Source organism: Embleya sp. NPDC127516, from assembly GCF_044765325.1.
In the GTDB taxonomy this organism is placed as follows: domain Bacteria; phylum Actinomycetota; class Actinomycetes; order Streptomycetales; family Streptomycetaceae; genus Embleya.
Map to the genome: position 1 here is coordinate 1 of NZ_JBIWJT010000022.1, position 57,671 is coordinate 57,671.

At 71.2% G+C, this 57,671-nt stretch carries 35 protein-coding genes (1 of these 35 running past the window's edge); 16 read left to right on the forward strand and 19 right to left on the reverse strand.

What is annotated here, in order from left to right; genetic code table 11:
- Positions 1-388 precede the first annotated feature (388 nt).
- Together ACIRL2_RS34630 and ACIRL2_RS34635 are read right to left on the reverse strand one after the other, a co-directional pair.
- Entirely contained in the window at positions 389-5,137 is a 4,749-nt protein-coding gene (locus tag ACIRL2_RS34630) for a DUF4082 domain-containing protein (protein ID WP_402237522.1), read from the reverse strand.
- 306 nt (positions 5,138-5,443) lie between these two features.
- Complete coding sequence (locus ACIRL2_RS34635; protein WP_402237525.1) at positions 5,444-8,635, reverse strand: DUF4082 domain-containing protein; 3,192 nt, start codon at positions 8,633-8,635, stop codon at positions 5,444-5,446.
- A 270-nt stretch (positions 8,636-8,905) separates the two neighbouring features.
- On the opposite strand from ACIRL2_RS34635, the gene ACIRL2_RS34640 reads away from it, so the two are divergent.
- Complete coding sequence (locus ACIRL2_RS34640) at positions 8,906-9,841, forward strand: NAD-dependent epimerase/dehydratase family protein (RefSeq protein WP_395859342.1); 936 nt, start codon at positions 8,906-8,908, stop codon at positions 9,839-9,841.
- On the opposite strand, the gene ACIRL2_RS34645 is transcribed toward ACIRL2_RS34640, so the two are convergent.
- Positions 9,834-10,457 carry an acetyltransferase gene (locus ACIRL2_RS34645; protein ID WP_395859343.1) on the reverse strand — a complete coding sequence of 208 codons (624 nt, stop codon included), beginning with the start codon at positions 10,455-10,457 and terminating at the stop codon, positions 9,834-9,836. The two genes, ACIRL2_RS34640 and ACIRL2_RS34645, sit on opposite strands and share 8 nt — an antisense overlap.
- Before the next feature lie 98 nt (positions 10,458-10,555).
- Between ACIRL2_RS34645 and ACIRL2_RS34650 the strand changes: the two genes are divergently transcribed.
- The 3 genes from ACIRL2_RS34650 to ACIRL2_RS34660 all read left to right on the forward strand — a co-directional run bounded on the left by ACIRL2_RS34650 (position 10,556) and on the right by ACIRL2_RS34660 (position 19,002).
- On the forward strand, positions 10,556-11,611 hold the full coding sequence (locus ACIRL2_RS34650; RefSeq protein ID WP_395859344.1) for an O-antigen ligase family protein: 1,056 nt from the start codon (positions 10,556-10,558) through the stop codon (positions 11,609-11,611).
- A 565-nt stretch (positions 11,612-12,176) separates the two neighbouring features.
- The gene (locus ACIRL2_RS34655) at positions 12,177-14,414 is read left to right on the forward strand and encodes a hypothetical protein (protein ID WP_402237528.1); all 2,238 of its coding nucleotides are present in this window, start codon (positions 12,177-12,179) and stop codon (positions 14,412-14,414) included.
- A 31-nt stretch (positions 14,415-14,445) separates the two neighbouring features.
- On the forward strand, positions 14,446-19,002 hold the full coding sequence (locus tag ACIRL2_RS34660; RefSeq protein WP_402237531.1) for an FtsK/SpoIIIE domain-containing protein: 4,557 nt from the start codon (positions 14,446-14,448) through the stop codon (positions 19,000-19,002).
- Positions 19,003-19,076: 74 nt separating this feature from the next.
- Here the strand turns inward: ACIRL2_RS34660 and ACIRL2_RS34665 are convergent, their stop codons facing one another.
- From ACIRL2_RS34665 to ACIRL2_RS34675, 3 genes are read right to left on the reverse strand one after another with little or no spacing between them, the layout of a single operon-like run.
- Positions 19,077-19,403 (reverse strand): hypothetical protein, encoded by a 327-nt coding sequence (locus ACIRL2_RS34665; RefSeq protein ID WP_395859347.1) that lies wholly within the window; start codon positions 19,401-19,403, stop codon positions 19,077-19,079.
- Between the two features lie 51 nt (positions 19,404-19,454).
- The gene (locus tag ACIRL2_RS34670) at positions 19,455-19,766 is read right to left on the reverse strand and encodes a hypothetical protein (RefSeq protein WP_395859348.1); all 312 of its coding nucleotides are present in this window, start codon (positions 19,764-19,766) and stop codon (positions 19,455-19,457) included.
- Positions 19,767-19,817: 51 nt separating this feature from the next.
- Positions 19,818-20,723, reverse strand: a complete 906-nt coding sequence (locus ACIRL2_RS34675) for a hypothetical protein (protein WP_402237533.1) — start codon at positions 20,721-20,723, stop codon at positions 19,818-19,820.
- A gap of 93 nt (positions 20,724-20,816) precedes the next feature.
- On the opposite strand from ACIRL2_RS34675, the gene ACIRL2_RS34680 reads away from it, so the two are divergent.
- The 3 genes from ACIRL2_RS34680 to ACIRL2_RS34690 are packed head-to-tail and all read left to right on the forward strand — an operon-like array spanning position 20,817 to position 32,117.
- Positions 20,817-28,370: a hypothetical protein gene (locus ACIRL2_RS34680; RefSeq protein ID WP_402237535.1), complete on the forward strand. Its 7,554-nt coding sequence runs from the start codon at positions 20,817-20,819 to the stop codon at positions 28,368-28,370.
- On the forward strand, positions 28,367-30,949 hold the full coding sequence (locus ACIRL2_RS34685) for a right-handed parallel beta-helix repeat-containing protein (RefSeq protein WP_402237538.1): 2,583 nt from the start codon (positions 28,367-28,369) through the stop codon (positions 30,947-30,949). Before ACIRL2_RS34680 ends, ACIRL2_RS34685 begins: the two co-directional genes overlap by 4 nt.
- Before the next feature lie 28 nt (positions 30,950-30,977).
- Entirely contained in the window at positions 30,978-32,117 is a 1,140-nt protein-coding gene (locus tag ACIRL2_RS34690; protein WP_402237539.1) for a hypothetical protein, read from the forward strand.
- Positions 32,118-32,195: 78 nt separating this feature from the next.
- Here ACIRL2_RS34690 and ACIRL2_RS34695 read toward each other — a convergent pair whose 3' ends face one another.
- From ACIRL2_RS34695 to ACIRL2_RS34715, 5 genes are all read right to left on the reverse strand, one after another.
- Complete coding sequence (locus ACIRL2_RS34695; RefSeq protein ID WP_395859353.1) at positions 32,196-32,969, reverse strand: sugar transferase; 774 nt, start codon at positions 32,967-32,969, stop codon at positions 32,196-32,198.
- 89 nt (positions 32,970-33,058) lie between these two features.
- Entirely contained in the window at positions 33,059-34,216 is a 1,158-nt protein-coding gene (locus ACIRL2_RS34700) for a glycosyltransferase (protein WP_402237542.1), read from the reverse strand.
- Positions 34,209-35,024: a polysaccharide deacetylase family protein gene (locus tag ACIRL2_RS34705; protein ID WP_402237544.1), complete on the reverse strand. Its 816-nt coding sequence runs from the start codon at positions 35,022-35,024 to the stop codon at positions 34,209-34,211. Before ACIRL2_RS34705 ends, ACIRL2_RS34700 begins: the two co-directional genes overlap by 8 nt.
- Positions 35,021-36,598 carry a GNAT family N-acetyltransferase gene (locus ACIRL2_RS34710; protein WP_402237547.1) on the reverse strand — a complete coding sequence of 526 codons (1,578 nt, stop codon included), beginning with the start codon at positions 36,596-36,598 and terminating at the stop codon, positions 35,021-35,023. The genes ACIRL2_RS34705 and ACIRL2_RS34710 overlap by 4 nt, the downstream gene beginning before the upstream one ends.
- Complete coding sequence (locus tag ACIRL2_RS34715; protein WP_402237549.1) at positions 36,598-38,181, reverse strand: GNAT family N-acetyltransferase; 1,584 nt, start codon at positions 38,179-38,181, stop codon at positions 36,598-36,600. The genes ACIRL2_RS34710 and ACIRL2_RS34715 overlap by 1 nt, the downstream gene beginning before the upstream one ends.
- Before the next feature lie 302 nt (positions 38,182-38,483).
- On the opposite strand from ACIRL2_RS34715, the gene ACIRL2_RS34720 reads away from it, so the two are divergent.
- The 3 genes from ACIRL2_RS34720 to ACIRL2_RS34730 all read left to right on the forward strand — a co-directional run bounded on the left by ACIRL2_RS34720 (position 38,484) and on the right by ACIRL2_RS34730 (position 41,707).
- A complete protein-coding gene (locus ACIRL2_RS34720) occupies positions 38,484-39,410 on the forward strand; it encodes a polysaccharide deacetylase family protein (RefSeq protein WP_402237551.1) in 927 nt (308 codons plus the stop codon).
- A gap of 72 nt (positions 39,411-39,482) precedes the next feature.
- Positions 39,483-40,559 (forward strand): GNAT family N-acetyltransferase, encoded by a 1,077-nt coding sequence (locus ACIRL2_RS34725; protein WP_402237554.1) that lies wholly within the window; start codon positions 39,483-39,485, stop codon positions 40,557-40,559.
- Positions 40,556-41,707, forward strand: coding sequence for a glycosyltransferase family 4 protein (locus ACIRL2_RS34730; protein WP_395859360.1), 1,152 nt, complete (start codon positions 40,556-40,558; stop codon positions 41,705-41,707). The genes ACIRL2_RS34725 and ACIRL2_RS34730 overlap by 4 nt, the downstream gene beginning before the upstream one ends.
- Before the next feature lie 121 nt (positions 41,708-41,828).
- Here the strand turns inward: ACIRL2_RS34730 and ACIRL2_RS34735 are convergent, their stop codons facing one another.
- The 6 genes from ACIRL2_RS34735 to ACIRL2_RS34760 all read right to left on the reverse strand — a co-directional run bounded on the left by ACIRL2_RS34735 (position 41,829) and on the right by ACIRL2_RS34760 (position 48,286).
- Complete coding sequence (locus ACIRL2_RS34735; RefSeq protein ID WP_402237557.1) at positions 41,829-42,275, reverse strand: globin; 447 nt, start codon at positions 42,273-42,275, stop codon at positions 41,829-41,831.
- Positions 42,276-42,320: 45 nt separating this feature from the next.
- Positions 42,321-43,397, reverse strand: coding sequence for a glycosyltransferase family 4 protein (locus ACIRL2_RS34740; RefSeq protein WP_402237560.1), 1,077 nt, complete (start codon positions 43,395-43,397; stop codon positions 42,321-42,323).
- Positions 43,394-44,665, reverse strand: a complete 1,272-nt coding sequence (locus tag ACIRL2_RS34745; RefSeq protein WP_402237563.1) for a glycosyltransferase family 4 protein — start codon at positions 44,663-44,665, stop codon at positions 43,394-43,396. The genes ACIRL2_RS34740 and ACIRL2_RS34745 overlap by 4 nt, the downstream gene beginning before the upstream one ends.
- Positions 44,666-44,671: 6 nt before the next feature.
- Positions 44,672-45,895 carry an ABC transporter ATP-binding protein gene (locus ACIRL2_RS34750; protein WP_395859364.1) on the reverse strand — a complete coding sequence of 408 codons (1,224 nt, stop codon included), beginning with the start codon at positions 45,893-45,895 and terminating at the stop codon, positions 44,672-44,674.
- Positions 45,885-46,976, reverse strand: coding sequence for an ABC transporter permease (locus ACIRL2_RS34755; protein ID WP_395859365.1), 1,092 nt, complete (start codon positions 46,974-46,976; stop codon positions 45,885-45,887). Before ACIRL2_RS34755 ends, ACIRL2_RS34750 begins: the two co-directional genes overlap by 11 nt.
- A gap of 152 nt (positions 46,977-47,128) precedes the next feature.
- Positions 47,129-48,286 carry a glycosyltransferase family 4 protein gene (locus tag ACIRL2_RS34760; RefSeq protein WP_395859366.1) on the reverse strand — a complete coding sequence of 386 codons (1,158 nt, stop codon included), beginning with the start codon at positions 48,284-48,286 and terminating at the stop codon, positions 47,129-47,131.
- Between the two features lie 129 nt (positions 48,287-48,415).
- Here ACIRL2_RS34760 and ACIRL2_RS34765 point away from each other — a divergent pair, with 129 nt between their 5' ends.
- The 6 genes from ACIRL2_RS34765 to ACIRL2_RS34790 all read left to right on the forward strand — a co-directional run bounded on the left by ACIRL2_RS34765 (position 48,416) and on the right by ACIRL2_RS34790 (position 56,622).
- Positions 48,416-49,612, forward strand: coding sequence for a glycosyltransferase (locus ACIRL2_RS34765; protein ID WP_395859367.1), 1,197 nt, complete (start codon positions 48,416-48,418; stop codon positions 49,610-49,612).
- Between the two features lie 147 nt (positions 49,613-49,759).
- Complete coding sequence (locus ACIRL2_RS34770) at positions 49,760-51,679, forward strand: AAA family ATPase (protein WP_395859368.1); 1,920 nt, start codon at positions 49,760-49,762, stop codon at positions 51,677-51,679.
- Positions 51,679-52,782 (forward strand): glycosyltransferase, encoded by a 1,104-nt coding sequence (locus ACIRL2_RS34775; protein ID WP_402237566.1) that lies wholly within the window; start codon positions 51,679-51,681, stop codon positions 52,780-52,782. Before ACIRL2_RS34770 ends, ACIRL2_RS34775 begins: the two co-directional genes overlap by 1 nt.
- Positions 52,783-52,823: 41 nt before the next feature.
- Positions 52,824-53,864, forward strand: coding sequence for a GNAT family N-acetyltransferase (locus ACIRL2_RS34780; protein WP_402237569.1), 1,041 nt, complete (start codon positions 52,824-52,826; stop codon positions 53,862-53,864).
- Between the two features lie 95 nt (positions 53,865-53,959).
- Positions 53,960-55,450, forward strand: a complete 1,491-nt coding sequence (locus ACIRL2_RS34785; RefSeq protein ID WP_402237572.1) for a hypothetical protein — start codon at positions 53,960-53,962, stop codon at positions 55,448-55,450.
- On the forward strand, positions 55,441-56,622 hold the full coding sequence (locus ACIRL2_RS34790) for a DegT/DnrJ/EryC1/StrS family aminotransferase (RefSeq protein WP_395859372.1): 1,182 nt from the start codon (positions 55,441-55,443) through the stop codon (positions 56,620-56,622). Before ACIRL2_RS34785 ends, ACIRL2_RS34790 begins: the two co-directional genes overlap by 10 nt.
- Positions 56,623-56,731: 109 nt before the next feature.
- Here ACIRL2_RS34790 and ACIRL2_RS34795 read toward each other — a convergent pair whose 3' ends face one another.
- Together ACIRL2_RS34795 and ACIRL2_RS34800 are read right to left on the reverse strand one after the other, a co-directional pair.
- The gene (locus ACIRL2_RS34795) at positions 56,732-57,406 is read right to left on the reverse strand and encodes a hypothetical protein (protein WP_402237574.1); all 675 of its coding nucleotides are present in this window, start codon (positions 57,404-57,406) and stop codon (positions 56,732-56,734) included.
- A 34-nt stretch (positions 57,407-57,440) separates the two neighbouring features.
- Positions 57,441-57,671: the 3' end of a PIG-L deacetylase family protein gene (locus ACIRL2_RS34800; RefSeq protein WP_402237576.1), read on the reverse strand. Its footprint extends 516 nt past the window's final position; 231 of the gene's 747 nt are visible here — the last part of the coding sequence; its start codon lies off the right edge, out of view — the gene reads right to left on this strand; it ends in the stop codon at positions 57,441-57,443.

Sequence of the window (57,671 nt, forward strand, 5' to 3'; positions counted from 1 at the left end):
CGGCGGCTTCGCTTTCCTCGCTTTCGGCTTCCACCGCGTTTCCGCGTTTTCCGCCTCCCGGACTCTAGCAGATCTTCCGACCCGCTTTTCGTCCGCTGCTTCGTGCTTTCGGCCTTCGAAACTCTCGTTTCCCCGGCTTCCGGCTCTTCGAGCTTAGCAGCCCTTCCGGCCTGCTTCGCCCACCGCTTCGGGCATCGGGAATTCACATTCTCCGAGGCATTTGGCGGCGTCCGCAGACTTTAGCGGAGCGCATTCCCGATCGCCTAATCGGTGATCATGGATTTGCTCGCCTCCCGGGCGGACTTCGCAACAGTACATGGCCGGGCCCGGAGCTCCAAATCGCTCCGGGCCCGGCCGCTCGTACCGCCCCTGCGGGCTCAGTCGAGGATCAACGCCCCTTCCCCGTCACGGGGTTCGGGCCCGGCACCGTGTTCGGTCCCGCCTCGGTCACCGGCGGCGTGGTCGTGACCTTGCCGTCGTGTGTGAAGCCGATGCCCTTGAGGGTGGGCAATGCGCGCCCGTCGCCGGTGAGCTCCACCTTGTATTGCAGGAAACGCGATGCGGTCCCCATGGTGTCGCCCGGTCGGGACAGGTCCTTCCATGCGGTCCAGCTCGCGTCCGGAACCGCCGTCGTCCCGGTCCGCACCGATACCCGCAGCGTCGTGCCCTTGGGAATCTCGGCCTGCCAATCACCGGCCAGCCACGTCACCATCCGGCCGGCGTCCAAGGCCTTCGACACATACGTGCCGGTCGGGGCCTTGTCCAGGGTGAGAGCGTCCGGACGGTCACCGCTCACCGCTCCCCCGGAGACGGTGCCGTTGGTGAAGTCGAACGCGCCCGTCTCGGCGACACCCGGCCTGGGCATCACCAGACGCGCGGTGTCCTTCTTCCTACCGCTGCCGCCCGTCCAGGTTCCCTCGTTCCCGGCCGCGTCGACGCCCGCGAGGCGGAACGCGTACGTGCTGCCTGCGCCGAGGTGGCCGAGCTTGGCGTGGTGCTCGGTGGTGGACTGCTTCCGGTCCGCATATACCGGTCGGACCGAGTTCGGGTTGTCGCCCAGAAGGACCGAGGTGGTCGTGGGCTTGTCCGTCTTCCAGGTCAGGTCGGCGCTGCCGTCGGGCCAGGTCTTGACCGAGACGTCGCTGATCACCGGCGCCTTGCGGTCGGCCTTGGGCGTGCGGAACTCCGCGGGCTTCGCGTTCGGGGCGGGCCAGACCGTGCGCTCGCCCTTCACGTTCTCCGAGGTGAGTCGGTAGTAATAGGTGGTGTCGGGCTTGAGCGCGCCCAGGGCGACCTTGTGCTCGCCCGCGGTCTCCACGCTCTTGTGGGTGATCGGCATCTGGTCCGGCTTGGTGCCGAGCTGCATCTCCGTGGTGGAGGGCACGTCGGTCTTCCAGGTCAGCGTGCCCGAGCCGTCGGCGGCCGGGGCCGCCTTGGCCTCGGCGATCAGCGGCGCCACCGCGTTGGCGTAGGTCGCCGTGTACGCGCCGGAGGTCCCGTCGAAGACGGCGTACTCGATGCCCTTGACGGTGGTCTTTTGGAAGGTGACCGCAGAGCCGCCTCGGGACAGGCCCGTGAGGGTCGTGCCGCCCGAGCCGGTGGTCGGCAACATCGTCATCAGGTTCGTCGCGGCCGCGTTCTGGTTGACCGTGAAGGTGACCGTGTTGCCGACCCGGTTGAGGCCGGTGATGGTGGACGCGTTCCGGGCGTCGGTCCAGTCCAGCAATTGTTTGGCGGAGACGATCGGGACGTTCTTCGCCTTGGCCGACGCGATCAGGGCCTGTTCGATGTCGAGCTGGCCCACGTTGCCGACCCCGCCGTTGGCGTTCGCCGAGTCCGTGTGGTTGTTCATCACGAACGCGCCGTAGAAGCCGTCGTTGTTGGCACCGTTGACGAGCTGGTCGAACGTGTCCGGGTAGACCTGTTGGAATTCGTCGTTGATCTGGGTGGTGCCCTGGTAGATGTCGATCATCTGACCGCTCGGGTCGGTGAATCGCATCGGGAAGCCGGAACCGGTGAAGAATCCGGGGCTCGCCTTCATGAGCGGCCCGCCCCACGTGTTCTTCCAGTAATCCGGCATGTAGTAGTAGTTCGTGTCGAGCCGGATTCCCTTGGCCCGGGCGATCGAGGCGTTCGAACTCCAGTCGGGCCAGGTCAGACAGTGCGTCCGGTTGGTGGTGGGCTTCAGCGGGGCGTAGCGGGTGAAGTCGTCGAGGCTGTTCTCGTACACCGCGCCGAGTCCGGCGTTGATGTCCGTCTGGGAGGCGCCGGCACGAAGCTGCGGGCAGCTGCCGTTCTGGTCGACGTGTCGGGCGATCTCGAAGCCCTGTGCGGTCCAGTTCTGGACGTCGGACACCGACGGCGCCTGGGTGCCCTGTGGTCCCGGGCCCCAGACGTAGATGGTGCCGCGCATGCACTTCCAGTTCCGTACTGCGGCGTCACGCAGTGCGGCGATCGGGCTCGAGCAGGCCGGGTCGGAGCTGTTGTTGTTGTAGCGGGTGACCCTGCCCTGCATGTCGCTGAGGTTCTGGCCGTGGTTGTCGCCGGTGGAGACCATCACGACCTTGAGCAGGTCGGGTGCCGCGGTGGCGGCGTTGCCGGGCAGGTACCAGGTCCTCGGGATCGGGGCCTTGGCCCGGTTGCCGAGTTCGATCAGGTTGGCGAACAGGCGCTGCTGCTCGTCGGCCTGCGGGATCTGGACCCGGCTGAGGTCGATCCAGTCCGGGTAGAACATGTCGTCGGCGCGCATCAGCGGGCCGCCGCTGTCGGAGAAGTTGTCGTTCTCGACGCCGGCCTGGGCCGGGTTGCCCTGGCGGGTCTGCACGATCGAGCGGGCCAGGTCGTAGGTGAACGCGGACGCGGTGCCACTGCCCACCGGGCGGGTGGTGACGGCGGGGCCGAGCGGGGTGGTGCCGGTGCGGGTGTACAGGTCCGCGACTCGGACCGTGCCGGCGCCGCCGGGGACCGTCCAGACGTCGGCGGGCCCGTGGTACTGCATGCTCTGCTGGCTGTAGATGCCGGCGCCGGCGGCGGTGCCGCTGTCCACCTTCATGTACTGGTTGGCCTGGAAGCCGCCGGAGGTACCGAGGCCGAGCAGGCCGGCCAGGGCGGCGCGCGGGTGCATCGCGATCAGGTTGCCGCCGCCGTTGACCCAGGTGGTGAGGTCGGTGACCAGTTGTGCCGAGGGGGCGAAGTCGCCGAGGACGACGGTGGTGTAACCGCCGAGCACCGCGGCGTTGACCGCGCTCGCGTCCTTGACCGCGAACGAGTTGAGTCCCTCGCTGCGCAGGATCTCGGTGTAGTAGCAACTGAACGGGTTCGAGTCGGCCTTGATCACCAGGATGGGGCCGGTGTTGGGCGCGTCGCACGGTGGTGTGGGCGGGGCCTGGCCGGTGGTGAAGGTCCAGGTCGTGTCCGGCATCGCGTTGTCGGACTGGTCCTTGACGCCGCTCACGGTGAGTGTGTACGGCGTGCCGTAGGCGAGTTCGGCGTCCGGTTTGAGGGTGAGCTGGGTCGGCGTGGTCGGGTTGTCGAGTTCGAGTTCGGCGGGTACGGCCGTGCCGTTGCGCTTGAGGACGAAGCTCAGGCCGGTGGGCTTGAGCGGTTCGCTGAACGTCACCGAGGGTTGCACGCCGGAGAGCACGCCGTTGGCGTTCGGCATCGGCGACTGGCCGGTGACCGCGGGGGCGACGGTGTCCTCGGCGTTGGTGCTGAAGACGACGTCCACCCAGTAGTTGCTGCCGTTCCAGCTGTCCGTGGGGTAGATGCTGCCCGCGTTGTACTTGTAGACGCCGTTGCCGCCGTCGACGCCGTCGGCCAGGGCCGTGATCAGCGAGTTGCCGACGGGTTGGGAGAACGAGCCGGTGTTGGCGGGATAGTTGCCGTTGGGCGCGAAGTAGGACGCGACGTAGGTGACGCCCGCGTGCACGGTGATCGGGGTGGGCAGGTCGACGGTCTGCCAACCGCTCCCGGTGCGGCTGACGTTGGGCACGGTGGCCAGGCGGGTCTGGGTGTTCTTGTCCCACAGGCTGACCGCGTACGGGCCGGTGCTGCCGGTGAGCTTCCAGAACTTGATCGACTTGATCTGGCCGTCGGTGGTGGTGCGGAACTTGACGCCGACCTCGACGCTGTTGTTGTCGGTCTGGTTCGGCGTGTTCGGGCTGACCGGGCCGGTCCAGATGTTGGTCTCCACGGACTGGCTGGCGCCGGTGCCGGTGGTGAACGACCAGGACTTGGTGGCCATGGTGTTGCCGGCGGCGTCCTTGGCGCCGGTCACCGTGACGGTGTGGCCCGTGGACACGGCCAGTGGCGCGGAGGGCTGGAACGTCGCCGTGTTGCCGCTGTACGTCGCGGTGCCGGCGACGGCCGGGCCGCCGGTCTGGTTGACCGCCCACTGGATGGTGGCGGGCTGTACGGGCTCGTTGAAGGTCACCGACAGCGGCGCGGCGGTGGCCACTCCGGTGGCGTTCGCGGCGGGGGTGGTCTGGGTGACCGTGGGCGGTGTGGTGTCGGCGCCGGGGACGAAGGAAACGTCCACCCAGTAGTTGCCGGCCTGGTAGGAGTCGGTCGGCATGCCGCCGCCGGGGTTGTAGGTGTAGACGCCGTTGCCTTGGTTGCCGTTGCTGGCGGGGGCGACGAGTTGTTCGACGGTGCGGTCCGACGCGAAGTAGTTGTCGGTGACCGTGTAGCGGCCGACCGGTGCCACGTAGGAGGCGATGTAGGTGTGTCCGGCGGTGACCGGCACGGGAGTTGTGAAGGTCGCGGTCTGCCATCCGGACGCGGATTCCGCGATGAAGGTCACCGAGGTCGCGGTGCCGGTGGCGGTGTCCCAGATCCGGCCGGTGTGGGTGCCGGTGTTGCCGGCGTCCTTCCAGAACTTGATCTCGGTGATGGTGCCGTTGCTGTTGGGCTTGAAGCGCACGCCCAGTTCGACGGCCACCGCGTCGGTGTCGGTCACGGCGCCGTTCGGGGTGGCGCCGGCGAACAGCGAGCACGGACTGCATGGCGCGGCCTGGGCCGCGGTGATCGGTGCGAACAGGGTGAACAGCAACGCACCGATCGCGGCGAACGCGATGCTCGTCCACGTTCCTCTGCGTTGTCGGTGACCCGATCTGGTTCTGGCGCGGGCAGCCTTCATCGAGTTGGTGCTCCTCAATGGCATGACGGTCGGTTCGTGGTTCGGGGCGGGCGGCGCGGGGAGTCCGGGCCGCCGCGCTCGCCCCCGGGGCCGGCCGCCGGCGGATCGGTGCCGCCGCCGGCCGGCTTCCGGGGTGTGCCCGGTCGATGGTGGTGACTCGATCGGGTTCGGTGCCGGGTACCGGGCGTTCGGTGTCCGGGCGTTCGGTGTCCGGGCGTTCGATGTCCGGGCTTTCGATGTCCGGGCATTCGGTGTCCGGGCTTTCGATGTCCGGGTGTTCGGTGTTGCCGCGACCGGCTGCCGCGGCTAGTTGGTGGTGAAGACGACGTCCACCCAGTAGTTGCTGTCGTTCCATGTGTCGGTCGGGAACCCGCTGGCGCCGTAGGCGTACACGCCGTTGCCGCCGACGGTGCCGGACGCGGCGGCCTTGACGGGTCCGGTGCCGGCGGCCGCGGTCAACCCGCCGTCCGTGGAGGAGTACCGGCCCACCGGGGCGAAGTACGAGGCCACGTAAGTGGTGTTGGCCGCGATGACGACCGGTTGGGTGAAGTTCACCTGTTGCCATCCGGAGGCTGTCTCACTGCCGAAGACCGCGCTGGTGAGGAGGGTGCCCGTGCCGGACCAGATCGTTCCGGTGTGCGTGCCGGTGTTGCCGGCGCCCTTGTAGAACCGCAGTCCGGTGACCTTGCCCGGGACCGTGCTGCTGAACTTGACGCCGAGTTCGATACCGGTGGTGTCGCTGTCCTGGAGCACGGCGGGCGTCGCGGTGGCGGGCCAGATCGTGCAGGACGGGTTGCAGGTGGGCGGCGGCGTGCTGCCCGCCGTGGTGAAGGACCACGTCTTGGCGGCCATCGTGGTGCCCTCGGTGGTTTGCGCGCCGGTGAGGGACACCGTGTACGTCGTGCCGGCGGCCAGGTCGACGGTCGGGTCGAAGGCCGCGACCCTGGTCGCGGCGTTGTAGCTCGCGGTGCCGGCGACGGTGCTGTTGTCCGCCTTGGTGACCGACCACACGATCGTCGCGGGCTGGACCGCGAGGTCGAAGGTCGCGGTGATGTTGCCGCCGACCGGGGCGAGCGTCGCCCCGCTCACCGGGGCGGTCGCGGTGACCACCGGCGCGGGGTTGGTCGGCGTGGTGTTCGAGGTGGTGAACACCGGGTCGACCCAGAAATTGCTGTCGTTCCAGGTCGAGGTCGGGAATCCGGTGCCGTAGCGGTAGACGCCGTTGCCGCCGGACGTGTTGCTCGCCGGTGCGGTGAGCGGGCCGCGGATGTGCGCGTTGGTCAGGCCGCCCTGGTCGGCGGAGTATCTGCCGTTGGGCGCCTGGTACGACGCGACATAGGTGGTTCCGGCGGTGACCGGCACGGGCTGGGCGAATGTCACCTGTTGCCATCCGGACGCGGTTTCGCCGGTGAACGGCGCGGTGGCCAGGAGGCTGCCGGACGCGGACCACAGGGTCCCGGTGTGTGTGCCGGTGTTCTCGGCGTTCTTCCAGAACCGGATGCCGTTGATGAAACCGGCCCGGTCGGCCTGGAATTTGACGCCCAGTTCGGTGGCGGCGGTGTCCGGATCCGGGCCGGACGAGGGCTGGTCGGTCGGCGTCCACAGCGTGCATGGGCAGTTCACCGGTTGTGGTGGCCCGCCGAGGGTGACCGTGACGCCCGCGGACGGGATCTCGGTCCGCGCGCTGTCGTCGGTGGCCCGGGTCTTGATGGTGATCGAGCCGCCGGCGCCGGTGGTGAATACGTAGGTCCAGTTCTCCCGGCCGGTGGTGGCCGGGTGCCAGGTGGCGCCGTTGTCCACCGAGACCTCGACGCCGCCGACCTTGCCGCCGGTGTCGGTCGCGGTGCCGGTGATCGTCACGTTGGAATTGGCGGGCAGGCTGCCGCCGTTGGTCGGCGCGGTGATGGTCGAGGTGGGCCGGGTGGTGTCGGTGCTCGCCGTGGCCGCGACCATGCCGGCCATCAGCGTGCCGGGCTGCACGCCCATGTCGGCGAACAGGTTGATGGTGGCCTGCTGCATCGCGGTGTCGACGGTGCCGTTGGCGCCGACCCGGTACACGTCCAGACCCCAGGCCCACTGGATGGTGCCCGCGCCGAAGACGAGGGCGCCGCTGGGTGCGCGGTAGAGCGTCAGGCTGTGCGTCGAGCTGCCGTCGGCGTAGGTCGAACCCTGGTCCTGGATCACGGACATGCCGGACTTGACCGTGGTCGAGAGCCGGATCAGTCCCGCGGGCCGGGAGCCGTTGTCCAGATCGGAGTCCCATTCGTAGCCGAGGGTTCCGCTTCCGAGTGTGGTTTGTGCGGTGAGGCCGAGGGTGGCGAGGCGGGTGTTCCGCCACAGGCGAAGGCGGCCGTCGGCGCCGCTGGCGTTCATGTCGGTCGTACAACAGTTGACCGTGAAGATGGTGCCGCTGAGGCTGTTCTCCGGTCGGCCGCCGTCACCTGGCGGTGAGAACCGCGGGTCGCGCCAGGTGCCCGTCCACATGGCCGGGCCGAGCGGGTCGATCGACTCGTTGGCGTGGGTGTCCTTGTACGAGACCAGGTTGCGGTGATCGGGGCCGTTGCCGTTGATCCCGCCGTTCTCCCAACGGGTCTTCCAGAAGATCTCGTTGCCGGAGAAGAAGGCGAGGTTGACCCCCGCGTCGCGGGCCGCCTCGACGTTGGCGCGTTGGGTGCCGGACCAGTACTCGTCGTGTCCCACCGACAGGAAGACCTTGTGGTTCTTGATCAGTTGGCCGCGTCGGTCGCTGTCCACGCCGGTCGTGTAGGTGACGTCGTAGCCGTTGCGTTCCAGAAAGCGCAGCATCGCGAACTCGGCGTTGAACAGCGAGTCCCCGGGATTGTCCGCACGCGTGGTGAAGGGTCGGTTGTAACTGACCTTGTACGCCCGGCCCACCGGCTGCCCGGTGTAGAGGTCGTTGCCACCGTAGGCGTTGTACGCCTGCCAGGTGGTGTCGGATGCCTGCATGAACATCGCCGAGTGCGACGCGTCGTTGCGGACCACGAACGGGATGTGGCTCGCGCCCGATGAGCCGTCGGTACGCGTGGGTTTGGCGATGTAGTAGCCGGATACCGCGTCCGCGGGTACGTTCCAGGACGCGGAGTCGGTCCAGTTGGAGCAGTCGATCAGCCCGGTCACCAGGTTGTCGGTGTCGCAGCCGGACTGTTGCCGCGGCGTGACCGCCGAAGCCGGGATCGTGTAGACCTTGCGAGCGCCGTTGCCGTTGTACCAACCGAGTCGGTAGATGTCGATGCGGTAGGAGCTTGCGGACGTGTCGATCTTGAACTTGATCTGGCCACCGGCGTTGACGCTGATGTCGGTGGAGAAGCCTTGAATGGCGTTGCTGCCGGCACCGCTGATGTCCCATTCGGTCCGCGGGTTGCCGGTCTTGGTGTTCTCGCAGGCAACCGCGTTCGCAACGGGTGCGTCACACGGCCCCGCGGCGGCCTCGGGTGTATTCGGAGCCGCGACGGTCAGCGCGAGCAGTAAAGCGAACAATGTCGGAATCGTCGCTCTGCGCAGCCGTGGTCTGGGCAATTTCATGAGTGTCCCCCACCCGGTATCGGTGCCCGGGGCGGTGTCCCGGGTCCGAGATAGGGGAAAGTGTGGCGCACGTTCCGGCCTGTTGTCCGGGTTTTGCCCTCTCGTGAAGCGGGCCGTGGGTACAGTGCGGGAACCGGGGGCGGGTCGGCCTCGGATCGGACTTGGGGGAGTTCGAAACACAGGCCCTGGCGGGGATGGTTCCGCACGATGGTCCGGGGGGACTTTGTGAAGGTAGTGATCACCGGCGGTGCCGGTTTCATCGGCTCGAATCTGGCCGCCGCGTTGCAGGACCACGACGTCGTGCGCGACGTGCACGTGGTCGACGACCTTTCCACGGGGTCGCTCGCGAGTCTGGACGGCTTGAAGGTGACGTTCCATCAGGGGTCGATCCTGGAGCCGGAGTTGCTCGATCGCGCGTTCGCCGGCGCGGACGCGGTGGTGCACCTGGCGGCGCTGCCGTCGGTGCCGCGCTCGGTGGAGGCGCCGCTGGCCAGCCATCACGCCAACGCGACCGGCACCCTGGAGGTGCTCGAGGCGGCACGGCGGGCGGGCAACATCCATGTGGTGGCCGCGTCCTCGTCGTCGGTGTACGGCGCGAATCGCGAGTTGCCCAAGCGCGAGGACATGCGCACCGCGCCGCTGAGTCCGTACGCGGTCAGCAAGTTGGCCACCGAGTCGTATCTGATCGCCTACGGCAACTGCTACGACCTGCCGGTGCTGCCGTTCCGCTTCTTCAACGTGTTCGGGCCCGGTCAGCCGGCCGATCACGCCTACGCGGCGGTGATTCCCCGGTTCGTGGACGCGGCGTTGGCCGGTCGACCGCTGTCCGTGCAGGGCGACGGCGAACAGACGCGCGACTTCACCAACATCGGCAGCGTATGCGCCGTGCTCATCGACGCGGTGTTGCGCCGGGTGGTCTCCGACATCCCGGTCAACCTGGCGTTCGGTTCGCGGACTTCGCTGAACGCGCTGATCGCCCTGTTGACGGAGGTGCTCGGGCATCCGGTGGAGGTCGAGCACGCGCCGCCTCGGCCGGGCGACGTGCGGGACTCGCAGGCGGACGGGTCGCGGCTGCGCGCGTTGTTCCCGACCGCGGAGCCGGTCGAACTGCGCGAGGGACTCGCGCAGACGGTCGCGTGGTTCCGGTCTCGGCTCAACTGAGCCGGTCCGCGGCCTCGCGCGGGCGCAGCGGGCGGGCCGGCGAGCCCACCACGGTCGTGCCCGCCGGTACGTCGCGCGTGACCACGGCGCCCGCGCCGACGAAGGCGCCGGGGCCGACGGTCAGCCCTTGCAGGACCACGGCATTGCTGCCGACGGTGGCGTCCTCGCCCAGGTGCACGTTGCCGGAGATGTTCGCGCCCGGGTACACGGTGCTGCGCGCGTCCAGTACGGCGTCGTGTCCGATGGTGGCGTTGTAGTGGACCTGCGCGTGCGGGCCCAGGGTGACGCTGCTGGAGACGTGCGCGTTGGCCTGGATCAGACAGCCGGCGGCGATCGCGGTCTCCGGCGAGATGACCGCGCGCGGGTGTACGAGGGTGACCGCGTGCAGGCCGCGTTCGTCGAGCAGGCGGGTGAGTCGGGCGCGCGCGTCGGGTGCGGCGATGCCGACCAGGTAGTCGCCGGCGTCGACGTCGGTCGGGCGCAGCACCGGCAGGCCGCGCACCTTCTCGCCGGCTCGGGCGTCGTCGAGGAAAGCGGTGACGGTGAGCGTGGCGGCGATCGCGGCGTCGAGGGCTTCGCGGCCGACGCCGCCGGCCCCGCAGATGTAGAGCGGCATGGGGACATCCTGGCATCGCCGGGCGGCCGGGATGGGGTGCCTGCGCACGCGGGCGCGGTACGGGTGGTCCGGATCCTCGAGCGGAAGCGGATTGTGCTGTGAGTACTGACCGGGAAGGCGATCATCGGGTCCGGGGTTCGGCGCGGTATCTGTCCCGATTGGACCTGTTGGGCACGGCCGTGGTCGCGGCGACCGCGATGTGGGCGTTGGCGGCGGCGGCGAATCGGGCCGGTGAGCCGGAGGCGTATCTGTTCGCGCTGTTGGCCGCGGTCGGGGGCTATGTGCTGGGGCGAGTGCTGGGCGCGCGTTCCGCGTTATTGGCGCCGGCGCTGGTGGCCGGCGGGGTGACGGCGCTGCTGGTGTTGTGGCCCGGCGCGTTGAGCGGTGATGCCACGGCGCCGCCGTTGGAGTACGGGAACGCCGACGGCGCGTTGGTGGCGCAGGCGGTGGGCGCCGCGTGTCTGGCCGCGCTGGTCGTCGCATCCGATCGGCGGCGGGGCGAAATCCTGGTTTTGGCCGGGTTGTTGGTACTCGCGGCCTTCGCAACGCGGTCGGTGGCGGCGGCGGTCGGCGCGTTGGCCGTGCTGCTGACCGCGTTGATGTCGGCGGTGGTGTATCGCAAGGGCACGGTCGTGGTGGTGTCGGCGGTGTGTGTGCTCGGAGTGGCTTTGGGCACTGTGGTGCTGGGGGTGCTCGGCAGCCGCACGGGCGGCCTGGAGGGTGCCGCCGAGGCGGGTCTGACCGAGCGTCGGGTGCAACTGTGGTCCGACGCCGTGGACCTGACGAAGAGTTACCCGCTGCGCGGGACCGGTCCGGGCATGTTCGTGACGAACAGTCCGACCGCGAGCGCGGACGCGGATGCGCGGTCGGCGCATTCGCTGTGGCTGCGCCAAGGCGCCGAGCAGGGGGTGCCGGGAGCACTGTGTCTGGTCGCGCTGGTGGGGTGGATGTACGTCCGGTTGTGGCGTTCGCCGCAGCCGGTCGCGGTGGTCGTGGTGGGCACGGCGACGTTCACGGCGTTCGTGGTGCAGGCTTCGATGGACTATGTGGCCGAATTTCCGGTGGTGTTGGTGGCGGTCGGGCTGTTGGCCGGGGCGGCGACGGCGAGTCCGGATCCGGAATTGCGGGCGCGCTTGGAGCGTGGGGTGTTGTAGCGGGGACGTGGAGCGGGGTTGCGCGGCACAGTTGCGGGGCGGGGTTGCGGGGGCGCCGGGGTGGCATCTTCGGGCGCAATAGGGTTCTTGAGCCGATTTGCCCTGCTTGCCCAGGTATACGCCCACTCGTGCGAGCGAAACCTCAGATGATGCTCAGATCCGTGTCGCGCGAGCGACTCCGCGTCTATTTTGTGGAATCGCCGCAACACGGGCGCACATATTTCCCAGGCAAGGGGAATGTCACGTCGATTCGCAGGTTTGTCGATCCGCGTGCAGGATTGCCGGAATCCCGTTTCGAGTTCGTTGCGGGATTTTCCAGAGAATGAGGAAAGCGGGACGGGCGGTCCGGGGGGCCGCTGCCGCGCAGGTGTGAACGAGCCCTGGGCATCTCGCCGTATATGCAGGTCACAGCCCTTTCACCAGGTGGACATGGGCCCGGTCGACCATGAGGTCGATGCGGTTGGCCGACGTCCTTCCCTACCCCCGAAACGGTGACGGATGCTTCCGGAAAGCCCTTTCCCGAATTTCGCCTCAGGCCTTTCGAATACGCTGCGCGACTGCTTCAATGCTCACTGATCTCCAGGTGGCCTCGGTATCACCTGTTCTTCGGGAGGGCACGATCAGCAGCACAACGGCCGCGAATCCATTCGGCACGGACTTCTGGAGCGGCAACCGGGGCATCGCCTGGCTGGCTCTGCTCGAACTCGTGGTCCTCGTCGTGGTGTTGCTGCGGGTGCTCGCCCGCCGGGCGGGGCCGCGTGGGTTGTTCCGCGGGTTGTGGCAACAGGTCGTGGTGACGGGGCGGGCGTTCGCCGCACCGTTCGTCGCCTGGCGACGGGATCGACGCGGGGTGGCCACGCTGACCCGGTACCTGGGTACGCCCGAGACGTTCGATCTCACGACGCGCGCGGTGGCGCGGGCGCGGTCGGCGGGCGTCGAGCCCTGGGCCGTGGTCCTGGCGGACGAGCGGGTGTCGGTGCGGCTCACCGCCGCCAATTCCCCCGAGGTGACGGGGCCTTGGGCGGCGGACCCGGAGGATCCCCTGCTGTGGTCGACCTCGGTGGCCGAACTGGGCGCGACGGCACCGGATTCGGCGGCACCGGGTTCGGGAGTACCGGATTCGGCGGCCCCGGACGCGGAGGCTGCGCTGCCGGTCGTGGTCGGGTTGCTGGACTCGGGTGTCGTGCTTCTGGACCTGTCGGCGGTGGCGCCGGTGGTCGCGGTAACCGGGGATTCGGCCGCCGGACGTGACCTGGGGCACGCGCTGACCGCGCAACTGGCCCGGCGGTTGCCGGCGGGTTCGGTCGGGGTGGCTCGGGGTGTACATCCGGGCTTCGCGGGCCGTACGCCGGGCGAGTTGTGCGCCGATCCCGGGGTGCGGGTCATGGTCTGCGCGGAGCCCGAACTCGAACCCGAACTCGAGGACGAGCTCGCGGCGTTCACCCGGAGCCGGACGCGGCGGATGCTCGTGCTCGGGGACGTGCGCGGGCGCCGCCTGACACTGCGGCCGGACGCGTTCGGGGTCCTGCCCGCTGCGGACGGCCTGGGCCCGGTCGAGACGGCGGGCCTGGCCCGCGCGGTCGCGCGAGTGGTCCGCTCCGGACACCTGACCCCCTCGGAACCGCTCCCTCCGAGCCCGACGCCACCGAACCCGGCTGCGGCTCTGCCGGGGGCGACCCTGTCGGGGGCGGGCGGCGGCGGGGCGGACGGGTCGGCTGCCCCTGCGAGGAACGCACGGACCTCGATCCCGGGGGCAGGCGCGAGGCCGGAGGCGGCAACTGCCTGCGTGGGGAATGAGCACGGCTCGCCCGGGAGTGCACGGGCGGCAGGAGCGTCGGCTGCCGGCTCGCCGAACGCGCGAGGCTCGGCTGTCGCAGAGGTGGTCGGTACAATTACGGCTGCGGCTACCGCTCCCGCTACGAGTACGGCAACCACGCGTGCTTCGGCCCCCGGCGGGGCGAGCGCGCGAGCCACACCCGAGCGCGCGGCCGGCGCGGACGGCGCGGCGCGCACGGGCAGCACGGCGGGAGCGGGCGACTCGCCCGTGGGCGTCACGAACCGGGGGAATTCGGCCGCGAACGCATCTGCTGCGGACCTCTCGGCCGGCGGTCCGGCGAACGCGCGCGGCTCGGCAGCGGGTGGGCCTCCCGTCTCCCGCGGACCGGGCGTCCCCGGTGGATCCGTCTCGGCGGGGGCTGCCACGGCGTCCGGACCGCGCAGCGCCCGGGCGGGCAGGTCCGGCGGGTCGTCCGGCACCGTGACCGGATCCGACGCCGCTCCGGCCGCCGCGTCGGGGCCTATACCGGCATCCGGATCCGGGCCGGCGTCGGCGTCGGCGTCGGCGTCGGCGTCAACCGCATCCGCCGCTTCCCGGGCCGGAGTTCCGAGCCCGCCCCGGTCCGGTGCCGCGACCTCGCCCACCACACCCGCTCCCGAGTCCACCCGGCAGGCGGCCGTACCCGCTCCCGCGCCCACCGGCCCCACGGCACCGACAATCACGGCACCGACACCCTCGGGATCCGCGTCCCCGGGATCCGCGTCCCCAGGATCCGCACCCTCGGCTCCGCCCACCCCTCCTCGCCGATCGCCGGCGTTCGCCTCCGCACGCCACACCCAGACTCCGACCGAAAACATCCCCGCGCCCCGAACCAACCCGCCCCGCTCCGCCGCCCCGGCGACCCCGGCGGCCCCGACCACCCCGACCACCCAGTCCATCCCGCCGGACCCCGCCGACCCACCCCACCCCGCAGTTCCCGCCCATCCCGACCCGGAGCACGTCCCCGGCCGGGGTGAGCGGTTGTGACCGCCGTCCGCGTTCCCCTGGAGGCGATCGCATGCGACTGACCATCACCGTGTCCGAGCCCGCGCGGAGTCGGCGGGACTCGATCGTGATCGAGGCGGATTCCGGGACCACCGTCGGCGAACTCCTCGAACACCTCGCCGACACACACGACCTGGGCGCGCCCGGTGTGCCCTGTCGTCTGGCCGACACCGTGCTCGACCACGACGCCGTGTTGTCGGTGTGCGGCATCCGTGAGGGCAGCGAACTCACCCTCGGCCCGGTCTCCGCCGACCCGATCGACGCGCGCCCCGACCCGCCGCTCGTCGAGGTGCATCTCGCGGCGGGCCCGGGTGCGGGGAGGATCTGGCCGCTGCCGATGGGCACTTACGACATCGGCGCGGATCCCGGGTGTGCGATTCGGATCGACGAGCCCGGCGTGCCGGCGCACGGGATCCGGGTCATCGTCGGGCCGTCCGGCGCGGTCCGGGTCGCGGTGCCGCCCGGCAGCGAGATTCGGCTCGGGCGGGTGTACCGGGCCAAGGAGGACACACCCGCGCGGCCGATCGACCCGAAGGACCGGGAGTTCGCCGACGAGCCGCCGCCGGATCCCGAGCAGCCGATCGTCGGCGAGGTCGAGTGGGAACTCGGGCTGGGCCTGACCGTGGGTCCGGTATTGCTGCGCACCGCCGCGCCGTTCGACGCGGGCGCGGACATCGTGCCGTCGGCGGACGGCGCCGGGCTGGACTTCAACCGGCCGCCGCGGATCGTCGAGCCGGTCAAGGGCGGGCGGTTCCGGATCCCGACCCGGCCGCGCGGCAACTTCAGGCAGCCGTTCCCGATGTTGATCACGCTTGCGCCGATGTTGCTCGGCCTGGTCATGGTCAAGATCTTCCATTCGTACTTCTTCCTGATCTTCGCGATCTTCAGCCCGATCATGGCGCTGGCCAACTGGATCTCCTCGCGGCGCAGCGGGCGCAAGCAGTTCGTCAAGGACTTGGCCGCGTACCGGATCCGCAAGGCCGAGGTGCTCGCGGATGTCGCGGCGAGCACCGAGGTGGAACGGCGGGGGCGGGTCGACGCGATCCCGGATCCGTCGGTGACCGGGCTGTTCGCGACCGGGCCGGGGCAACGGCTGTGGGAGCGGCGGCGGGTGGACCCGGACCATCTCGTGTTGCGGGTGGGCACCTCGGCGCACACGTCGCTCAACGAGGTCGAGGATTCCGATTCGGAGTCGCTGGATCGGCGCGCGCATTGGACCGTGCCGGATGTGCCCACGGCGGTGGATCTCCCCCAGCAGGGTGTGCTCGGGGTGGCGGGGCCGAACGGGCCCGCGCTGCGGATGGCGGGTTGGCTGGTCGCGCAGGCGGCGATCATGCACAGCCCCCGGGACGTGCAGGTACGGCTGTTGACCGGCGCGGCCGGTGCCGACGCGTGGGGGTGGTTGGCCTGGTTGCCGCACGCGCGCGGCACGGTGCGCGGCGGGCCCGAGGTGTTGATCGGCAGTGATCCGGAGACGATCGCGGCTCGTGTCGCCGAATTGGTCCAGGTGGTGCGCGCGCGCAAGGCCGCGGCCGAGACGTTGTTGCGCAACGCGGTGTTCGCCGAGCCGGATGTGGTGCTGGTGGTGGACGGCGCGCGCCGGTTGCGCGAGATCCCGGGCATGACACAGGTGTTGCAGGAGGGCCCGCAGGTGCGGGTGTTCTCGATCTGTGTGGATTCCGAGGAGCGCTTCCTGCCCCAGGAGTGCACGGCGGTGATCGGTGTGGACGACGCGTCGGCGGCGCGCGGGCCGGTGGCCACGGTGCGCCGGCACGGCGCGCCGACCGTGACCGAGGTACGGCCGGACCTGCCGACCGTCGGGTGGTGCGACGCGATCGCCCGGGCGCTGGCGCCGGTGCGCGATGTCACCTCACCGGACGAGGGCGCGTTGCCGGATCGGGTGTTGTTGCCGCGGTTGTTGGCGCTGGATCCGCCCGACCCGGCCGTGATCGGCGAGCGGTGGCGGCGCCGGCCCGCGTCGACCCGGGTGGCGCTCGGCGTCGGCTACGACGGGCCGGTCTCCTTCGACCTGGTCCTGGACGGTCCGCACGCGCTGATCGCGGGCACCACCGGGTCCGGCAAGTCGGAGCTGTTGCAGTCGTTCGTGGCCGCGCTGGCGGCGGCGAACCGCCCGGACGAGCTGACCTTCGTGTTGGTGGACTACAAGGGCGGCAGCGCGTTCAAGGACTGCGTCGAACTCCCGCACACGCTCGGCATGGTCACCGACTTGGACGCCCAGCTCGTACACCGTGCGATGGCCTCGCTCGGTGCCGAACTCACGCGCCGCGAGCTGTTGTTGGCGATGGTCGGCGCGAAGGACCACGCGGAGTACCGGGGAAAGCGGCTGCGCGACGCGCAGTTGCCCGCGCTGCCTCGACTGCTGCTGATCGTGGACGAGTTCGCGACGCTGGTGCGCGAGGTGCCGGACTTCATCCCGGGTCTGGTCGGCATCGCCCAGCGTGGGCGTTCGCTGGGCATCCACATGGTGCTCGCCACGCAGCGTCCGGCCGGGGTGATCACGGCCGACATCCGGGCCAACACCAACTTGCGGATCGCGTTGCGGGTGACCGACGCCGGCGAGAGCTCGGACGTGATCGACACCAAGGACGCGGTGGCCATCTCCTCGGCCACCCCGGGCCGGGCGTTGGCGCGGACCTCGCATCACACGGTGATCCCGTTCCAGACCGCGTACGCGGGCACCGAGCGGGTGGACACCAAGGCCGCCCCGGAGCCGGTCCGCCCGCTCCCGGTCGCGCCGGAGGTTGTCCGGCCGCAGACCTCGGTGTTGTCCTGGAGCCGGTTGGGTCGCCCGCGTCCGCCCGCCGCCGAGCCGGAGGTGGAGCCGCAACCGCAGGTGGGCGATGCCGAGCCGACCACCGACCTCAAGGAGTTGGTCACCGCGATCTCGGCCGCGGCCGCGGTGCTCCCGGACTTCACCAAGCCGCCGAGTCCGTGGTTGGACCCGCTGCCGCATCGGGTGTTGCCGGACGAGTTGCCCGAACCCGCGCCCGCCGCCGATCCGGCGCCGGGTGCGCTGGAGCCGGTCGCGTGGGCGATGGAGGACGTGCCGCATCTGCAGGCGCGCAAGGCGGTGTTGCTGGATCCGAGCACGTTCGGCCACCTGTTCGTGGTGGGCGCGCCGCGTACCGGGCGCAGCCAACTGTTGCGCACGATGGCGGCGGCGCTGGCCAAGAGGCACTCCTGCGGGGTCGTGCACATCCAGGCGATCGACGCGGGTGGTGGCGCGCTGGCCGCGCTGGCGGACTTGCCGCACTGCGGCACGGTGGTGCCGCGCAACGACCTGAGTCGGATCGACCGGCTGATCTCGCGGCTCGGCGAGGAGCTGAGCGTGCGTCAGGAGCTGTTGTCCCGACACGCGTGCGCAAGCCTGACCGAGTTGCGGGCGGGCGACGCGCAGGGGTGTCCGGCGCATGTGTTCCTGTTGATCGACGGGTGGGATCCGCTGGCGCCGACGTTGTACGAGTACGACGACGGTCGGGTGATGAACGAGGTGGTGCGGTTGTTGCGCGAGGGCGCGGCGGCGGGCATCCACCTGGTGATGACCTCGGAACGGGCTTTGATCAACGGGCGGTTGTCCTCGGTCAACGACGACATGGTGCTGTTGCGGTTGGCCGATCGGGCCGAGTACTCGGGGGCGGGCGTGCCGCGTACCGCGATCCCCGGTTCGATGCCTCCCGGGCGGATCCTGGTGTCGGGGTCGTGGACCGAGGCGCAGGTGTGCCTGTTGGCTCCGGGCGAGAGCGGGCGCGAGCAGGTCGAGGCGCTGCGTCGGATCGCGGCGGACGCGCGCGAGCGGGACAAGGCGGTGGACGCGGCGCGCCGGCCGTTCGAGTTGGCCGCGTTGCCCACCTCGATCACTTTCGCCGAGGCGTACGAGGCGGTGACGCCGGCCCAACGGCGGCCGTTGTGGGCGCTGTTGGGGATCGGTGGGGACGCGGTGGGCGCGGTGGGCGCGGATTTCGGGGACGCGCAGCACACGTTCGCGGTGGTCGGGCCGCCCGGCAGTGGGCGCAGCAACACGCTCGCCACGATGGCGGTGTCGCTGTTGGCGAGCGGGACCCGGGTGGTGGCGATCACGCCGCGCGATTCGCCGCTGCGGCTGTTGCGCGCGCACCCGTTGGTCACGTTGGTCGAGGGCGCGGACTCGGACGGCTCGCGGACCACGGCCGCGGTCGAGGACCTGGCCGGTCCGGCGGTGGTGTTGATCGACGACGCGGATCTGTTGTCGGAGATGGGCTCGATGGTCGGGTACGCGCTGCGCGAGGTGATCGGTTCGGGTCGCGACCGGGGCGTCGGGTTGGCGTACGCGGCCACCGCCGAGACGTTGTTGCAGTCGCTCAGCGGGTGGTTGGGCGATGTCCGGCGCAACCGGCAGGGCATCCTGCTGTCGCCGCAGTTGGGTGGGGAGGGTGATCTGATCGGCGCACGACTGCCCACCGAGCGGGTCCGTCAGCCGTTGCGGATCGGGCATGCCTGGATCCGGGACCGCAAAGGCTTTTTGGCTCCGGTGCTCGTGCCCGAGACGCACCTGCGCCCCACCGCCGAGTGACGGCGATGGGGCGCGGTGCGGATGGTCACGCGGTTCCCGGGGGCCCCGCGGGGAATCGGGAATTCCGGGTCGGGTCAGGCGTTGTGCGGAGCCGGCGGCGGGACGTCCTCGCCGTCCAGGCTCCGCAAATTGTTCACGACGACCTGGAAGGTGTCGCTGAACTGCTTGATCGAAACCATCGCCTTGTCGAGCGAGTTGGTCAGCTCGTCATAGGACTGGGTCATCTGCGGGCTGGTCTTCCGCAGATAAAGGCCACCGTCTGGGTTCAGCAACGTCGTCACGGTGGTTCGCAGACTCTTCAATGCCGTCTGCGTGTTGGCCGCGCTTTGCACCATGTCGTCGGAGACCAGTTGGACCTCCGCGATATTGACGTCGACATCCGTGCCCAAGGGAGTGGTCATGTCAATCCGTTCCGAGGTGGAGGGGTGATGTGTCGGGGGTGATCGATGTACTCAAGCCGACTTCTGGAGAGCCGCCTTCATCGATTCGTCGAGCTTCCGCGCCGCCTCGACAATCTTGTCGAATTGACCGGAGAATGTGCCGATCGTAAATATTGCCTTTTCCAGGTCCGTGCTCAGCGTCTTGTATTTGGTGTTGAGTTCCTCACTGCTGAGCTTGAGCCACAGGCCGGAACCGGGCTTGAGCAATCCGTCGACCTTTCCCTGGAGTCGGCGGATTTCCAGGACGGCCGCCTCGGATACCCGGGTCATTTCGAGCTGGGCGGTCCGCACCTGGTCGTAGGTGATCTTGAAGTCGCTGGGCATGGAAACTCCTTCGCCGGCGTGTGGTGACGCGTTCGAAACAATCCGCGGGCGCTACATCTCGCGGCGCCCGCCACCGATAGGCGGCCGGTGCGCCGGCGGGTCCTTGACGACCTTGGTCCACTCGGCCTTCGGGTCGTTGACGTTCGGGGTGGTGTAGACCGTCGTGCCGTCCTTGTCGGTGACCGTCTTGGTGCCCCGACCCGAGCCGTCGACCGTGACCTTTTCCGTGGTCACCGAGCCGTCGCGGCCGGTGGTGACGGTGTCGTAGGCCCCACCTGCGCCGTACGTGGTGTGCTCGGTGTAGGTGCTGCCGTGGTCGGTGATGGTCACCGTCTGCTCGGTGACGTTGTAGTTCGCGTCGACCTTGACCGTGACCTCGGTCGTGACGCCGTTCTTGTCGGTGCTGGTGTAGTGCAGGGGCGGTTCGGCGCTCGGTTGCGGGGGGGCCGTCTCGCCTTCCTTGGGCTTTCCGTCCGGGTGGGTCTTGAGCCATTCCTCCCAGGTCTTCTTCTGTTCCAGCCAGCGATTCAGTGGATTACGTCCCGGTGTCGCGGCGAATTGCGCCGCGACGCCGTCGTCCCATGCCTCCGCACCGTCCGCGACATAGCCGAGGAGTTTGGAAAGCGCCTCCAGGCCGTCGACGGCCTTGCCCATCGGAAACGACCAGGCCGTGTAGAAGGAACCGAGTGGAGCGGCCACTCCACCGATGTCCTTCGCCGGAACCGTACCGTGCTGCCCGGGTACTCCGGAACCATGGGTACGGAACTTCGACGCATCGTCCCGGAAGGTATTGGCGAGCAGTGTCAACGCGCTCGCCATTTTGCGAAGCTCGGTGTAATCCAGGGAGATATCGGGCAAAGGGAACTCCATTCGACGGCTCTGCGCGAGCTCTGCGGTCCGAACACTGGCGCCGCGTCTCATCATCGGACAAGATTGCCGGAGAATAAAGAGCCGCACCCACAACGGTGCCGATATCCGTGCCGCGCGAGTGCGACATCCACCACGCGAGCAGCGACATCCGACGCGTACGAACCGCCGCCCGGAGGGCCCATGCCACGCAATGTCGATGCCACGACGTTGAAAAAGCTGGGATACACGACGGACCCGACGCCGGGTGATCCGACCTCGATCACGGATGCCTCGCTATATCTGGCCGCGTTGACGAAGAAAGCCGGCGACGCCTCCACGAAACTCGCCGGCCTGGTCCAGGAGGGCGCGGGCGCGCCGTTGATGGGCGAGGCGGCCGGCGAGTTGCGCGCACACGTCAAGGACCAGCTCAAGCTGTTCGTGGACAAGCTGGCCCAGGCCACACAGCTCGCGAGCACCGCGCTGGCCGGCTACTCGACGGACCTGCTCGCGGCCCAGGCGAAGGCCCAGGAGGCACTGAACGCAGCGGCCCCGCTGCCCGAGAACGACCCGGGTCTGGAGGCGGCCCGGGCGACCATGGCCACGGCGCGCACGATGTACCTGGAGGCGGTCGAGAAGGCGCGCAAGTCGCTGGCCTCGGCCACCGCACTCAAGACCAGCCCCAAGACGGTCGCCGAGGAGTTCTGGGACTTCTTCAAGATCTTCACGATCGTGCTGACCGTGCTCGGCGTGCTGTTCGGCGGCCCGTTGGGCCTGTTGGCCTTCGGCGCCAACCTGGTCGTGCTGGGCAAGACCATCGCCGACTTCGCCCGGGGCAAGGCCACCGGCCTGGAGTTGTTCCTGAACATCCTGGGCGTGCTGTTCCCCTCCACCAAGGCGCTGTTGCCCGCGCTGCTCAGCGGCCTGAAGAACCTGCTGGTGGGACTCGGCAAGGGCGCGGTCAACCTGTTCAAGGGCGCCGGCGACCTGCTGTCGCTGCTGAGCACCGGGCTCAAGGGATTCAACCTGGCCGGCTGGAGGTTCGCGCTCGCCTACGCGGGTCTGCTCACCGGCACGTTGCTCTTCAAGGGCGGCGCGCTGGTCGGCAAGTTGCTCGTGCTGCCGTTCAAGGCGATCGTGTGGGTGGGCAAGACCGGTTGGGCCGTGGCCAAGAAGGGCTTCGGCGAACTCAAGGGCTGGGGCTCGCTGGGCATCATCCTGCCGGTGGCCGGGGACGAGATCGCCAAGCTGGGCCTGTCCCGGGCGTTGAAGATCGGCTTCTGGGAACGCGGTGTCCTGGGCAGCCAGAAGGACTTCATCCGCGCGTCGCTGGGCGTGCCGCCGGCGGCGGCGGGCGGCGCGGGCAAGCTCGGCGGGCACACCCCCACCCTGGCCCCGCCCGGCGGGCCGATGGGCAAGGACCTGGCGCTGTTCAAGGGCCATCCGAACCTGTCCATCGGCGTGTTCGACCCGGGCGGCGTGGCGCGAGCGGGGAGTTCGTTCGACACCGCCGTGTTCGTCCCGGCGGCGAGCGGCCTGTACACCCCGCACTACGGGCTCGGCGTGTACACCTTCGACCACACCCTGCTCGGACACGAGGGCCTGCGATCCCTGGGCACCACGGTCGGCCACGTGGGAACGCCGAACGTGCAGTGGAATTCGCTGCACGACGTGCTGAACCAGGCCGGAAGCATGTCCGCGCTGCACGGCCTCAACCTCGGCGCCATGACGCCGCACACGATCGGCGGCGCGGTCGAGAGCAGCCAGTCGTTCGCCAAGAGCGCGATCGGGTTGGGCGACGACGTACGGATGACCCCGCTCCCGGAGATGCGCCGGCTCACCCACGGCGACACCACACTGACCACCGTCGGCACGGACCGCTTCGTGGCGACGGCCCCCGACCCGCTCGCGAACAAGGTCCCCGCGCCGACCACCACCACGCACACCCCGGGCCTGTCGCACTCGGTGTCCTCGCCCGGCGTGCCCACGTCCACGCATCCGCCGACGGCACTCACCGAGGGCACCACGACCCGCCCGCTCGACGTACGGTCGACGTCGACCGTCTCGCCGTCCACGGCGCCGGTCGGCGGGGCCGCGCCCGCGGTGGACGTGTTCGACCTGCTGGCGCCCGTACCGGGCAAGGTCGGGTCGACGCCGGCGCCACCCGTCCCGCCCGCGGGGTCCGGCGGCCCGGGGGTCTCCGCGCTGCACCGGGACACGGCGTTCAACCTGTTGGCCGGCGGTCCCCGGAACACCGATCACGTCCCGGCCGCCTCGGCCCGGTTCACCCCGGTCGACCTCGCGGGCGGCAACGGCGCCGGCGTTCGCCCGGACCTGGCGGGTGGTCGGGGCACGACAAACACCGTGTCGGCCCTCGTCGGCGAACGCATCCCGCTGCGTGCCGACCCGCCCCAGGTCACTCCCGCGCCCGGACCGCCGCCCACCGCGCCCTCGCACACCGTCGGCGGCGGGCGCGCACCACTCCCCCCGAACGCGCTGGCCCACCTGGGGGCCACGCAGGACAATCTGGTCGCCAAGGTGCTCGACGACGTGGCCACGGGGCCCGGGCCCGGTGGCAAGTCCACGCTTGCGCTGCCCGGTTCACGGCTGGAGGCGTGGCATGACTACACCCGGGCCCGACACGCCTTCGATCGGGCCGCCGCGACCGAGCAGGCGCTGCGCGCCGGGCAGTTCACCGGCGAGAGCAGCGGCGGCGTGGGGCGGGCCGAGTTGATGATCGCCACGGCGACCCGGGCCAACGCCGGGCTCGCACTGGCGGACGCCACGGCGGCGTTGAAGGCGTGGGGCGTAGACCCGGCGGTCGCGGCACCGAAGGTCGCCGACGCCCTGGCCAAGCTGCCGGGACTGCGCGGTGGCCTCCCGCCCGTGGAGCACGTCAACGACACCAGGCCCCGCGAGACGTACGCCTGGCAACAACAGGATCGGGTCGCCCAGCCCCACGAGCCCGCGATCGCCAGGTTCGGCGGCCCGAACGCCGTGGACCACTTCGAGGTTCTGGGCCCGATGGGCCCGAACGGCACCCGCCCGCTGCTCCACGACGGTTACCTCCTCCCCGACGGCACCTATCAGGTCTTCGCGGGACCCGCCGGTGCCGGCTCGGACTTCCGGATCTGGGGGGACCTCGACGGCACCGTCCTCAAGCAGGGGCAACACCTGCCCGAGAGCGGCCGGTTCAAGGTCACCGACGTGGGGTCCGAGGATTTCCAGGTCTGGGGCCCGCGCGGCGCCGACGGCAGCCATCCCGTCCTCACCGACGCACGGCACCTCGGCAACGGGAGGTTCCGGGTCTTCGACGGCCCGATGGACCCTGCGCACAACTTCCACATCTGGGAACGGGGGTCGGGAACGGGCGACATCGTCTCCAACCACGTCGTGCGGGAGACCGCTCGCAGGTTGGGCGACGGTACCTTCCAGATCTTCGACGGCCCAAGGATCGGCGATACGGACTTCCGGATCCTGGGGCCGCGTCAGGCGGACGGCACCTATCCGCTCATCGCGGACGCCCACCGACTCCCCGACGGCACCTACCAGGTACACCGCATGCCCAAGAAGGACACCGACCCCTTCCAGATCTGGGGTCCGCGCGGCGCCGACGACAGCCATCCGGTCCTCGCCAGGGGTGAATACCGGCCCGTTACCGACGACTTCAAGGTCGTGAGCGAGGCGAGCGGACACTTCCAGATCTGGGGCCGGCGGGGTGCGGACGGCGAACACCCCGTGCTCCACGACGCGCACGCACGCCCCGACGGTACATACCGGGTCTACGACGGACCACGCGCCGACCCGACGCGGAACTTCGGGATCTGGGACCACCAGGGCGGCGTGCTCAAGAGCGCGGAGTACCGGCCCGCGACGGGTGACTTCAAGGTCACCAACACGCACAACGCCGACTTCGAGATCTGGGGAACGCGGCACACGGTCGACGGCACGGACCCGGTGCTCAGGCAGGGCCGGGCCCTCGGTGACGGCACGTATCAGGTGTTCGACGCACCCCGCACGGGGCCGACGCAGGGCTTCGAGGTCTGGGACGGACACGGCACCACCATCAAGCGCGGCGAATACCGTTCCGCCTCGGACGACTTCAAGGTCACCAACGAGGCCGACCCCGACTTCCAGATCTGGGACCGCGACGGCAGCATCCTCAGAAGCGCCGAGTACCGGCCCGCGACCGCCGACTTCAAGGTCACCAACCCGCACAACGCCGACTTCCAGATCTGGGACCGCGACGGCAGCATCCTCAGAAGCGCCGAGTACCGGCCCGCGACCGCCGACTTCAAGGTCACCAACCCGCACAACGCCGACTTCCAGATCTGGGGACCGAACACCGCCGGCGGCGCCCACCCGGTGCTCAGGGAGGCCCGCGCCCTCGACGACGGAACCCACCAGGTGTTCCACGCCCCCCGTACCGGGCCGACGCAGGGCTTCCAGATCTGGGACGCCCAGGGGGTCGTGCTCAAGAACGGCGCGCACATCCCGGGCAAGAACCTCTTCAGGGTCTCCGGCGTCGACGACGCGGCCCGGGACTTCCAGATCTGGGGACCTCGCCAAGCCGACGGCACGCACGCCGTACAGGCCGACGCACGCCGGCTGGCCGACGGTCGATACCAGGTGTTCGACGGCCCGACCGGCGTCGCGGGTCGCAACTTCGAGGTGTGGGCGAACGACGCCTTCAAGGTCGAGGGCAATGCCATACGCGGCCGAAAGGTCACCCATGTCGGCGAGCACCTGTCCGACTCCGGCGAGTTCAGGGTGACCGACCGGCTGCGCGGCACGTGGGAGAAGTGGGACGGCCCCGACCTGTTCGACCACAGACTGCTCGAGTACCCGCTCGGCGGTCCGATCGCCGGCGCCACCCGCCGCATCGATCACGTCACCCTCACCTGGCAGGACGTACGCCCCGCGGGCGCCTCGGTCGGCCACGACCTGGGCTGGGAACACATGCCGTTCCGCAAGGGCACGGTGGAGAAATGGCCCGCCGGCCCCGACGGCAGGGACAACGGGATCCGTCGACTAATCGACGGAGACGGCACGACCGTCTACACGCGCGATCCCTCCGGCGCCCACGAGGGGCACTGGATCGAGGGCTTCCGGGACCACGCGGGCAAATGGACGTGGGTCGAGAAGACCGCCGGGCACAGCCCGATCGCCTCCGGCACGCGCTACATCCGCTGGGACAACACCGCCTATGACGTCATCGACGGCGTCTTCGAGCTCAACGCCCGTCACCTGTTCGGTGGAAAGGTGCGCGACTTCTACCCGCAGCTCGACGGCGGGATCCTGATCACCGAGAAGACCGGCTTCCGGAACTGGAATTGGCACAAATGGGAGGCGAACGGCACGCTCCAGGCCCAGGGCGAGCTGCGCTTCCGGTTCGATCCGAACTTCGGCTTCAAGGCCCGGGTCACCCATGTCAAGGGCGATGCCGGTGCCGCGATGCAGGATGTGGCCGACCGCGGGCTCGTCGCCTTCGAACGATTCGCGCCGATGCGCGGCGGGCTGGGGAAGAAGTTCTTCTCCGCACCCGACAAGGCGCGAAGCACCAGGCAGTACACGTTCGAGCCGAGCGTGCAGCCGACCGAGCAGTTCAAGCACTACATCGAGCGAAACTACGTCAACGAGGAGTCCGCGACCTTCTCGAAGTTCGGCGATCTCGAGCTCAAGGCGCGCCGTATCTGGCAGCAGCGCTTCAACGTTCCGTTCTTCCCCGGCAAACCGGACTTCCCCGGGAACCTGTTCACCGGGGACGACCGACTCTTCCGGCACTGGGAGGTCTCCTGGACGGCCGCCGACGGGACGATCGAGCGTGCGGTGCGTTTCCAGCGCCTGGACGGCACGTGGCAGGACTTCAACCTGAACGGCGAGCTGCTGCGCGAAAGTCGCGTGCTGCTGGACGGCCGCAGGATCGAGTTCACCGCCGACACTCCGGGCGGAGGCGGAACCTGGCGCGAGGTGGGTGGCACCGAGACGGGGGTGCGCGAGTTCGGCGCGGATCGCCGCTGGGCCGACTACAAGACCGTCCCGGGGACCGATGAGCGCGTCCTGGTCCGCGAAGTCGTCGACCGCAAGGGCACGGTCCGCGAGTACCAGGGCGATCTGGGCCGCACCGGGCCCTGGGTGGACCGCAACCGATTCGGCCAGATCGTCGAACGCCGCGACGCGCTCGAAAGCGGCGGTTTCGTGCACGCGAGGATGGACGGTAGGCCCGACGGCCGCTTCACCTGGCAGCGGTTGGACGAGCACGGTATGGCGCTGCCCGGCGCGGAGAACACCGGCTTCCGTACGACCAACCGCGGCGGCGCGCAGATGTGGGGCGAGGGCTTCGACGACGGGTTCAAGGACTTCCGCAGGATCGGTGATCGGGACGTCCTGGTGTACGAGCACAAGTCGCTCGGCGACGGCCGGATCGCGGTGATCGAACGAGGAGCCGCGGACCGGTACACGACCACGGTCAGGACCCGCACCGGGGAGATCCAGGCACATCCCGGCGGGCATTCGGTGAATCACGTCGACGCCGGTGGCAAGTACTGGCGCGACGAGATCGAGGTGGGCGGCGTCACCCACACCATCCGCGAGGGTCGCGGCGACGCGATCCGCGAATACCGCGTCGGCCCGGACGGCATCCCGAACACCCGGCACTGGGACGACCTCCGCAACGGCGCGAAGATCCGCTCGTTCGAGCCGATCACCCACCAGGGCAACGTCGTCGGCTACCTGGAGAAGGATCTCGCGTACCTCCAGCAGCGGTTGTACGACGCCGACGGCAACGTCGTGGTGCACCAGGGCTTCTCCACGAAGATCTTCGAGAAGATGCCGGCCGCCGACCCGGGTGTGCTCAACCGGATCAAGTCCTGGGCCCACCCGGACAAGCTCGGCGCCACGGGCGTCGACTCGCGGTTCAAGCTGGTCGGACGCGCCGTGGACCACCACGGCGCGTTGAACGAGTTCCGCGGCTACAACCGCGGCCTCGCGGACACCAACCGACGGCACTGGGGTGCGCCCGACGCGCTGCGCGGCACCAGGGAATGGACCTTCGAGCAGAAGGTGTGGACCAAGGTCGGCATGGAGTTCACCCAGGACTTCGGCCTCTCGGTGCTGGCCGGCATCATCACCGAGCTGATCAACGACGGGAACGTCTCCGGCACCGACTGGGGCAGGATCTTCCTCAACTCCGCGGTGTCCGCGAGCTTCGCCGGGCTGATGGCGCGCCTGCACGAACTCAAGTTCCGTCCCGGCTCGTTCTCCCCCAAGCAGTTCAAGGACGGGCTCACCGCGAACGACTTCGGCAAGCCGTTCAACACCAACCCCTACTTCGGCGACAACTGGAAGACCGACTGGGCCAACTTCGACACCGCGCTGCGCTGGCGGTCGGGCCTGTACAAGTTCGGCCTGGGCCTGGCGGTCAACCCGCTCGTGGCGTTCGTCAACGGCTCGATCAACGCCGCGGTGTTCGGCGACAAGAACGGTGTCAAGCACTACGGCCTGGACGCGCTCGCCTACGGCGGCGTTGCGGCGCTCGGCTCACTGGCCGGCGGCGCCTTCGGTCCCGGCGCCCTCAGGTTCGGCGTGGACGCCTACATGGCGGGCCGGTTCTGGCGTAAGTCCGGAGTCCTGGACATCGGCATCAAGCTCGGCGAGAAGCTGATCGACGCGCAGCTCAACAAGCTCTTCCAGGGGTGGCTCGGGTTGAACGACAAGTACCTCCCGCACCCCACACCCGAGAACGGAACCAAGCCGTGAGTGTGTTCGGCAACCGCGGCGGCGCCCGCGGCAATCGCGGCGACCGCGCCACGCGGGGCGCGGGAGCGCGCCGCACCATCGCCGAGCTGATCGACGCCGCCCCTGACGGCGCCCGGGTCCTGCTCGCGCCCGGCGAATACCGCGAACACGTCGTACTCGACCGCGCCGTGGTCCTGGTCGCCGAACAGGGGCCCGGCAGCGTACGCCTGATGGGTGCTCAGGATGTCGCGCTTACCGTGCGCGGCGGATCCGGGGCGGGCGTCGAAGGCGTCGTGCTGATCGCCGCCGACGCGGACGCGCCGGCCGTACGCGTCACCGGCACCGCCGAGGTGGCCTTCGACGAGTGCCGCGTCATGGGTGGCCGGGTGGCGATCGCCGACGACGCCCGGGTCCGGCTGAGCGGCTGCCGAATATCCGGCGCCGGCGTGGCCGGCGTCTCGGTGTCGGACCGGGCCCGGCTGGCGATGACCGGCTGCCGGGTGCTCTCCGTGGACGGCGCGGGCGTGCTCGCGGCCGGCTCGGCCGGCGTGACCCTGGCGGACTCGGTGATCGTCGAGGCGGTGATCGGGCTGGAGGTGCGGGACCAGGCAGGCGTGCAGGTGCGCGGCTGCGCCTTCCTGCGTTGTGCGCGCAACGCGGTACTCGCCGAGGACGGCGCGGCCCTCGGCCTGGACGCCTGCCGCTGTGCCGAGAGCGGCGAGGACGCGGTGCTCGTGCGCGGCGGCGCGAAGCTGACCATGCGCGGCACCGCGATCGAGCGCGCGGGCGCCTCCGGGCTGGCCGCGATCGGTCGGGCCCACGCGAGCGTGCTGGACTGCCAGATCGTCGCCTCCACGCTCAGCGGCGCGGTCGCCGACGAGGATTCCCGCCTGGACGTGATCGGCGGACTGATCCGCTCCACCGGCGCCAACGGCGTCTTCGCGCGCGGCCGGGCCCGGGTCGGCCTGGACGGGGTCGCCGTCGCGGACACCACGTTCACCGCCGTGCACCTGGACGAGCACGCGCACGGCGAGCTCGCCGCGGTCGTCCTGGGTCCGACCCCCGAACACGGCCTGTGCCTCGCGGGCGCGGCCGGCCTCGGCGCGGACGGGGTACTGGTGCGCTCCGCCGAGATGACCGGCATGCACCTCGGTGGCATCGGCACCGCCCGGTTGACCGGGTGCGCGGCGCACCACTGCGGCACCGGGCTGCGGCTCGAGGAGGATCTCGACGCCGGGGTCGAGGACTGCGCGTTCACCGTCACCGGGCGGGCCGGGATCGAGGTGGGTCCGCGGGCCCGGCCCACGCTGCGCCGGGTCCGGGTGGCCCGGGCCGGGACCGCCGGCGTGGTCGTGCACGAGGGTGCGACGCCCGTGTTCGAGGACTGCGCGGTGACCGACAGCGCGGGTTCGGCGATGGTGGTGTGGACCGACGCGGCGCCGGTGGTCCGGTCCGGCTCGCTGACCGGCGCGGGCAAGAACGGCATCTTCCTCAAGGGCGGCGCCAAGGGCGAGTTCACCGACTGCGTGGTGGGCGGATCGGCCTATCCGGCGGTGTACGTCGCCGCCGGGGCCGCACCGACCCTGCGTGACTGCTCCTTCCGGGACTGCCCGAGCGACGCCACGATCGAGGACCCGGACGACACGTCGGCGGTGTTCACCGACTGTGTCGCGCGTGGTGTGGCGGACACAACGGTGTCCGGTCGGAGTTCGTCCGCGACCGCGCCGCTCTCCGGGCGGGAGCCCGAGCCGGGCGACCCGGTCCCCGCGCCGGCGGATCTGACCTCACTGCTCGCCGAGCTCGACGACCTGGTCGGTCTGGCCCGGGTCAAGCACGACGTGGCCACGCTGGTGCAGCTCATGCAACTGGTGCGCCGCCGCGAGGAGGCCGGGCTGACCCCGCCGCCGCTCAGCCGGCATCTGGTGTTCGCGGGCAACCCGGGTACCGGCAAGACCACGGTGGCCCGGCTGTACGGACGGATCCTGGCCGCGCTGGGGATGTTGACGCGCGGTCATCTGGTGGAGGCCGATCGCGGCGCGTTGGTCGGCGAGTACGTCGGGCACACCGCGCCGCGCACCACGGCGGTGTTCCGCAAGGCGCTCGGCGGCGTGCTGTTCATCGACGAGGCGTACTCGCTCACCTCCGCGGGCGGGAGCGACTTCGGTCAGGAGGCCATCGCCACGCTGGTCAAGCTGATGGAGGATCACCGCGACGACGTGGTGGTGATCGTCGCGGGCTACCCGGACGAGATGCACCGCTTCATCGACTCCAACCCCGGCCTGGACTCACGCTTCAACCGCACCGTGGTGTTCGAGGACTACGCCTCCACCGACCTGGTCAGGATCGTCGAGCACCAGGCCGCGGCGTACGAGTACACCCTCGACGAGTCGGCCCGCGCGGGCCTGTTGGCCTACTTCGACTCGGTCCCGCGCGATCGGCGGTTCGGCAACGGTCGCTCCGCGCGGCAGGCCTTCCAGGAGATGACCGAGCGGCACGCCCGGCGGATCTCCGCGATGGCCGAGGTGACCGCGGCGGACCTGGTCTCGCTGCGCGCGCCCGACCTTCCCGATCTCGTTCCGGCCGCGCCCGATCAGGCGTGAGCGGCCGAACCGACCCGAAAGGCACGACATGGCCGAACTCCCCAACCCCGAACCCGACTTCGGGCACGCCTTCGCGCGCTCGGTGCGTACGCCCCGGCGGCCGCTGCGACCCGGCCGCCGGGTGTGGACGGTGAGCCTGGGCATGCCGGCGCTCGCGGCGGCCGGTCTGGCCGTGGTGACCATCGCCTCGGCGATCGAGTTCGGTGGTGACGACGGCGGTCACCGCAAGCCGGTCGCGCAGGCGGCGCCGATGCAGGACAAGCCGGTCCAGGTGACGCCGCCGAGCGCCTCGACGCCGCCGCAGAACACCGCGATCTCCGGGAGCGACACCGGCGTTCCGCCCGGCGATCCCGGCCCGGGCAACAGCGCACCCGGCGCGGGCGCCCCCGCCGGCGGCTCGGCGTACCCGCCCGACTACCCCACCGGCGGCAACGGTTCGTCCGGAACCGGCAATTCGGGTGGTTCGGCCTCGTCTGGCGGCTCGACCGGAACCTTCGGTGGCGGCGGCTCCACGCCCGGCGCGCGCGCTCCGCTCTCCGGTTCTCCCGGCGGCGGCACGTCTTCGAACCCCGGGACCACGCCGGGAGGTTCCGCCCCGAAGCCGGCCGTCCCGCCGCCCGCGCAGCCCGGCTCGCTCGCGCCCAAGCAGACCTTCACCGGCGTCTCGGGCTACGGCTGCGCGAACAGCGGCGCGAGCGGTTTCGCCGAGGTGGGCCGCTACAGCGACGGCTCCAAGGGCTGGTACACCGTGGGCAGCGGCGGCTGGAACAAGGACGGCTGCAACGGCAGGTTCGACGCGGTGCCGATGTCCGGCGACAAGAACAAGGACGACACGAGCGCACGGGTGTTGTGGTGGTTCGACGTCGGCTCGGCCACCCGGCGCTGTCAGCTCAGCGTGTACGTACCCGCCGGCAACGGCCGGGACGTGGGCGGCAATCCCGCGCAGTACTACGTGCTGCGCGGCAAGGAGGACGACAAGACGGGTACCTGGTACGACAAGTTCACCGTCGACCAGGTCTCCAACAAGGGTCGTTGGGTCAGTGCCGGCACCTTCCCGGTGAGCAACGGCAGGATCGCCGTCAAGCTGGTCACCCGCGGCGTGGACTGGGGCGGCACCGCGGGTGCGCATCTGGCGGCCGGTCAGGTGCAGGCGAACTGCACGGGCTGACCCGGGCCGAACGCGACGATGTCCGTGCCCGATCCCCACGATCGGGCACGGACATCCGTGCGCACGGCGGCCTCGGGTTCAGGAGACCTCTTCGGCCATCGATTCGCCCGCCGGCCGCTGCGGAGGCAACATCCGGGTCGGGTCGACCGGGGAGTGCGTGATCGGCGCGGTCCACACGATGGGTCTGGGCAGCGGGAACGTCTCGCCGCGGTCGAAGCGGGTGCCCCCGGGGCGGGCCGCGGCCTCCCGACCCGGGTCCTCCGCGGGCAGCGTGGCCACCGGCACCGGGAAGCCCGGGTTGACCCCGCCGGCGGCGGTGATCCCGGTCGGGCGCAACAACACTCCGATGGTGCGCCACAGAATGGTCAGGTCGACCCGGGCGCTGCGGTTGCGCACGTACCAGAGGTCGTATTCGATCCGCACCGGCCAACTGAGCGCGTTGCGCCCCTGGACCTGGGCCCAGCCGGTCAGTCCGGGCCGCACGTCGAGCCGGCCGCGCTGGCGCCGCGTGTAGTGCACCACCTGACTCGGCAGCGTCGGACGTGGCCCGATGATGCTCATGTGTCCACGCAACACGTTGATCAGTTGCGGTAGTTCGTCCAGGCTAGTGGTACGCAACAACTGTCCGGTGCGGGTGATGCGGGTCGCGTCTGGTTCGTCCGGAAATCGCGGGTCGTGCATGGTGCGGAACTTGAGGATCTCGAAGTCTCGGCCGTGCAGGCCGCTGCGTGTCTGGCGGAACAGTACCGGCCCACCCATGGTCGCGCGGATCATCACGTGTATCGCGAGCAGGACCGGCCCCAATAGGACCAATGCCAGCACGGCCACGGTGATGTCGAACAGTCGTCGCATGCCATGCCCCTCCCCTGGTGTGGCGTTCGTTGTGGCGTCTTCCGGGCGTCGGCGGTGTCTCCCTCACCGGTCGTCGCCCACTGTGTGCGTCAAGTCCAGCCCAGGCCGCGGCGCTTGGCCACGGCCCGGTAGGTGTCGATCGAGATGCCCGCGACCTTGCGCTGGTCGAACTCGGCAAGCGCGCGGCGCCGGGCCGCGGCGCCGAGTTCGGCGCGCAGGTCCGGTTCGGTGATCAAACGGTCGATCGCGGCGGCCAGTGCTCGAGGGTCGCCGGGTGGTGCCAGGAGCAGGTGTTCGCCGTGGGTGCCGATCTCCCGGCAGCCTCGGATGTCGCTGAGCACCATGGGCAGCGCGCAGGACGCGGCCTCCATGGCGGATCGTGAGAATCCCTCGCGGTGCGAGGGCAGCACGAACACGTCCAGCGCGTTGTACACGGCGGGCATGTCGGCGCGCGCGCCCGGGAATTCGACCTGTGACCCGTGCACGGCGCGGGACACCGCGTCGGTCTTGTCCGGGTCCTCGGGTCCGATCCACACGAATCGGGCCTTGCCCGCGAGCAGTCCGGCAGCTTCCACGTACTCGAGGATGCCCTTCTCGGCGACCTGCCGCCCGACTCCGCCTACCAGTAGTTCATCTTCGGCCACGTTCAGTGCGCGCCGAACGGCCGCGCGGGCCTCGGGATCGGGTCGAAAGCGGGCCAGGTCGGTGCCGTTGCCGACCACGCGCGATCGCCATCCGGGCACGGCCCGGCGCAGCGTGGCGTGGTCGGTGGCGTTCTGGTACAGCTCGGCGTGCGACGCGCGGGCGGCGATGCCCTCGGTGCCGAGCACGAACGCGCGCCGGACCCACGGATCGCCGGGGCGGATCCACAGGCCGTGGCAGGTGTTGACCACCACCGGAACGCCGGTGGCGCGGCCCAGGATCCGGCCCAGCACCCCGGTCTTGGGGTTGTGTGTGTGCAGCACATCCAGGCACAGTCGGCGCAGGGTACGCACCAGTTCGGCGGCGGCCGCGGCGTCGCTGCGCGGACTCCAGGCGCGGGTGAGCGAGTTCAGGGGTACGTGGGTGACGCCCAGTTCCTCGACCTCGGGGACGTAGGGGCCGGACGCGCTGATCCCGAAGGTCTCGAAGCCGGCCGCGACGTCCTCCTCTAGTTCGGTGCGCAGGAGCAGGGCCAGGCTCATGTCGATGGTGGTCAGGTGCGCGACCCGCAGGGGTCGGCCGCCCGGACCGCGCGGCTCACGCATGCGCACCGGCTTTCTTGCCCAGGCCGACCACGGCCGCGTAGGCGCGTTCCTGGGCGAGCCGGCCGCCGAGTTTGGCGCGGAAGAACGCGGGTGGGTCGGTGCGCCGGACCGGGACCCGGCGCAGCCGGATCGGGTCGCAGCCCGGGAGGTTGCGGCCGAGCACGCCGGTGGCGGCGCTGCGGAATCGGCAGCGCAGCGCGTGTTCCATGTCCGGGACGGCGATGCCCCACGGATAGGCGAAGTGCGCCGGCCGCAGGCCGAGTCGGCGCTCGATGTCGTCCGAGGCGGTGTCGAGTTCGGTCGCGGTGAGCGCCTCGGGGCGGGCGTGGCTGTGGGTGTGGTTGCCGATCGTGGCCAGGCCGGATTCGGCCAGTTCGGCCACCTGGTCCCAGCTCAGCGCGGGGGATCCGCCGCTGGTGCCGGTGGAGCCTTCCCAGCGCATGCGTTCGCCGATGCAGCCGGTGGCGAGGTAGAGGGTGAACGGCAGTTCTCGGCGCTGAAGTTCCGGCCAGGCGTTGGCGTACACATCGGCGAAGCCGTCGTCGAAGGTGAGCACGATCGAGGGCGTGCGGTCTCCGGCCGCCAGCCGGTCCACGGCGGTGTCCAGCGAAACCACGTGCGCGCGCGGGAGCAGATCGAGTTGGGCGCGGAACGCCTCAGCGGGCAGGTCCAGTTCGTCGCGTGTGCCGCCGCCGACCCGGTGGTAGATGAGCAGCGTCGCGCCGGGTGCGGGCTCGCGGGCGAGGGCGGTGGCGGCCAGGCCGCGTTTGAGCGTGGCGCGCACGCGGTCGCCGCTGATGGCGGTCATCGGGTGGTGCCCTTCGAGGTGAGCCGAGTGGGAGCGGTGCGGGCGACCGGCCACGGGACCGGTTCGGGTTCCTGGCGGAGCGGGGTGCCGGGGGTGCCGGCGGGGTCGAGCGGGTACAGGCGCAGGGTCTCGCCCAGGGCGGTGGCCACGCTGCGGGCCGCCTCGTCGGGGTGTGGGGAGTGCGGTCGCTCGCGGTCGGTGCCCAGTGCGGCGATCGTGTGCACGGTGCGGTCGGCGCCGAGGTGGACCAGGGTGTGCGGTTGTTCGCCGACCAGCCACCACGTCTCGCCCCGGGCTCGGCCGGCGTCGACCACGTCGGTGCCCCGGTAGCCGCAGGCGAGGGCGATCGGGCGGTTGTCCTCGATGCCGGCCTCGTGTACCGGGTCGAGTTTGTGGCCGGCTTCGCCCTGCGGGTTGATCGCGGGCGCGATCACCGTCTCGGCGACCAGGGTCGGTTCGGGGCCGGCGGACTTGGCGCGACGGACCCGCAGATGTTGTTCGACCGACATCCGGGTGGCCCGGGCGAAGCCGCGCGCGGGCAGTGTGGCGGCGAGCAGGGGCCGGTCGCGGACCGCCTCGATGTCCCACAACGCCGGTCGTTCGGGCGCCAGCCGCAACTTCTGCGGGGTGCGGGTGGGCATCAGGTCGACCAGGCGCGGGCTGCTGCCGGCCGGCCAGGGTTCGCTCAACACCCGCTCCTGGGCCTGCCATTGCACGACGGTGCCGATGCCAAGGGCGGCGAAGCGTTCGTCGTAGGCGGTGGAGTGCCAGGTGGCCACGTCGCCCAGGCGGAACCACAGGTGCATCGCGGCGGGTACGCCGTCCACCCGCAGGATGTACAGCCGTGCCCAGTCGTGCCGCACGGCGCGGGCGATCAGGTCGCGTCGTGCGTCCGCCGCGGCGGGCTGGAGCGGGCCCTTCCAACTGCGGGCGAACAGGTCGGTGTAGATCGCGAATCCGGCGTCGAGGTCGCGCTCGTGCGTGCGTCCGGCGCCGCCGATCTCGTCGACGGTCAGCTCCCAGTGCGCGCGGACCCGGGCGGCGAAGCGGTGCGCGTAGCGGTCGAAGCTGCGGAACCGGGCCTTGTGGCCGGCCCAGCCGCCTTCGACGCCGGCGAGCATGTCGCAGGCCTTCTCTCGGGCGGAGACGGTGTAGCCGCACGCGCGCAGCCCGGCGATCAGTCGGTGGGTCTCCGGGTCCCGGCTGGGCATCCGGTGCAGGCGCAGTTCGCGGATGCCGGTGCGGGCGAGCGCGTCGGCGATCGAGTCGGCGCCGTGCGGTTCGTCGGGGTGTACGACCACGTGGCTGCGCGGTCGGCGGTGCGCGGAGAACACGCCCCAGCGGTCGGCGCCGATCCGCTCCAGCGGGAGCAGCGCGCGCGGCTGGTCTGCCTCGTCGAGCACGGACACCACGCGGATGTCGTCCAGCGGGTCGTGGTGGCCGTGCAGCGTGGAGGCGAACCACGCGTGGGTGTCGAACGGGTCGGCGTGTACGCCGCGCGCGGCCACGAGCCGGTCCCAGGACGCGGCGAACGCGGTGTCGATCTCCAGGGGGTGCATCGGGCGGGCCCGCATCAGGCCCCCTCGGCACGGCTCAGCGCACCGCGTGTGCGCGCGCTCGCGATGGCGGACACGGCGGCGGCCGACGGTGCGGCGGGTTCGATCGTGGGCGGTCCCCACGCGCGGGGCCAGCGCAGGCGCGGGTCGCGCACGGGCACCGCGTCCAGATAGCGGACGGGCGACGCGAGCAGGTCGGCCAGCATCAGCGCGATCGCCTCCAGGGTGTAGGTCGGGTCGTAGCGCACGACCTCGCGCAGGGTGGGAACGACTTCGCCGGTATCGACCCGGGCCACCGCCAGCGGAGCGGCGCCGATCCGGTACCAGCGGTCGTGCGGGCCCCATTCGGCGCGCATCTCCTGCGGGCCCCTGCGTGCGCAGGCCACGGTGAGCAGGCGCAACGTGGGCTGGTCCAGGATCAGTTCCGGACTGGGCAGGGCGGGGACCTCGGTCGCGGGTCTGGCCTCGAGCCGGCGGGGGATGCCGGATGTGCCGGGTTCGCTCGCCGTCGCCCGGGCGCGCAGGCCGCGGACCCGGGCTCGGGCGGCGATCGGTACCGCGCGCTGCACCTCGCGGGCGCCGCGCAGCAGCGGCAACACCCGGCGCGGTACCCGGGCCGCGCACACGTCCAGCAGCGGGGGCCTTTCGGTGCTGATCCGGTCCTTGAGCGGGCTGGCTCCCGGCAGCAGGTCGATCAGGGTCAATCCGCCCTCCGCGAAGGCCAGTTCCTGGGCGCGCCAGTGCACCACGTTGCCCGGTGAGAGCATCGCGGCCGCCGGATCGTAGGCGACGGTGTGCCAGTGCACGACCGGGCCGATCCGTACGCCCAGGCACGACGCGATCGCGCGGTCGTCGGCGTAGAGCACGTACAGCCGGGCCATGCCGCGCGCGTCGAGCGCGTGGGTGAGCAGTCGGCGGCGTTCGGGCGAGGCGCCGAGCCGCCCCTTCCAGCTCAGGTCGAACAGTTCCTCGTGGTCGGCCAGGCCGGCCGCGAGCGGCGGGGTGCCCGGTGCGCCGAACGCGGCGACCCGCAACTTCCACAGTTGTCCGGCCCGGCGGGTGGTCTGCCCGACCGCGCTGTCGAAGCCCCGGTGGCGGGCCCGGTAGGCGGACCAACCGTCGGTGGTGGTCTCGATCATGTCGGTCATCCGCTCGCGCACGTCCACCGCGTAGCCCGCCTCGCGCAGCGCGTCCAGCAGGGCGTGCGTGGCGGGGTCGCGGCCGGCCATTCGATACAGGGTCAGTTCCCGGATGCCGCCGCGGCGCAGCTCCGCCGCGAGTTCGTGGAGCACGGCGGGTTCCGGGTCGGTGGTGCCGATGACGACACGTGTCCGCTCGCGTTGGCCGCGCCCGAGTTCGTGCGCGCGGCCGGCCGAGTCCAACTCCAGAGGGAGCAGGGCCAGCGGGTGGTCACCGTCGAACACACCGGGTATGCGCACGTGTTCGGCCCGATGCGGACGGCTCGCCAGCCACGACGACGCCCAGGCGTGGGTGTCGAAGACGTCTGCCTGAACCCCCCGCCCGACCACCAATTCGTCCCACGCGCGTGCGAGATCGACCTCGATCTCCTCGGCGCGCAGGGTCGATGCACGATTGACCATCGCCCGGCCCCCACCTCGCGGTCCCGATGTGAGCAGCATCGGAACGTTTGTGCCCGACCGGCGCCCTCCGCCCCCACACGGTTGGGACACGAGTCGCCCGCCGACCAGATTAGGCCGGATGGGTCACGCGTGAAGGGTGTTTCGCAATCCGTCCACGAGTCGTGCGTGATGTTCCCCGATATCCGGGGTCCGTGGTCTTGCCCGGATGTGACCGGCGGGCGGACGTTCGGTGACCGGCTGACGGGAGGTGACCCCGCTGTTACGGTTCCGGCAGCGGGAGCCGCGTGGCTGGGGAGGCTGGGGTGGGCGGTTCGATGGTGGGGTCGGTACGGGCCGGGGGCGACGCTTTGTTGCGGCGGTCTCCGGCGCAGGTGTGGTTCGTTCGCCGTGCCCGGCTGCGGCTGGCGGTGCTCGGGTACCACGGGATCTCTGATCCGGCGACGTTCGCGGGGCAGTTGGACCGGCTGCGTCGGGTCGCCCGGCCGGTGTCCCTGGACGAGGTGGAGTCGGCGCTGGAGAAGCGGCGCGCGTTGCCCGCCAAGGCCGTGCTGTTGACCTTCGACGACGGTGAGCGCAGCATCCTGGAGCACGGCCTGCCGCTGCTGCGCGAGCGCGGCGTCCCGGGCGTGGCCTACGTGGTGGCGTCGGCGATCGACTCGCGTACGCCGTTCTGGTGGCACGAGGCGGACCGGTTGGTCGCCGCAGGGGCACGGGTGGCCGGGGAGCCGGAGCGCTCGCCGAGCGGATGGGTGGCGTATCTCAAGACGGTGCCGCAGGAACGGCGATTGAGCCTGCTCGCCGCGCTGCGAGCGGGCCACGAGGCGGTGGACACCCCGCAGTTGACCGGCGCGGACCTGCGCACCCTGGAGTCGGGCGGGGTGCGGGTGGAGAACCACTCGCTCACGCATCCGCTGCTGGACCGCTGCGCCGACGCGGACGTGCGGGCCGAGGTGGTGGACGCGCACGAGCGGTTGACCACGCTGCTCGGTCGCGCACCGAGCTCGTTCGCGTATCCGAACGGGAACTGGGACGTGCGGGCCGAACGACTGCTGGCCGAACTCGGCTACCGCACCGCGTTCCTCTTCGATCACCGGCTCGGGCCCCGGTTGCCCGACCATCCGCTGCGAATCTCCCGCCTGCGGGTCGGGTCCAACACCCGTCCCGACCGGTTCGCGACGATCCTGTCCGGGCTGCATCCGGCCGTACACGCGCTGCGCGGCGGACGTTGACCTGCTTGAATCGGCGGGTTGTTCGGGCCGGCGGGACGGGTCCGATCGACGGAGAGATCCGGGGGGATCACCGTGCTTGCTCTGCCCACGCTGTTGCGCTCGCCCGGCGAGTTGGCGGCACTGGTTCCGTCCTGGCGCGCGCTGGTCGCCGCGACGCCCGGGACGTCGTACTTCACCACGCCGGATTGGGTGTTGGGCTGGACCGAGTCGTTGGGCCGGGACCAGGCCGGGCGGGTCGTGGTGGCGGTGTGGCGCGCCGAGGACGGCGGCGCCGAGGCGGTGGTGCCGCTGCTGCGCACCCGTGAGCGGCTGCACCCGCGGCTGCCCGGCGGCGTGTCGAGTTGGACGCTGCTGGGCACCGGGCCGGGCGCCGCCGACCACTGCGGGTTCGCCGTGGATCCGCGCCGGCATCAGGACGTCCGCGCGTGGCTGGCCTCGCTCGCCCGGCGGCGCACGATGGTCTTCCCGCATCTGGACGCCACGACCGGTGATCCGTTCCTGCCGCCCGGCGCGCGCGAGATCGAGCGCACCGCGTGCCCGGTGATGCCCGCCGACCCGGCCGCGCTGGGTTCCGCGCGGCACCGGCAGGGCGTGCGGCGCAAGGCCAAAAGGCTGGCCGAGGACGGGGTCACGTTCACGTGGGTGCCGCCCGAGGCGATGACCGCCGAACTCTTCGACGAACTGCTGCGGCTGCACCGGGCGCGGCGGGAGGCGATCGGCGGATCGAGCGCGTTCGACGCGACCCGACGCCCGCTGCACGCGGCGCTCGCGGCGCGCTCGGACGCCGGTCGCGGGCCGTGCGCGCTGGTCGCACGCGATCCGGCGGGCCGGCCGGTGGGAATCCTGTACGGGTTCCTGTGGCAGGACACCTTCGCCTACTACCAGTTGGGCTGGGACCCGGCGTACGCGAAGGCGAGCCTGGGCACGGTGCTCTTCCACGAGACGCTCACCGCACTCGCCGCGCGCGACGTGCGCACCTTCGACTTCCTGCGCGGGGCCGAGGAGTTCAAGCACCGGTTCGGTGCGACGGATCGTTACGACACGACATGGCTGGTGGCCCGCGGGCCGGGCGGTGCGCTGCTGGGCGCCAAGTCCGCGGCCCGCCGGGTCCGGGATCGCCGGTCTCGGCCGGTTCGGGGGGAAGCGTGAAGGACCGCATCAGGCTCGTGCACGTGGTGTGGCGGTTGAGCGTCGGCGGCGGGATCCCGCAGGTGAGCCGACAGGTGCTGGCCGGGCTCGACCCGGAGCGCTTCGACTGTCACGCGATCATCGCCAGGCCGGCCTGGGAGGAGGACGAACTCGGCGAGTTGGGGCCGAATGTGACGGTGCATTCGCTCGACCACGAGGGTCCCACCCGGCCGCCGGACGAGATCCGGCTCGGGATGCGGATCGCGGGCCGCGTCCGCGAGTTGCGGCCCGACGTGCTGCACGCGCACAGCGGAACGGCCCGGCTCTCGCTGCCCGCCGCCCTCGGCTCCCCCGGGCTCCCCCGGGTGTTGGAGGTGCACGAGCCGCTCAAGGACGGTCTGCACTCGCGGCTGACCAACGGCATCGAGGTCGGCATGGTCAAGGCCGCCGGCTTCCGCCCGTTCGCGCACTCGACCCATGTCCGGGACGCCACGGCGGCGATCGTCGGGTGGCGGCCGGAGCGGATCCCCCTGGTGCCGTTGGGTGTCCCGGTCCATCAACCGGACCCGGCGGCCGGGGTCGCGCTGCGCGCCGAGTTGGGCATCCCGGCCGAGGCGCTGGTGGTGGTCGGTGTCGGCCGGGCTCCGCAGAAGAACATCCCGCTGATGGTGCGCGTCGGCGCGGACGTGGTGCGCAAGCTCGGCGACGCCGGTCCGCCCGTGGTGTTCCTGGTGATCGGTCGTCAGGAGCCGGAGGTCCCGGCGCTGATCGCGGAGCTGGGCGTCGGGAAGCAGGTCCGGGTGGTCCCGCCCCTGGCGCGGCTGAGCGACGCGTTCGACGCGGCCGACCTGTTCCTGTCCACGTCGCACTACGAGGGCTTCGGGCTCGCGGTCGCCGAGGCGATGATGGCGGGCGTACCGGTGGTCGGCACCGCGGTGGGCGGCGTGACCGACGTGGTCGCGGACGGGGTCACCGGCCGGCTGCTGCGCGCGGGCGACCGGGGCGGGTTGGTGATGGCGTGCCGCGAACTCCTCACCGACGACGCGCTGCGAGCCCGAATGGGCGCGGCGAGCCGGGAACGGGTGCTGGCGCGCTTCACCCGGCAACACATGCTCGACGGCTTCGCCCAGGTCTACGAGCGCGCGGCGCTGCGACGTCGCCGGGGGTAGGTGGACGGCGGGGCCGGGCCGGGGGGCGGTCGACCCGGCCCGGCCCGACCGCGCGCCCGGTTGCGCGAACGGGCCCGAGCCGGACCGGCTCGGGTCGGAGCAGGCCGCGTCGGCGCGCGGGTCAGCCGGTGGCCGGCCAGTCCCAGTGCGGGACTTCGCGGAGCGGGTGCAGTTGTTCGTCGGTCTCGGCGTGCGAGTTCTGCTTGGCCACCTGCGTACCGAACTCCACGTGGGAGCGCAGCGCCTCCCGAAACGGTGCGTCGGCGGGGAGTTCGGCCGCGTCGGCGGCGGCCAGGTACAGGTCGACGAAGCGTTGGCGCTGTTCCTCGGTGATCCGCAGGCCGCGATGCACCTCGATCAGATGCGGGAAGCCGCCCATGTTCCGGCTGAAGTCGTCCGGGCCGCCGAAGGTTTCGGCGGTGAAGGCGGTCAGGTGGTCCACGTGTTCCGGGCGTCCCGCGCCGAACAGGGGCTGAAGCAGCGGGTCGGTCAGGACGCTGCCGTAGAAGATGTCGATGAACCGGCGCAGACCTTCGTGTCCGCCCGCGTGCTCGAAAAGCGTCTCCATGGCCCCTCATCCCAGACAGCGCGGGGGCCGGCTGTCAACTACCCGTTACCTGCCGAGTTCGGCCAGGATGCGATCGGCGACCGCGGGCCACGTCATCGTCGCGCGCAGTTCCACGCCTCGCGCGAGCGCTCGGTCGCGAAAGCCGGCGTAGTCGGTGCCCAGCCGCGCCAGAGCGTCGGTCAGCGCGTCAACATCCCCCGGCGGCACGGTGATTCCCGCGTTGCCCACGATCCACGGCTGATTGCCGACCGTGGAGGCCACACACGGCAGGCCCCGGGTCAGACCCTCGACCAGGGCGATCCCGAACGCCTCCATGTGCGTGGGGATCACCACCGCGTCCGCCGCGTCGTACGCCGCGCCCATCGCCGCGTGCGGCACCCGGCCGAGCACCCGCACCCCGGGCGGCGGTGGGCCGTCCGGGCCACTGCCGACCAGGGTCAGCCGCCGGCGCGGGTCGCGCGCGTACAGCCGGGCGAAGGCCTCGAGCAGGATCGGGCCGCCCTTGAGCTCCCACTGCGTGCCCACGAACAACAGTCGGGGCGGATCCGCGGCGCGCGGCCCGGGGTCCGCCGCGGCCGGGTCGACGTTGGTGCCCGCGCCCACCACGTGCACCCGGTCCGGCGCCAGGCCGTACTCGGTGACCAGCACGTCCGCCGTGCTGGGGCCCATCACGAACACCCGGTGCGCGCCCAGGAGCAGCCGTCGCTCCCGGGCCAACCACCCTGCCGTGTAACGGGATCGGTGGATACCGCCGACCGCCGCGCCCTCCAGGCCCACCCGGTCGGTGTACACGCCGTAGCGCACCCCCGCCGGCGGCACCAGCGCGGGCAGCGTCTGCACGATCAGCACCGGGTCGCGCACACCGAGCAGCCCTCGGGCCCGCACTCGTCGGTCCAGCGCCGCCGTCCAGGCGTCGGTCTTGGTCCACGGCGTCCCCGCTCCGGCCCGGCGCGCCTCGCGCACGGCCCGCAGCCGCGCGCCGGCCAGGCCCGGTGCGCGGGCCAGCGGCATCAAGTCGTGCGCCCGCACCGCCGTGCGCTCCGCCAGCGCCCGGCGCAGCGCCGGCACCGAGCCGGAGAACGCCCCGACATGCAGCATGGTCAGGCCGGTCGGCTCGCTCATCCGGTCGCGGTCCCGCGCCGGTCGCGGGTCCGCCGGCGCAGGGCCTGGCCGCGCTGGGTCGCCTTGAAGCCGACCAGTCGGCCGCCGACCCGGACCGCCTCGCCCACCCGGCCGCGCACGACCGGCCGTTCGGTGCGGGCCTGTTCGTACCACTCGACCACTCGCTCGGCCTGGCGTTCCAGCGCGAATCGCTCGTGCACCAGGTCCAGCGACCAGGTGCCGATCCGCTCGCGTTCGGCCTGGTCCCGCAGCAGCGCGCCGAGTTGGCCGACCAGCGGATCCCGCTCGACCGGTTCCCGGCCCGCGCCCAGGCCGTAGAAGCCGAGCGCGTCGAAGTCGCCGATCGTCTCCGGTGTCACCGGCTTGCTGAAGCCCTGTTCGCCGACCACGACGGTGGGCTTGCCGAAGGCCATCCCGCGCAGCACCGAACTGCCCATGCCCACCACGATGTCGGCCAGCGCGTAGGCCGGGCGCGGGTCGGCCATCTCGCCGGTGAGCACGATCGCGCGCCGGCCCAGGGCAGCGTTCAGCCCGGCGGCCCTGGCCTGGAGTTCACCCTCGATGGAGCCGCCACCGACCATCACCAGGCGCAGTCCGGAGACCTCCGGGGACAGCCGGGCCACGGCGTCCATCGTGCGCTCCAGGTGTTCCTGCTTGAGGTGCTTGGCCAGTCGCGACACGATCACCACCGTGGGCGCGGGTTTGAGCAGCCCGTGCTCGGCGGCGAACGCGTCCACGTCGACGTCGGGCGCGCTGCCGTTGACCGCCGAGGTGACCGGGTGGTCGATCGCGGTGTCCACGGGCGGTTCGAGCAGGTGCACCCGCGCGCCCTCCAGGCCGCGCAGCTCGCCGGTCTCCTCGTACAGCTCGCCGTAGCCCACGGTGAGCGGAACGCCGGTGCGCGGGAAGTACGGCGGCAGGCTGCCCATCGACATGACGGTGCCCAGCACCGGCGTGCCGCGCGGCACGAACGCGCCGAGGAACGCCTCGACCAGTGGCCAGTACTCGTAGGTGTGCACGACGTCGATCCGATGGCGGCGCACCGCCGCGGCGATCGTCCGGGAAACCGCGGGCGAGGGCCGCACGTGCGCCCGCTCGGGCAGTGCGAGCAACGGCAGCCCGGCGGCGGCGACCCTTTGCCGCAGCGGGCCCTGACGACCCATCACCCACACCTCGTGGCCCAGGTCGCGCACCGCGCGGGCCAGGTCCACGGCGTTGATCGAGCTGCCGCCGAGTTGCATGTCGTGCGGACACACCAGGATGCGCACGCTCGTTCACCCCTCCCAGGTGTGGTCGACGTACACCGGCGCGGCCAGCACGACCGCGCGCGGCGGGGTGTCCAGCTCGGGTCCGGCCACGTCGAATTGCTTCGCGGGATGCCACGCGGTGAGCGGATGGCCGTCCCGGTCGTACACCCCGATCCACAGCGCGTAGCGCCCGCGCGGCAGCGGCAGTCGGTCCAGCGTGCACTTGACCCGGTTGCCCGACCAGCCGAACTGCACGTCCCGCCGGGTGGTGAAGACCGGACTGGCGGTGCCCTCGGTGACCCCGATGTGGACCGTGGCGGGTCCGCGGTAGTCACCCGCGAAGTCCGCCTCGACCACCATCGAGCGGTTCGTGGTGGGGCCGGCGGTCTCCACGCCGCGTACGTCCACGTACGTGGTCCGGATCGCCTCGTCGGTGCGGGTGCGGGCCTCGGTCTCCTCCTCGACGCTGTCGCGATATCCGCGCAGCGCCTGCCGGATCGGTCCGTCGGTGCGGATCTCGCCCTGTTCCAGCCAGATTCCGCGCGTGCAGATCGACTCGACCGACGCGAGGTCGTGCGAGACCAGGACGAGCGTGGTTCCCTGTTCCAGCACCACCCGCATCCGGTCCAGGCACTTCTGCTGGAACAGCGCGTCGCCGACGGCGAGTACCTCGTCGACCAGGAGCACGTCCGGTTCCAGGAACGCGGCGACCGCGAAGCCGAGCCGCATCTGCATGCCGGAGCTGTACCACTTGACCTGCCGGTCGATCGCGGTGCCCAACTCGGCGAAGTCCACGATGTCGTCGAACCGCTTGGCCACCTCGGCCCGCTTCAGACCCAGCAACGAGCCGTACAGGAAGGCGTTCTCACGCCCGGTCAGGTCCGGGTGGATGCCCGCCCTGACCTCGATCAGCGCGCCGACCCGGCCGCGCACCTGGAGTCGGCCGGCATAGGGGTACATCACGCCGGTGAGCATCTTGAGCAGCGTGGACTTGCCCGACCCGTTGGAGCCGATCAGGCCGACCGCCTCGCCGGGGTCGATGTGGATGTGGATGTCGCGCAAGGCCCAGCGCCAGTCGGCCTGGTCGCGGCCGGAGAGCTTGCGCGCGATCCGGCCGAGGTTGTCCCGCAGCAGCATGCGCTGGCTGTCCGCGCGAAAGCGTTTCCACAGGTGCTGGGCCTGGATGGTGCCCAGCGGGAGGGTTCCCGGTTTGCCCGGCGCGGCCATGGTCGTGGTGCGGCTAGGCGACATCGGCGATCCCCGCCTCGAGCTTCTTGAAGATCTTGTATCCCACGAACAGGAGCACGGTGGCCGACGCGGCGGCGGCTCCGGTGAGTTCCCAGTCGGGTTGTTGTCCGTACAGGATCGCGCGCCGGTAGCCGTCGATCACCGCGGCGAGCGGGTTGAGGATCACGTACGGGAGCAGCCAGTCCTTGGTGATCTGGTCCATGCCGTAGGCGACCGGGGTGGCGAACATGCCCATCTGCATGAGCAGGGGCAGCACGTGTCTGATGTCGCGGAAGTAGACCACCGCGGCGGACAACACGAGCACCACGCCGAGGGTGACCTCGAATTGGATCAGCAGCAGGATCGGCAGCGCCCAACTGGTCGCCGCGGGTGGTGTGGTGTACGCCGCGAAGAGCACGGCCAGCACCGAGGAGGCGATCAGCATGTCCACGGTGGCCACGATCACGGTGGCGAACGGGAAGACCTCGCGCGGGCAGTAGACCTTGTTCAGCAGCGGCCCGTTGGACACCAGCGACGACGAACCCTGGGTCACCGAGGACATGAAGAAGGTCCACGGCAGGAGGCCCAGGTAACTGAACAGCGGGTAGGGCACGTTGTACTTGTGCGCGGTGTCGCTGAGGTTGCCCACCCGCTGGAAGACGACGGTGAACACCACCATCAGCAGGACGGGCGTGATGATCGCCCACGCGAAGCCGAGAACGGCTTGTTTGTAGCGGGCCTTGAGGTCGCGCTCGGCCAGCGTGCGGACGAGTTCGCGCGAGTGCCACAGTTCGCGGACGCCTCGGATCAGGCTGGTGCGGCGTTTGAACTTGAGTTCCGGTGGTGGCCCCTTGATCTCGGGGTCGGGTGCCTGCGCTGCGGCGATCCGGCCCGTACCGCTGCCCACGCCCGCTTGCGGGGCCGCGTGTCGTCCGGTTCCGGTGCGACTGTCGATGGTCGGCGTGGTCGCTCCCCCGTGGCCCGCGTCGGGCGCTCCGTTGACGTGTGTTCGGTGGTCGGCGGGTTCGTCGACACTGCCGCCCGGCCGCGCGTGCCGGCCCACCCGGCCGACACCGTCGACCCGGCCCAAGCCGTCGCCGGGCATGCCGACGGCACCCCCCACATACTCCCCCACGGACTCCCCCTCCCTGGTTCGACAACAACCTTGGCACATGCGATCTCCCCACGAGTCGCATTCGGCCGTTCGGGAACCGGCGCTCCCGCCCTACCTCTTCCCCACCATGCGGTTGCGGGCGGTCACCGGCTCCGCTCGTCCAGCAGCGTGATCCACGCGTCCACCACGGTGTCCATCGCGTGACGTTCCAGGCAACGCTCCCTGGCTGCCCGGCCCATGGCGTCCCGGTCGGCCAACACCCGGCGGATCGCGGCGACCAGCGCCCGCGGGTCGCCGGAGCCCGGGCCGACGTCGGCGAGTGCGCCGGTGACCCCGTCCACGACCACGTCGCGCACGAAGCCCACATCGGTGGCCGCGGCCGGGACCGCGCTCAGGCCCGCCTCGACCAGGACGCCCGGGACACCCTCGCTGGTACTGGACAACACCAGCGCGTCGGCGGCCCGGTACACCGGGCCGAGGTCGGCCAGGTTGCCGGTGAAGGCGACCCGCCCGGGCGAGCGCCGCTCGGCGAGCGCCTCCAGGCTCGACCGCTCGGGGCCCTCCCCGGCCACGAGCAGGTGGTACAAGGGCCGTTCGCGCTCGGTGGCCTCGGTCTCGGCCTGTTCGGTGACGGCACCCGACGCGGTGTCCCGCTCGCCGTCCTCGAGCAGCGCGAACGCCTCGATCGCCAGCGCGACCCGCTTCTCCGCGGCCAGCGCGCCGACCACCGCGAGTACCCGCGCGCCGGCCGGCAGCCCCAACTCGGCGCGAGCCTTGGCCCGGTCGTCGCCCTCCGGCGGCAGGAAGCGTTCCGGTCGCCGTCCGTTGGGGATCGCCCGGACCCGATCCGGGGGCAACCGGTAGGTGCGCAGCAGCACGTCCCGGCCCATCGGCGACACCGAGGCGATCGCCGCCGCCCGGCGCAGCATCAGCCCGACCCGGGCGCGGCGCAGCGCGTCCCGGGCCCAGTGTCGGGGGTCGCCGATGTTGACGTAGACGAACGGTGTCCCGGTCCCGGCGAGTGCGATCCCGCAGGCGTCCAGCGTGGTCGAGCCGTGCGCGATCACCAGGCCCACGCCCGCGGCCCGGCGGCGCAGTTCGCGCAGCGTGCGCGGGTGCAGCCGGCCCGGTCCGAGCACCGGGATGTCCATCTCGCCCGTGCCCGCGAGCGCGACGACCGACGACGCACGGCCGCGGTCGCGCAGCGCGGCGTCCAGGTCGTGGGCGAACGCCTGTGAGCCCCGGCGTCGGGGGTCGGTCACGACGTGCAGGACCCCACGCCGGTCCGTCGTTGTCCCCATGAGGTGACAGGTTGTCACGAATCCCGCCCCGCCGGGGGCGTATCGATGACATGCTCAGCCGTGAGGGGTGGGGGCGCCCTGTGGTCGGCGTTTTTCGGGGAGTTGGCGGGGGATGGCAGAGGTGATGCAGTGCACGTGCTCCAGGTGATCGACAGCGTGGATCGGGTCGGCGGCGCCGAGCGGGCGGCGGTGGCGATGGCCCCGGAGCTGATTCGTCGGGGGATCACGCTGGATATCGCGTATCTCCTGGATCTGGACGGATTTCAACCGGAGTTGGCCGAGGCCGGGGTGACGCTGTTCGGCGTGCACCGGAATTCGCGGGCGGGTTCCGCACGCGGGCTGGCGCGGGTGATCCGCGATCGCCGACCGGACCTGGTGCACACGACCTTGTACGAGGCGGACATCGCGGGGCGAATCGCCGCTCTGGCCAGCGGTGTTCCGGTGGTCTCCAGCCTGGTGAACAACTCCTACGGTGCCGAGATGCGGGATCAGCCCGGGATTCGGCCGTGGAAGCTGCGCGCCGCCCAGGGCCTGGACGCGGCCAGCGCGCGCGGCGTGCGGCGGTTCCACGCGTTGACCGAGCACGTGGCCGGTGTGATGTCCCGCCGACTGGGGGTGCGCCGGTCGCGGATCGACGTGGTGCCGCGCGGGCGTGATCCTCGACCGCTGGCCGCCGCCCGCGAGCGCCGCGAGCGCACTCGGGCCGCGCTGTGCCTGGGGCCGGACGTCCCGGTTCTGGTGACGGCCGCTCGGCAGGAGTACCAGAAGGGCTTGGACGTACTGATCACCGCGTTCGCCCGGGTGCGTGCCGAGGTGCCGGACGCGGTCCTGCTGCTGGCCGGTCCGGCGGGTGGTCGCACCGAGTCGTTGCGCCGACTGGCCGCCGAGACCGGCGGAATCGGGGATTCCGCCGGCGCGGCGGAGCCCGTACGGTTCTTGGGACACCGCGACGACGTGCCCGATCTGATGGGCGCGGCCGATGTGTTCGTGCTGCCCTCGCGCTGGGAGGGGTTGGGCAGCGTGCTGATCGAGGCGATGGGTGTGGGGACGCCGATCGTCACCAGCGATCTGCCTCCGGTGCGCGAGATCACCGGGGCGGGCGACTGTGCGGCGTTGGTGCCGCCGGACTCGCCCGAGGCGCTGGCGGCGGCGCTGGTCTCGGCCCTGACGGAGCGGGAGAAGACCGCGATACGCACGGAGGCGGCGTATCGACGTTTCGGCGAGGAGTACACGATCGACAGCGTTTGCGACCGGATGGTCGCGTTCTATGCCCGGGCACTCGACCCGCGAGCCGGCCGTGACGTGTCGTCAGGTCCGGTGCGGTGACCGCCACCCGAACACGTCCGGTCGGATCTCGACGGAATCTCCACACTTCCGGCACAGTCCTGGGGTCGTTCGGCACCCCGTTTGCTCTACGTTTGGCCTGCCCCGCGGTCTGCTCTCGGGGCGGCAACTCGAACCGGAGGGGGACCGGTGGAAACCTCTAGCTACTTCTCCGTTCTCCAGCGCCGTTGGCCGCTGGTGCTCGCGTGTCTCGCGATCGGACTGCTCGCCGGGTTGATCCTGACCCCCTCGGACCCCAAGGGCACCGGGAACCAGTGGACCAGTTCGGTCAACGTGGTGCCGGCGCCGAACTCGGCGAAGGAGTTCAACCTCGCGCCCGTACAACTGATGACGGACGGCGGCGAGGTGGCCCGCCGGGTGGCGAAGCGGCTGAACAACCCCGATCCGGCCGTGCTGGCGTCCAAGGTCACCTCGCAGCTCAACCCGGACCTGGGCCTGGTCCAGATCTCCGCCAAGGCGCCCACCCGCAAGGTGGCCGAGGAACTGGCCACCGCGTGGGCGCAGGAGACCGTGTCCGCGTTCGCCGACTCGCAGCGCAGGACCCGGCAGGGTCAGGCGGACAGCATGACCGCCCAGTTGGACAAGCTCAAGACCGACATCGACGGTCTGGAGAAGAGCACCACCAACGCGCCGGTGGGCAAGAAGGCAACGCTCCAAGCGGAGTTCGACGCCAAGCGGGTGCAGTACACCACGCTGGTGGGTCAACAGCAGGAGTTGGTGAACCCGCTGAACGACCCCAAGGTCGAGGTGATGGACGGCCTCAAGAGCACGCCGGACTCCACCACGAGCATCCTGGCGCCCACCTCGCGGCCGTTGCGGATCGCCCTCGCGGCGGCGCTCGGGCTCGCGCTCGGGCTGATCGCGGCGCTGATGGTGGACCGGATGGACGTACGGCTGCGCGGGCGCATCCAGTTGGAGGACGCGTTCGGCCTGCCGGTGATCGCCGAGGTACCGCGGGCGACCCGGCGCCAGCGGGCGGGACACGCGGTGCTGGTCGCGGGTCGACCGGACAGTCCGGTCGCGGAGGCCTATCGCACGCTGCGGTCGGCGTTGCTGCTGTCCGGCCCGCCCGGGCTCGCCTATCGACTCGGCGGCACCGACCCCCGGCAGACCCGGGGCACCGCGATGCCGGTGCGTCGGATAAGCGACCCGGCGCCGGTGATCCTGGTGGTGTCGCCGCGCCCGGGCGACGGGCGCACCAGCACGGTGGCCAACCTGGCCGCGGCGCTGGCCGAGGCGGGCCGCTCGGTGCTGGTCCTGGACTGCGACTTCCGCAATCCGGCCACCCACCTGTATCTCGGCGCCAAGCCGGGCAAGGGCATGTCCGAGGTGCTGCTCGCCGAGCAGGAGATCGACCTCGGGGACGTGGTGCGCAGCACGAACATTCCGAACGTGCGGGTGATCACCGCAGGAGCCCCGGCCGCCTATCCGGCCGCACTGCTGTTGCGCGCGGGCGAGGTGGTCCAGCGGGCCCGGCACCACGCGGACGTGGTGCTGGTGGACAGCGCGCCGCTGCTCTACGCGAACGACACCAACGACCTGGTGCAGCACGTGGACGCGATGCTGGTGGTGGCCCGCAGCGGCAACCTGACGGCCGATCAGGCCTCCCGGGTGGGCGAGCTGTTGACCCGTACCGGGGTGCCGATCGCCGGTGTCACGCTGCTGGGGGTGGACCCGACCCGGTCGATGGGTGGCGGTCTCAAGCGCGGTCCGCGCACCGGCGCGGTGGGCCGGATGGGCGCCGGCGCGAGCCTGGTGCTGCGCGGTCGCTCGGCCGAGCCGACCCCCGACGCGGACGAGGACGTCGAGCGTCCCGCGCCCAGTTGGGCCAAGCGCGGCGAACTGACCGAGGGTGAACCCGAGTCGGCCGCGAGCGGTCGCGGTGCGCATCGCGCCGATCCGATCGGCTCGGCCGAGGACGCGGACTCCGGCTTCCGGATCCAGTCGGCGGCGGAGCGGGCGCTGCACAACGGCTCCGGCGACGGTGCGCACCTGGGACCGCACTTCGATACGTGGTCCACCGTCGAACTCGGCTCGGAGGATCGCTGATGGGTGACCGCGTTCGTGTCCTGTGGCTCGCCAAGGGTCTGGGGCGCGGTGGCGCCGAGCAGTTGCTGGTCAACTGCGCGCGCCGACTGGACGACGAACGCTACGAGGTCGAGGTCGCCTACGTCTTGCCGTGGAAGGACGCGCTGGTGCCGGCCCTGCGCGAGTTGGGCATCACGGTGCACTGCCTGGGTGGCGGGCGGGTCTGGCCGGTGCGGCTGCGCGCGCTGTTGCGGGCGCGCGAGTACGGCCTGATCCACACCCACATGCCGGTTCCGGCGGTCGCCGCTCGGATGTTCTCCGGCAAGGTGCCGATCGTGCACACCGAGCACAACATGTGGCCGCGCTACCGGCGGCCCACCCGGATCGCCAACGCCTGGACGTACCGGCGCAACAACGGCGTGATCGCGGTCTCCGCGGCCGTGGCCGAGAGCATCGAGCCGGCCCGACTGCGGCGCGGCACCGTGCCGACGGTGATCCATCACGGCCCGGACCTGGGCGACGCGTTCGCCGGCCCGGGCGCGCGCGAGCGGGCCCGGCAGGCGCTGGACCTGGACCAGGACGCGTTCACGGTCGGTTCGGTGGCCAACTTCACGCCCAAGAAGGACCAGTTGGGCCTGCTCGCGGCGCACGCGCTGGTCCTGGAGCGGCATCCCGGGGCGGTCCTGGTGCTGATCGGGTCCGGCCCGCTGGAGGCGACCCTGCGCGAGCGGGCGAGCCGGCCCGACCTCAAGGGCTCGGTGGTCTTCGCCGGGTCGCGCGGCGACGTGCCGGCGTTGTTGCCGGCCTTCGACGTGTTCGCGCTGAGTTCGCGTCAGGAGGGGCTGCCGGTCTCGTTGATGGAGGCGATGACGGTCGGATTGCCGTCGGTGGTGACCGCGGTGGGCGGGATGCCGGAGATCGTCACCGACGGGGTCGAGGGCGCGGTGGTGCCGGCCGGTGACCCGGCGGCGTTCGCCGACGCGTTGGTGGCCTTCGCCGCCGAACCCGCGCGTCGGCGCGCGTGCGGCGAGGCCGCGGCCGAGCGCTCGGACGAGTTCGACGTCGCGGGGGCGCAGCGGCGGATCGAGGACGTGTACGCGAGAGTGCTGGAGGGATCGCGGTGAGTGGGCCAGAGGTCGGGAGTTACCCTTTCACCGTCCGAGAGTTGGGCAAACACGACGAACCCCGGGTGTTGGCCCTGTTGGGCGACGCGCTGTCCGGCGGGCCGACCGGGGAGCGCACCCCGGAGTTCTTCCGATGGAAGCACAGGGACAACCCGTTCGGTGCAAGTCCCGGGCTGGTCGCCGAGGCGGACGGCCGGGTGGCCGCGGTACGGCTTTTCCTGCGCTGGGAGTTCGTGCTCGGTGGCGAGGTGGTCCGGGCGGTGCGCGCGGTGGACACCGCGACCCACCCGGACGTCCAGGGCCGGGGTCTGTTCCGCCGGTTGACCACCGAGTTGCTGGAGCGGATCGAGGTGGACACCTCGCTGGTGTTCAACACCCCGAACGGCAACAGCCTGCCCGGCTATCTGCGGATGGGCTGGCACGAGGTCGGGAAGGTACCGGTCTCGCTGCATCCGATCCGGCCGATCGCCTTCGCGCGCGGGCTCAAGGAGCTGCGCGCCACCGGAGATCTCTCCGGCACCTCGCAGTCCTGGAACTCGGAGGATCCCGCGGCCCGGTGCCGCTTTCCGACTGCTCGTCAGTTCTTCTCCGATCCCAAGGCGGCGGTGGGCTTCGACGAGTTGGTCGCCGAGGCGGACGCGGGCGACGCGGCGATCGGCCACGACAAGCTGCGCACCGCGCTCACCGGCGACTTCCTGCGCTGGCGCTACGGCGACGCGCCCGGACTGGACTACCGGGTGGTGGCCTCGTACAAGAACGGCGAGTTGACCGGCGTGGTGTTCGGGCGCCCGCGTCTGCGCGGCCCGCTGGTCGAGTTCACGCTGTCCCAGATGGTGGTGCGCCCCGGCGACCGCGACACCGCGCGCAAGCTGTTCTCCGGGGTGGCCATGTCCGGGTGCGACCACGTCGCCACCCATCTGGCGCGCGGCTCGGAAGCGGCCAGGGCCGCCCGCTACGCCGGGTACGCCACACCGCCGCGCACCGGCATGCTGCTGGTCGCGCGCACCGTGCACCCGCACCCGATCGACGTCCACGACCTGCGCTCGTGGCAGCTCTCCCTGGGGGACTTGGAGGTCTTCTAGCCAGCCGGCGAGCCGCCGCCGGACCGGTCCGAACCGGTCCCCGCGGCACCGCCGCCCGACGCCGCACCGGTTCGCCGTCCCTGCAAGGAGCTCCGTTGTCGTCCCGTCTTGCGCCGTACGCCCGGTGGGTGCCTCCGTCGCGGCTGCCATGGGGTTCCCTGCTCGCGCTCACCGCGGTCGGCTTCTACGTCTCGGTGTTCGCGTGGGCGATGGAGTATCGCCCGTACGACACGTGGGGCGCGCTGATCGTCTTCCCGCTGCTGCTCACCATCAGCGTGCCGCTGCTGTCCCGGTTCTCCCGCGACGAGCCGCCGTGGGTACGGCGGTTGGTGATCGGCGCGCTGGTCGCCAAGTTGCTCGCGTGCTTCGCCCGGTACTGGATGTCCTTCGTGCTCTACGAGGGGCGCGCGGACGCGGCTACCTACGACCTGGTCGGGCGGGCCATCGCGCCGCACTTCCGGGACGGCGACTTCACCGTGGACATCGGTCGCAAGGTGATCGGCACCGGTTTCATCATGATCGTCACCGGGATCGTGTACGCGATCGTCGGGCAGTCGTTGCTGGCCGGCTACCTGGTCTACTCGTGGCTGGGGTTCTGGGGTCTGTACCTGTTCTGGCGCGCGTTCAACGTGGCCTATCCGGACGGCGATCGGCGCCGCTACGGCAAGCTGCTGTTCTTCCTGCCTTCGCTGCTGTTCTGGCCCTCCGGGATCGGCAAGGACACGTGGATGATGTTCACGCTGGGCCTGGCGGCCTACGGCGTGGCGCTGCTCCTGGTGCGCCGGCGCGGGGCGTTCGTGTTCCTGATCCTGGGGGCGGTGGGCACCACGATGGTGCGCCCGCACGTGACGGTGCTGCTGCTGTGCGGGCTGTGTGTCGGCTATCTGCTCCGCAATCGTCCGCAACAGGCTTCCGCGCTGGGCCCGTTGCGGGCCGGCTTCGGGATCCTGGTGCTCGGGGTGGGTTGTGTGCTCGCGCTCCAGCAGGTCGGCACCTTCTTCGGTACGCCGGGCATCGGGGCCGCGCAGGCCAACCAGGTGATCGCCAAGACCCAGACCCAGACCGCGCAGGGCGGTTCGGCCCAGGCGGTGGACGATTCGGCGGCGCTGTCCATCTCACCGGCCGCGTTGCCGCAGTCGCTGGTGACCGTGCTCTTTCGGCCGTTCCCGTTCGAGGCGCACAACATCCAGGCCCTGGTCGCGTCGCTGGAAGGCGTCGTGCTGATGGGCCTGTTCGTGGTCGCGATCCCCCGGTTGAAACGCATCCCGGGGCTGCTGATCCGAAGACCCTACGTGGCCTTCGTGATCGTCTACACGCTGGTGTTCGCGCTCGCGTTCGCGAACATCCGCAACTTCGGCATCCTCACCCGCGAACGGGTCCAGGTGTTCCCGTTCGTCCTGGTGTTGCTCGCGGTGTCGAAGCCGGATCGCACCGAGACCGAGAAGGGCGGGAGTTCGGAGCGGAAGCGGCGGCGGGCGATGGGGCGGCACGCGACGCCCCTCGCGGCCGATTCCGGTGGTGGGGAGACGAGTTCGATCAGTCCGGGGAATCCCGGTGAGTCCAGGGGGGATGCGATATGGCGGTGACCGGCAAGCCGGCGGTGCTCGGTGGGGACGCGACGTTCGCGGAGGGCCTGCCGCTGACGCGCGTGCATGTGCCCGAGCGGGAGGAGTTGGCGCGGCGGCTGGACACGATCCTGACCAGCGGTCGGTTGACCGACGGTGCCACGGTGCGCGAGTTGGAGGAGGACGCGGCCGCGCGGCTGGAGGTGCCGTACGTGGTGGCGGTGTCGAACTGCACGAGCGGGTTGATGCTCGCCTTGCAGGCGTTGGGGGTGAGCGGGTCGGTGGCGATGCCCGGTTTCACCTTCTCGGCCACCGCGCACGCGGCGCACTGGGCGGGGGCCACCCCGGTGTTCGCCGAGGTGGACCCGGACAGCCTGACCCTGGACGCGACCGACGCGGCCGCGCTGCTGGCCGAGTCGGGCGCGTCCGCGTTGATGGCCACGCACGTGTACGGGACGCCGTGTCGGGTCGAGGAGTTGGCGAAGGTCGCGGACGACGCGGGGGTGCCGATCGTCTACGACGCGGCGCACGCGCTGGGCAGCCGGCGGGCGGGCACCCCGATCGGCGGCTTCGGCGCCGCGGAGGTGTTCTCGCTGAGCCCGACGAAGGTGGTGACCGCGGGCGAGGGCGGGTTGATCGCGACCCGGGACGAGGGCTTGGCACAGGCCTGCCGACTGGGTCGGGGGTACGGCAACCCGGGCGACTACGACTGCCTGTTCCCTGGACTGAACGCGCGGATGTCCGAATTGCACGCCGCATTGGCGCTGGTGTCGCTGCGCGGTCTGCCGGAGCGGGTCGCGGCCCGCTCGCACCTGGTGGGTGTGTTCGCCGACGCGATCGCCGACGTGCCGGGGCTGCGGCTGCCGGTGCTCGCCGACGGCGACGTGTCCACCTGGAAGGACCTGACGCTGGTCGTCGACCCGGACACGTTCGGCCTGGACACGCCCACGCTGGCCCGGGCGCTGAAGGCGGACGGGATCGACTCGCGCCGCTACTTCCACCCGCCGGTGAACCGGCAGAAGGCGTACGCCCACCTGCCCGCGCGGCCGTTGCCGATCACCGACGACGTGTCCTCCCGGGTGTTGACCCTTCCGCTGTGGTCGCACATGGACGAGCCGACGGTGCGCCGGGTCGCGGACACGGTGATCCGGCTGCACGAGCACGCCGCCGACGTACGGATCGCCTCCGTCTGAGCGGCCTCGCCCGAAGCGTCGGCCGGTGCGCGTTCGACCCGGCCGGCGCTGGGGCCTCCCGTCGGGGCCACCGTCGGGAGAGGGTGGGTGAACGGCCGGCGGCGCTCGCTCAGTCGAGTTGCCGGGCGAACTCGCCGGCCAGGTCCGATATCTGAGCGGGCGTCAGCGTCTCCGAGGAGACCTGCAGCATGGCCACGCCCGGGCCGTTCACGTTCAATCGGACCGCGGCCACATGCCCGTTGCCGACCGGGACCACCTGGTGCGGCCCGATCGTGGCCATCCTGTCGGCGAACGCGCTGAGGTCCTGCACGGCCGCGTCGGCGTCGCGCTGGATGATCGGCAGGGCCATCATGACCGGGTGCCCGCGCCGCGAGGCGTACGTGGCCACGTCCAGTTTCGCCGCGCCGACCCGGTAGGAGCAGGTCACCTCGACGCCGTTGGCCCGCTGAGTCGGCGTGAGGTTCGAGTACGGGTCGCGTGCCGCGGCCTCGTCGTCGGACCACCCCTCGCTAGCGGTCGTGACCGGCTCGCCCGGGGTGACCGCGCCGTCCAGGTGGATCTTCGCGGTCGCCGCGGCGACGTCGTACGGCAGCGGGCACGGCAGGGCGCCGTTCTCGCTGATCGGCCGGACCGCCTGTCGAAGCTTCTCGATGTTCAACCGCCCCGAGGACAAGGATGCGGCGTCGTCACCGTCGCCGCTGCACGCGACGAGTCCGGTGAGAGTCAGGACCCCCGCCGCACATACGGCGAGGGCCCGGCCGGGAAGATGCTGCAAACCGATCATTCACGCAGCGTATCGAGGCCCGATCGGCCCCTGCTCAGCCCATCGGGAAGACCTCGAAGGCGGCCGCGAACGGGGTGCCCAGCCGCGAGCCGGCCGCCCGGCCCATGCCCTCCAGGAACTCCCCCGCGTCCGCCATCTGCCCCTGGCCCAGCCCCGCCAGATAGGCCGCGTGTGCCTCCAGCGACGCGACACCGATCGCGAAGTGCTCGGTGGTGTCCACCGCGTGCCGCGACTGCGGCGAGCCACCCGCCCACACCGCGCGCAC

Excerpts from the sequence above, each read along its gene's own strand:
- ACIRL2_RS34630 (WP_402237522.1), bottom strand. The coding sequence starts at position 5,137 with ATGAAGGCTGCCCGCGCCAGAACCAGATCGGGTCACCGACAACGCAGA.
- ACIRL2_RS34645 (WP_395859343.1), bottom strand. The coding sequence starts at position 10,457 with ATGCCGCTCTACATCTGCGGGGCCGGCGGCGTCGGCCGCGAAGCCCTC.
- ACIRL2_RS34655 (WP_402237528.1), top strand. The coding sequence starts at position 12,177 with ATGCTCACTGATCTCCAGGTGGCCTCGGTATCACCTGTTCTTCGGGAG.
- ACIRL2_RS34660 (WP_402237531.1), top strand. The coding sequence starts at position 14,446 with ATGCGACTGACCATCACCGTGTCCGAGCCCGCGCGGAGTCGGCGGGAC.
- ACIRL2_RS34665 (WP_395859347.1), bottom strand. The coding sequence starts at position 19,403 with ATGACCACTCCCTTGGGCACGGATGTCGACGTCAATATCGCGGAGGTC.
- ACIRL2_RS34670 (WP_395859348.1), bottom strand. The coding sequence starts at position 19,766 with ATGCCCAGCGACTTCAAGATCACCTACGACCAGGTGCGGACCGCCCAG.
- ACIRL2_RS34680 (WP_402237535.1), top strand. The coding sequence starts at position 20,817 with ATGCCACGCAATGTCGATGCCACGACGTTGAAAAAGCTGGGATACACG.
- ACIRL2_RS34690 (WP_402237539.1), top strand. The coding sequence starts at position 30,978 with ATGGCCGAACTCCCCAACCCCGAACCCGACTTCGGGCACGCCTTCGCG.
- ACIRL2_RS34695 (WP_395859353.1), bottom strand. The coding sequence starts at position 32,969 with ATGCGACGACTGTTCGACATCACCGTGGCCGTGCTGGCATTGGTCCTA.
- ACIRL2_RS34700 (WP_402237542.1), bottom strand. The coding sequence starts at position 34,216 with ATGCGTGAGCCGCGCGGTCCGGGCGGCCGACCCCTGCGGGTCGCGCAC.
- ACIRL2_RS34705 (WP_402237544.1), bottom strand. The coding sequence starts at position 35,024 with ATGACCGCCATCAGCGGCGACCGCGTGCGCGCCACGCTCAAACGCGGC.
- ACIRL2_RS34710 (WP_402237547.1), bottom strand. The coding sequence starts at position 36,598 with ATGCGGGCCCGCCCGATGCACCCCCTGGAGATCGACACCGCGTTCGCC.
- ACIRL2_RS34715 (WP_402237549.1), bottom strand. The coding sequence starts at position 38,181 with ATGGTCAATCGTGCATCGACCCTGCGCGCCGAGGAGATCGAGGTCGAT.
- ACIRL2_RS34735 (WP_402237557.1), bottom strand. The coding sequence starts at position 42,275 with ATGGAGACGCTTTTCGAGCACGCGGGCGGACACGAAGGTCTGCGCCGG.
- ACIRL2_RS34740 (WP_402237560.1), bottom strand. The coding sequence starts at position 43,397 with ATGAGCGAGCCGACCGGCCTGACCATGCTGCATGTCGGGGCGTTCTCC.
- ACIRL2_RS34750 (WP_395859364.1), bottom strand. The coding sequence starts at position 45,895 with ATGTCGCCTAGCCGCACCACGACCATGGCCGCGCCGGGCAAACCGGGA.
- ACIRL2_RS34755 (WP_395859365.1), bottom strand. The coding sequence starts at position 46,976 with ATGCCCGGCGACGGCTTGGGCCGGGTCGACGGTGTCGGCCGGGTGGGC.
- ACIRL2_RS34760 (WP_395859366.1), bottom strand. The coding sequence starts at position 48,286 with ATGGGGACAACGACGGACCGGCGTGGGGTCCTGCACGTCGTGACCGAC.
- ACIRL2_RS34775 (WP_402237566.1), top strand. The coding sequence starts at position 51,679 with ATGGGTGACCGCGTTCGTGTCCTGTGGCTCGCCAAGGGTCTGGGGCGC.
- ACIRL2_RS34790 (WP_395859372.1), top strand. The coding sequence starts at position 55,441 with ATGGCGGTGACCGGCAAGCCGGCGGTGCTCGGTGGGGACGCGACGTTC.
- ACIRL2_RS34795 (WP_402237574.1), bottom strand. The coding sequence starts at position 57,406 with ATGATCGGTTTGCAGCATCTTCCCGGCCGGGCCCTCGCCGTATGTGCG.